32 protein-coding genes (1 of these 32 running past the window's edge) are annotated in these 42,546 nt (G+C 64.5%); 9 read left to right on the forward strand and 23 right to left on the reverse strand.

The window, feature by feature from the left end:
* The 6 genes from GY769_16330 to GY769_16355 form a co-directional block, all read right to left on the reverse strand.
* Positions 1–1,168: the 5' portion of an NAD(P)/FAD-dependent oxidoreductase gene (locus GY769_16330; GenBank protein MCP4203486.1), read on the reverse strand. It extends 38 nt beyond the left edge of the window; only the first 1,168 of its 1,206 coding nucleotides appear in the window; the start codon lies at positions 1,166–1,168; the stop codon falls past the left edge of the window.
* Positions 1,146–2,018 (reverse strand): Hsp33 family molecular chaperone HslO, encoded by an 873-nt coding sequence (locus GY769_16335; GenBank protein ID MCP4203487.1) that lies wholly within the window; start codon positions 2,016–2,018, stop codon positions 1,146–1,148. The genes GY769_16330 and GY769_16335 overlap by 23 nt, the downstream gene beginning before the upstream one ends.
* A 146-nt stretch (positions 2,019–2,164) precedes the next feature.
* On the reverse strand, positions 2,165–2,653 hold the full coding sequence (locus GY769_16340; GenBank protein MCP4203488.1) for an RNA pseudouridine synthase: 489 nt from the start codon (positions 2,651–2,653) through the stop codon (positions 2,165–2,167).
* Between the two features lie 33 nt (positions 2,654–2,686).
* The gene (locus GY769_16345; protein ID MCP4203489.1) at positions 2,687–3,247 is read right to left on the reverse strand and encodes a hypothetical protein; all 561 of its coding nucleotides are present in this window, start codon (positions 3,245–3,247) and stop codon (positions 2,687–2,689) included.
* Positions 3,248–3,492: 245 nt separating this feature from the next.
* The gene (locus GY769_16350) at positions 3,493–4,020 is read right to left on the reverse strand and encodes a DUF2911 domain-containing protein (protein ID MCP4203490.1); all 528 of its coding nucleotides are present in this window, start codon (positions 4,018–4,020) and stop codon (positions 3,493–3,495) included.
* A 25-nt stretch (positions 4,021–4,045) separates the two neighbouring features.
* On the reverse strand, positions 4,046–4,552 hold the full coding sequence (locus tag GY769_16355) for a histidine phosphatase family protein (GenBank protein ID MCP4203491.1): 507 nt from the start codon (positions 4,550–4,552) through the stop codon (positions 4,046–4,048).
* A gap of 64 nt (positions 4,553–4,616) precedes the next feature.
* Here GY769_16355 and ppk1 point away from each other — a divergent pair, with 64 nt between their 5' ends.
* A complete protein-coding gene (gene ppk1, locus GY769_16360) occupies positions 4,617–6,746 on the forward strand; it encodes a polyphosphate kinase 1 (GenBank protein ID MCP4203492.1) in 2,130 nt (709 codons plus the stop codon).
* Between the two features lie 48 nt (positions 6,747–6,794).
* Here ppk1 and GY769_16365 read toward each other — a convergent pair whose 3' ends face one another.
* Positions 6,795–8,021 (reverse strand): hypothetical protein, encoded by a 1,227-nt coding sequence (locus GY769_16365; GenBank protein MCP4203493.1) that lies wholly within the window; start codon positions 8,019–8,021, stop codon positions 6,795–6,797.
* A gap of 153 nt (positions 8,022–8,174) precedes the next feature.
* Positions 8,175–9,317 (reverse strand): hypothetical protein, encoded by a 1,143-nt coding sequence (locus GY769_16370; protein MCP4203494.1) that lies wholly within the window; start codon positions 9,315–9,317, stop codon positions 8,175–8,177.
* A 183-nt stretch (positions 9,318–9,500) separates the two neighbouring features.
* Here GY769_16370 and GY769_16375 point away from each other — a divergent pair, with 183 nt between their 5' ends.
* Positions 9,501–10,667: a DUF2029 domain-containing protein gene (locus GY769_16375; GenBank protein MCP4203495.1), complete on the forward strand. Its 1,167-nt coding sequence runs from the start codon at positions 9,501–9,503 to the stop codon at positions 10,665–10,667.
* Here GY769_16375 and GY769_16380 read toward each other — a convergent pair.
* From GY769_16380 to GY769_16395, 4 genes are all read right to left on the reverse strand, one after another.
* The gene (locus tag GY769_16380; protein MCP4203496.1) at positions 10,640–11,473 is read right to left on the reverse strand and encodes a carbon-nitrogen hydrolase family protein; all 834 of its coding nucleotides are present in this window, start codon (positions 11,471–11,473) and stop codon (positions 10,640–10,642) included. The genes GY769_16375 and GY769_16380 overlap by 28 nt on opposite strands.
* Before the next feature lie 270 nt (positions 11,474–11,743).
* Positions 11,744–17,905 (reverse strand): hypothetical protein, encoded by a 6,162-nt coding sequence (locus GY769_16385; protein MCP4203497.1) that lies wholly within the window; start codon positions 17,903–17,905, stop codon positions 11,744–11,746.
* 127 nt (positions 17,906–18,032) lie between these two features.
* Positions 18,033–18,440, reverse strand: a complete 408-nt coding sequence (locus tag GY769_16390) for a PaaI family thioesterase (GenBank protein MCP4203498.1) — start codon at positions 18,438–18,440, stop codon at positions 18,033–18,035.
* Between the two features lie 27 nt (positions 18,441–18,467).
* On the reverse strand, positions 18,468–20,030 hold the full coding sequence (locus tag GY769_16395) for a hypothetical protein (protein MCP4203499.1): 1,563 nt from the start codon (positions 20,028–20,030) through the stop codon (positions 18,468–18,470).
* 122 nt (positions 20,031–20,152) lie between these two features.
* Here GY769_16395 and GY769_16400 point away from each other — a divergent pair, with 122 nt between their 5' ends.
* Both GY769_16400 and GY769_16405 read left to right on the forward strand, forming a co-directional pair.
* On the forward strand, positions 20,153–22,279 hold the full coding sequence (locus tag GY769_16400; protein MCP4203500.1) for a hypothetical protein: 2,127 nt from the start codon (positions 20,153–20,155) through the stop codon (positions 22,277–22,279).
* A 196-nt stretch (positions 22,280–22,475) separates the two neighbouring features.
* Positions 22,476–22,817 (forward strand): 4Fe-4S dicluster domain-containing protein, encoded by a 342-nt coding sequence (locus GY769_16405; protein ID MCP4203501.1) that lies wholly within the window; start codon positions 22,476–22,478, stop codon positions 22,815–22,817.
* Between the two features lie 64 nt (positions 22,818–22,881).
* Here GY769_16405 and GY769_16410 read toward each other — a convergent pair whose 3' ends face one another.
* Positions 22,882–24,726 carry a CRTAC1 family protein gene (locus GY769_16410; GenBank protein ID MCP4203502.1) on the reverse strand — a complete coding sequence of 615 codons (1,845 nt, stop codon included), beginning with the start codon at positions 24,724–24,726 and terminating at the stop codon, positions 22,882–22,884.
* A 31-nt stretch (positions 24,727–24,757) separates the two neighbouring features.
* Positions 24,758–27,550: a hypothetical protein gene (locus GY769_16415; GenBank protein ID MCP4203503.1), complete on the reverse strand. Its 2,793-nt coding sequence runs from the start codon at positions 27,548–27,550 to the stop codon at positions 24,758–24,760.
* 185 nt (positions 27,551–27,735) lie between these two features.
* Here GY769_16415 and GY769_16420 point away from each other — a divergent pair, with 185 nt between their 5' ends.
* The 3 genes from GY769_16420 to GY769_16430 all read left to right on the forward strand — a co-directional run bounded on the left by GY769_16420 (position 27,736) and on the right by GY769_16430 (position 30,265).
* Positions 27,736–28,482, forward strand: coding sequence for a LysM peptidoglycan-binding domain-containing protein (locus GY769_16420; GenBank protein ID MCP4203504.1), 747 nt, complete (start codon positions 27,736–27,738; stop codon positions 28,480–28,482).
* 105 nt (positions 28,483–28,587) lie between these two features.
* Positions 28,588–28,863 carry a hypothetical protein gene (locus GY769_16425; protein MCP4203505.1) on the forward strand — a complete coding sequence of 92 codons (276 nt, stop codon included), beginning with the start codon at positions 28,588–28,590 and terminating at the stop codon, positions 28,861–28,863.
* Between the two features lie 115 nt (positions 28,864–28,978).
* Positions 28,979–30,265 (forward strand): alkaline phosphatase family protein, encoded by a 1,287-nt coding sequence (locus GY769_16430; GenBank protein ID MCP4203506.1) that lies wholly within the window; start codon positions 28,979–28,981, stop codon positions 30,263–30,265.
* Position 30,266: 1 nt separating this feature from the next.
* Here GY769_16430 and serC read toward each other — a convergent pair whose 3' ends face one another.
* The 4 genes from serC to GY769_16450 are packed head-to-tail and all read right to left on the reverse strand — an operon-like array spanning position 30,267 to position 36,384.
* Positions 30,267–31,358, reverse strand: coding sequence for a 3-phosphoserine/phosphohydroxythreonine transaminase (gene serC / locus GY769_16435; GenBank protein MCP4203507.1), 1,092 nt, complete (start codon positions 31,356–31,358; stop codon positions 30,267–30,269).
* 2 nt (positions 31,359–31,360) lie between these two features.
* On the reverse strand, positions 31,361–32,764 hold the full coding sequence (locus GY769_16440; GenBank protein MCP4203508.1) for a M23 family metallopeptidase: 1,404 nt from the start codon (positions 32,762–32,764) through the stop codon (positions 31,361–31,363).
* Between the two features lie 24 nt (positions 32,765–32,788).
* Entirely contained in the window at positions 32,789–33,328 is a 540-nt protein-coding gene (locus tag GY769_16445; GenBank protein MCP4203509.1) for a hypothetical protein, read from the reverse strand.
* Positions 33,329–33,354: 26 nt separating this feature from the next.
* Entirely contained in the window at positions 33,355–36,384 is a 3,030-nt protein-coding gene (locus GY769_16450; protein MCP4203510.1) for a VWA domain-containing protein, read from the reverse strand.
* A 324-nt stretch (positions 36,385–36,708) separates the two neighbouring features.
* On the opposite strand from GY769_16450, the gene GY769_16455 reads away from it, so the two are divergent.
* Both GY769_16455 and lysM read left to right on the forward strand, forming a co-directional pair.
* The gene (locus GY769_16455; protein ID MCP4203511.1) at positions 36,709–37,317 is read left to right on the forward strand and encodes a DUF937 domain-containing protein; all 609 of its coding nucleotides are present in this window, start codon (positions 36,709–36,711) and stop codon (positions 37,315–37,317) included.
* A 41-nt stretch (positions 37,318–37,358) separates the two neighbouring features.
* A complete protein-coding gene (lysM, locus tag GY769_16460) occupies positions 37,359–37,862 on the forward strand; it encodes a peptidoglycan-binding protein LysM (GenBank protein MCP4203512.1) in 504 nt (167 codons plus the stop codon).
* A gap of 115 nt (positions 37,863–37,977) precedes the next feature.
* On the opposite strand, the gene GY769_16465 is transcribed toward lysM, so the two are convergent.
* From GY769_16465 to rpmI, 5 genes are all read right to left on the reverse strand, one after another.
* Positions 37,978–38,205, reverse strand: coding sequence for a hypothetical protein (locus tag GY769_16465; GenBank protein ID MCP4203513.1), 228 nt, complete (start codon positions 38,203–38,205; stop codon positions 37,978–37,980).
* A gap of 34 nt (positions 38,206–38,239) precedes the next feature.
* Positions 38,240–40,303 (reverse strand): phenylalanine--tRNA ligase subunit beta, encoded by a 2,064-nt coding sequence (gene pheT, locus GY769_16470; GenBank protein ID MCP4203514.1) that lies wholly within the window; start codon positions 40,301–40,303, stop codon positions 38,240–38,242.
* 23 nt (positions 40,304–40,326) lie between these two features.
* Complete coding sequence (pheS, locus tag GY769_16475; GenBank protein ID MCP4203515.1) at positions 40,327–41,361, reverse strand: phenylalanine--tRNA ligase subunit alpha; 1,035 nt, start codon at positions 41,359–41,361, stop codon at positions 40,327–40,329.
* 22 nt (positions 41,362–41,383) lie between these two features.
* Positions 41,384–41,758, reverse strand: coding sequence for a 50S ribosomal protein L20 (rplT, locus tag GY769_16480; protein ID MCP4203516.1), 375 nt, complete (start codon positions 41,756–41,758; stop codon positions 41,384–41,386).
* A gap of 134 nt (positions 41,759–41,892) precedes the next feature.
* On the reverse strand, positions 41,893–42,087 hold the full coding sequence (gene rpmI, locus GY769_16485) for a 50S ribosomal protein L35 (GenBank protein MCP4203517.1): 195 nt from the start codon (positions 42,085–42,087) through the stop codon (positions 41,893–41,895).
* Between the last annotated feature and the right edge of the window lie 459 nt (positions 42,088–42,546).

Consider the following 42,546-nt stretch of genomic DNA (forward strand, 5'->3'; position numbering starts at 1 on the left):
AACGCCGGTAGGTGGTCGGGCGATGCATCAGATCTTGATAGGTCCGACTGCCGCAGAACACATCGGCAAGCGACTCACAGAGCCTGACGCCCACACGGCGAAAAACGAAACTTCGCAGACGAGGGTAATCGTAGAGCAGGGGCGCGAGGCGCCGGGCCCATCTGAGCTCCGGCAGGATGAAACGCTCGAGAAGCGCCTGATATCTCTCTTCGGTCAGGTGCGGTTCCTCCCGAGTCTCGATCAGAGCCCGGGCTGCAAGCTGGCCGCTCAGGATGGCGTGCGAGATCCCTTCACAGGTCAGCGGGTCACCGAGCCCGGCCGCGTCTCCCACCAAAAGTACACGGTCGCGGGCCAAACGGCGGTCCCTGGGCCGAGTCGGAATCGCGAAGCCGTGGTCCTCGCGCTCGAAAGCATGATCGAGATTCAACTTCCGCAAGTAGCGCTCAAAGTGATGGTTCAGGCCAAGCGAGCTCGACCTGGTTTCGTAACTCGCTCGCCGGGTGGCAAGGCATCCCACAGACAGGTGGCTCCGCTTGGGAAACACCCAGCCATAGCCGTGCGGTATCCAACCGAAATCGAACCTCGCGGCGCCGGCGAAGCGGTCTAAGATCTCTCGAGGTACGCGAATCTCGGATTCGATCGCCGGTACCGAGCGCGGCGGCTTCCCCCACCCTGCCATTCGCGCTACCCGGCTGCCGGCGCCATCCGCGCCCACGACCGAGGACACACCGATCGCGCCCCGGTCGGTTCCAATTTCGATGCGCGTGCCTTCGCTCCGAAGGCCTCGAAACGCCCACGGTGCGAGCAGCCTCGCCCCGGCCTCGAGCGCCGCTTCGACCAAACTGGAATCGAACGTCGCTCTCATTGCCATCACCACTGGGGCCGGCGAGCGCTCCACCGCAAAGCCCAGTCCTCCTATGTTGAGCTCGACCCGATTCAAGCTTCGCTCGACGCTCGAGCCGACATCGACGTCCAGGAACCGGAGCGCGCGGCCGACGATTCCGCCGCCGCAGGTCTTGTAACGTGGCGGCGCGGCCTTGTCCAAGAGGGCGACCCTGACTCCGGCCCGGGCGAGATCGAGCGCACAGGTAGCTCCCGCAGGTCCTGCGCCGACTACCGCGACATCGAAATCCACGGGCTCGGCCTCAGCAGGCGGCAGCGTGCCCACCCGAGAGCTCCGCCTGACGATAGATATACCGATTGCCGCAGAAAGAGCACACGGCCTCGCAGCGTCCGTCCTTCTCGGCCAGGTCTTCCAACGCCTCGCGATCCAGGGCTCGGAGGTAACCGAGAAGCCGAGAGCGGTCACAAGGGCAGCTGTATTCGAGGTCGTGGTGACCGAGATGCTCGAGATCGAAGCCCTGGAAGGTGGCGGCCAGCAGCCGCGAGACGCCTCCCGTCTTCAAGTGGCCACTCACGCCCTCGAGAGAGCAGATGTTTCGTTCGAGGCTCGAAAGCGCGTCCTCTTCCGTGCCGGGCAGAGCTTCCACGATCAAACCACCCGCCGCTCCGATGCCGGTTGCAGTCGGAAGGACGCCGAGGAGGACCGCTGAACGAATCTGCTCGCTCTGCTCGAGATAGTGGGTGAGATCATCACCCAACTCGCCCGACACAAGGCTCACTTGGCTGGTGTAGCGCCGCGCCCGGACTCCGGTCGTCTCCCGGGTGACGAACAGGGAACCCTCGCCGAGCGCACCCGCGATTCGGAAGCCGCCATCCCGCCCTTCGACACGGGGGTTGCCGACCGTGCCGCGGACCTTGCCCGTGTGCTCGGCTTCCGCGCGCACCGAGCCCAACGGGCCGTCACCATGAACCTCGAGAATAAGCCGCGCGGGGACCTTGAACGAGAACCGTTGCAGCAGAACGGCGCCGACCAATGCCCGTCCCAGGGCAACCGATGCCAGCGGCGAGAGGTCCAGGCAGCGACGCGCTTCTTCGAGAGGCAGCGTCAGGTCGGCGGCGACCCAGCGGAACGTCCCTTCACCTGCCAATCCGATTTCGAGGCGTGAGGGCTGCACGGCTGCGATTCAGGCTACCATGCCGACATGTTGAGCCTTTTCGGGTCGGCTCGGCTCTGGGCGACGCCAGTCTCGAATGGCATCGAGCTGAGCCTTCACGGGCGCCGCCGCCGAGCTCGCCAGCAAGGCTCCGGGAGCTGCCGCGATCAGCCGCCGACCACGAGCTTCGCGCATGGCGTCTCCGAGAGTTCGAGACCCTCGATCCACCGAGTCAGGTCCGCGGCCAGAGGCGCTTCGAGGCTCAGGCTCGACGCGAGGCAATCCAGGCGAAACTCGAGCCGCCAGGCGTGCAGCGCCTGCCGGCACAGCGACAGCCGCAGACGGTCGCGATCGGTGAGCTCCCGGGCGAGGGAGCGCAGGAACAGATCCTCACCACCGCCGTAGAGCTTGTCTCCGACGATCGGATGGCCGGCCGAGGCCAGATGTACTCGCAGCTGATGCCTGCGGCCGGTCTTGGGCTCGAGCTCCAGCAATGAGACATCGCCGAGGTTGCGCACCAGCCGCCAGAGACTCCGAGCCGGTCGCCCGTCTTCCCTTACCGCCACCTTCATTTCAACTCTCGAAGACTCGTCGGGACCGAGCGGACCCTCGAAGATACCGCCGTCCTCGACCGGGCGACCTTCGACCAGCGCCAAGTAGCGCTTGCGAACCGTTCTGTCTTCAAACCTCTAGCTGAGCTCGGCCCGAACCTCGCGGCTCTTGGCGAACAGGACCAATCCGCTCGTCTCTCGATCCAAGCGATGGCACGGCGTCGGAAAGTACCCTGCCGAGCCGTACTGCTCCCTGTGCCGTGAGTGGACCCACTCGATCAGCGAGTTCGCTCGGTGTCTGCGGCTCGGATAGACATTGCGATGTGGCGGCTTGTTCACCGCGAGCAAATGTTCGTCTTCGTGCACGACCTCCGCCGGGTCCGCACGTACGCCTCCATCCTCGACCTCGGCCTGTGGCGCCGGCAGACGAACGACCACCTCCTGGCCGACCCGGAGTCTCAAACCCGAGCGCAGGCGGCCCACCGGAGCTCGCTGCGGATCCTTGAACGGCAGAATCTCGACGCTCGCACTATCGATCGCCTGCTTGACCCGTTGGCGGGAACGCCAGCTGAGCCTCGTACTCAGGAACGAGTCGAGCCGGCGCCCGTGATCCGGAGAGCCCACCTCGAACCGCCACTCCTGCACCCGCCGACTCATGTCGCGCTGGCCCCGAGGAGCCTTGCGCTGTCGCGATCGCATAGGGCAACTCTAGCAGGCGCATCGGGGACACGATTCGTTCGTGTCCCGTCCCCACTCCGGCCCGCCGGGCGCGAGGAGACGCGCAAATCGCCCGAGCCGACCCCTCCACGAGCCCGCCGGATCGCACAAGCCGAAAGGCTTGAGCGTCGGCACGGCCGAGACCGGCGCTAGGCCGACGCGACCCCTGGTCAGGTGCACTGCCGAATCGGGGACGAGGCGCCGCAGCTCCCGGCGAGACCTGGACCCTAACCGTCGGCTTCCACGGTAAACGAAACCGCGAGCTTCTCCCAGCGCAGCACGACGTCGCTGCCTTCGATCGAGAACGTCAGAGCTTCGACATGCTCAGCGGAGACCGGGCTCACGTCCACGCGCAAGGCATCTTCGGTGTCGTCGTAGCTGAAAGCTCCCCACTGGTCCGGCGTGTTGTTGAAGACCAGCGTCCAAGACTCCATCCGAGGAATCGTGAAGAAAGCGTAGCGGCCGGCCGGTAGCGGCTCGCCCTCGACCTTGACATCGTGATCGAAACTGATGGTTGTTGCTTCATCGGCTCCGGTCCGCCACACGCGGTCATAGGGAACGAGACCGCCCCAGATCTTCCGGTCCTTGACGTTGGGGCGCCCATACTCGAGGGTCATCTCGACCCCACCGATCGGACCCCGGAGCTCTCCGTTCTTGCTTTTTCGGTTGGTGTCATCTCCGCGCTCCGCGTGGCTCACGCCGGCAAGAAGCAAAGCGATCATCAATAGCATTAGAGTCTGGCGGCGACGTTTCATCAACGGGTTCCTCCTGATCGGTTCTTCACTCTGTGTCGGCGGCTTCGAGCAGCTTCGGCGTCACCAGCCAGGCGAGGGTCGCCCCCCCGAAATCGATCCGGGACCAGTCGGTGCCCGGAAGGTCGAGGCGGGCCAGGGCGGCAGTCACCATTTTGACACGTCCGCTGCCGATGAACAGTCCGACCGTGTCGGACCAGGCAGGCTCGTGACCGACCAGCATCAGCCGCTCCACCCCGCTGACCTCCGCTCGGGCCTCAGCCAGCAGTGCCGCCGGCGACGCCAGATAGAGCTTCTCGGTCGATCGGATCGGACAGCTCCACGAACCGGCTTCCGCGGCGAGCGCCGCGGTCTTTTGAGCCCTGACCGCCGTCGAGGTCACCACCGAATGCGGCTCCTGGCCGAGGCCGCTCAAGAAGGCGCCCACCCGGCGGGCGGCGCGGCGGCCGCGCGGCGCGAGGGGGCGATTGTGATCGGCCCCGTAGGGCGCATCCCAATCGGATTTCCCGTGGCGTAGAAGGTAAACACGCAACATCGCTCAATCCTCTCATTCCATGGAACTTGTCTCAAGCCGCCCTGCCGGTTACGATTCCGGGCCCATGACGACTCTCGAATCGATCAGCCGCCCTCTCGATCTGGACTCCAGCGAGTTCTACTTCAATCGCGAATTGAGCTGGCTCGATTTTAATTCGCGAGTCCTGGACGAAGCGCTCAGCCAGGACAAGCCGCTTCTGGAAAGGGTCAAGTTCTTGTCCATCTTCTCCTCGAACTTGGACGAGTTCTTCATGGTGCGGGTCTCCGGGCTTCGACGTCAGCTGGAATCGGGAACCCTCTCGGCGCCGCCCGATGGCATGACGCCTTCGGAGCAGCTCGCGGGCATTCGCGAGCGGCTGGTGCCGGAACTCAAGCGCCGCACCCGGGCATGGGAGGAGGATCTCCGGCCCGCGCTCGCGGCCGTCGGAATCTACGTCCACGACTACGACCACCTGAAGAAGAAGCAGCGCAAGCTCATGAGAGACGAGTTCAAGAAGGAGATCTTTCCCATCCTGACGCCGCTGGCGGTCGATCTGAGCCACCCGTTTCCGCATATCTCGAATCGCAGCATCAACCTGGCGGTTGTCATCCGCGATCCGAAACTCGGCGAGCGTTTCGCTCGCGTCAAGGTACCCCACGTACTCACCCGGTTTCGTCGGATCCCGAGCGAGGAGGGCGTCGACGATCCGAGAAGGCTCGGTCTCGAGAGCGACCGCGAAGCTCACTTCGTCTGGCTGGAACAGATCGTGTCGGCGAATCTCGACCGCCTGTTCCCGGGCCTCGAAGTGGTCGCCGCTCATCCTTTCCGGATCACCCGCGACGCCGACCAGGAGATCGAAGAGGACGAAGCCAGTGATCTGATGACCGCGATGCAGGAGGTGGTCGACCAGCGTCACTTCGGATCCGTCATTCGCCTGGAAGTCGACAGCAAGATGCCAGAGAGCATCCGGGCAATCCTGATCAAGAACCTCGGCCTCGCGCCTTATCAGGTCTTCGACGTCGAGGGGCCGATGGGGCTCTCCGACCTTCTCGAGTTGGGGACTCTCGACAGGCCCGAGCTCAAAGACCCACCGTTCCTGCCCGTCTTCCCCGCCGATATGACGGGTGATGCCGACCTATTTCGGGTGATCCGCTCTCGCGACGTCCTCGTCTATCACCCCTACGACAGCTTCCGGCCGGTGGTCGATTTCGTCTCCCAGGCGGCGTCCGATCCCGACGTCGTGGCGATCAAGCAGACCCTCTATCGGGTCGGCCTCAACTCGCCCATCGTCGACGCCCTGATGGAGGCTCGCGAGAACGGCAAGCAGGTCTCGGCCATCGTCGAGCTGCGGGCGCGCTTCGACGAAGAAAAGAACATCAATTGGGCCCAAGCTCTCGAGCAGGCCGGTGTGCACGTGGTCTATGGCGTTCAGGACCTGAAGGTCCACGCCAAGATGTGTCTGGTCGTTCGCAGAGAGCGCGACGGCATCCGACGCTACGTCCATGTCGGAACCGGGAACTACAACGCCGTAACCACGCGCGTGTACACGGATATTGGCCTCTTCACCGACGACCCTCAGCTCGTGGCCGACGTTTCGGATCTCTTCAACGCTCTGACGGGCTACTCGCTCAAGTCCGACTACCGCAAGCTGCTGGTCTCCCCCCACAGCATGCGCCGACAGCTAATAGAGAAGGTCGAAAGAGAGATCGAGCGCCACAAGAGCCGGGGCGATGGGCACCTGGTATTCAAGATGAACTCGCTGGTCGACAAGGAGCTCATTCAGACTCTCTACAGGGCTTCCCACGAGGGTGTGCGCATCGATCTCCAGGTGCGCGGCATCTGTTGCCTGCGCCCGGGCGTTTCCGGGTTGAGTGACAACATTGACGTCACTTCAATCGTCGGGCGCTTCCTCGAGCACTCACGAATCTACTATTTCCACAACGGCGGCGCGGAAGAGCTCTACCTCGGCAGCGCAGATCTGATGCCGAGGAATCTGGATGGCAGAGTCGAGATCCTGGTGCCGGTCGAAGACCCCAGGCTGCGCGATCTGATTCGGGACGACATTCTCTTCGCGCACCTGGCCGATACCGCGCAGGCGAGCAGGCTCCTGTCGGATGGCACCTACGCGCGCATCGCGTCGGCAGCCGGTGGCGAGGTCATGAACTCCCAGATCCTGCGCCTGGAGCAACCGGGTCCGTGGTTGGCTGAAGAGTAGCGCCGCTAGTCTGCGACGTCTCGCTACGAAATCCGTGAGAGGGACAGGCTAGTAGAGCTTGTCCAGCCACTTGCGGTCCCAGTCACCGAGAACCGCACCGCGGCCATCTTCATGGAAGAAGGCGCGCATGAGCGCGTCGGACTTCGCCTCGGTGTCGCAGGGACCCGACTCGGGATCATCGCAGGCGTGCCCCAGGCCGAGGGTGTGGCCCAACTCGTGGGCGAACACCTGCGCAGCCGCGCTCACGTCTCCAGCAAGCAGGCACTCAGTTCCTTCATTCGTGATGATGTCGGCCTCCAACGCGACGTGCGCCTTGCCCTTGCCCTTGCTTCTCGGGATCTTCTGGAGCATCGCCGGGTTGGTGAAGAACCAGGCACCGCCGACCGCGATAACGCCCCCGGTCGCGCAATTGTAGACGCCTTCCACCTCGGTGTTGGGATCGCCGAAGATGATCGAGTTAGCGCCATCCGCCGCCGTGAACCCGTTCTTGTTCGATGTTCGTCCCTTCTGCTGCAAGCGAACGGTCGTGTCCGGATCGCCGTTCCACGCCTTTACCGCCCTGCGAAAGGCCTTCCTGGCCTTGGACACGCCCCGGCCGACCTTCCACGTGACTTTGTCGCCGTCGTCGAACTCGAAGAAGCGGATCGGCCGGTTCTCGAACTCCAAAAGACTCGGTGCATAGATCGAGCTGGGTCCAGCGCCCGCGCTGGTCAGGTAATCCGGCTCGCGCAGGATCCCCCTCGATCTGTCGCCCAGCCAGTCCTCGAAGCGGTCCCAGTGCCTTTCCCGCCGGGGAGCTGCCAAGGGCTCGTCTCCGAGCTGCCGGGTGCCGTCAAATTGGCGCACCGCCACTCGCTGGCCGCTTGGCCCGGCCTCGAAGAACGCCCCCAACATCAAGTGCAAGATGCCGTAGGTGCCGTCCCCGCGCGGTCTGAGAAACAGGATGGCGCGTTCGCCCTCCGTCAGAACCGGCGCGCCGTGGATCTCGAGACCGAGGCCGTCCGGGCCCACGCCTCCGAGGACTCGAACCACCAGTGTGGTGCCGCTCACCTGGCCTTTGAGCAGACGCTCCACCAGGACAATGTAATCCGTATGCGGAGCTCCGAAACCCGGAGCCGGCGAGGCGGTCAGAACCTCGACTCGCGCGACGACACCCGCCTGTTGGTGAAGGTCACCATCGTAGATCATCGTGTAATTCGTGGCCTGGGCGCTGGCTCCGAGCAGCACGAGAAGCAGGGCCACTCCAGCTGTCTTCTTCGCGATTCGCAGCATCATCGGTCTCCGTCGTTGGCTCCCGAGCTTATCCCGTCGCGTGCATTTCCCATGCCTAGAACTGCACAACGCTCGTCGATACGCACCCGCCCGCCCTCAAGCTCGGCCGACCTCGCCAGAGGACACTTGCCTGCCAGGACCTCGACCGCGGGCCGTTCAGACCGGTGGCCATTCGGCGGAGGCAGCTTCAACGCCGTCATCCGGCCGACGCCGCAGGAAAAGATGGCGCCCGACTTGGCCTATTCTCCGGAATCCGAGCAGGTGAAAGAAGTCCAATGGCAGCCATCGCGCAATACGGACGTCGACCCTTATCTCGCGACCCACCGCGTCGAGCCGGCGGACCCCGGGCAGCCAGTGAACGACGCGCTCCAGCCGCAGTTGCCGCAAGCGCGCCGAGATCCCGAGCCACCGGGTCTTGACCGGACGGATGACAAAGTAGCCGTCCTCGCCCTGGGCTTGGTAAAGAGGCATGAGGAGCAGCCCGGCTTGAGGCGCCCGGACGGACGCGCCGCTCTCGATGGCGAGCTCTTCGCCTTCGGCGATGGCCTGAAACCCCTTCAGGCCCGGATGCATCTGAAAAACCAAATTCGGCCTGATCGCGTGGCGATGCCGCACCTCGAAAAGATGCGGCAGCCCCCGGCCGCTGGCCGCCAGCCTGCGACTGGCCCTGTCTACGTCGGCCTCACAGTTTCTACCCAGCACGCCGCTCGCCCGCATGGCCACCCAGATCGCAGCCTCCGCCCGCTCCACCGACTCGGGATCGTCGTGCTGTCCGGCTTCGAAGCCCGCGGTACGCACACCCCTGGCGTTGAGGTAATCGAGCAAGGTGCCCTCGAGCTCCTCCTCGATACCCAGGACCATCGGTACTTCCAGCTCGAGGGCGAACTCGCGGTTCGGAAGCGAGTCGTCAAGGACCACAAAGGACGGCCCGGCGCCGGATGTCGAATGGATATCCAGGGCGTAAACCGGCCCGTCCGATTCGGTCAGAACGCGCTCGATCTCCAGGTAGAGATCACGGGCTTCGGCCATCTCGCCCGACAGGTTCTCCGCGACCCTAATGCGCGCCACCCTATCCGGCAGCCACAGGCGGTTGAGGTCCTCTTCGCAAAAGCGGACGCTCTCGGTAAGCGCTTGGCGGTTGCCCACCAGGCCGACCATCGAGCCTCGGAGCTTGACGGGAGTCTCCACGAATCGGGAGAACAGGGAAAGCATCGCCTTGTAGCCCGAGGGCTCGTTGCCGTGAACCGCCCCGAGCACGATCAACGTCGGACCGGAGGCGGCATCCCCGAATCGACCCATCACGCGAGGAGCCAGCTCGACCGATTGCAGGGACGTGCTTGCCCTATTTGCCTGGGATACCTTGAAGTCCATTTGCATCAGTACTATCGAGAGGGTCCTGGGACTCAGTGGCCGGACCGTGTCTCGCGCCGGGATTCTAACAACCTTTTCCTCCTGGCTCAGGTCGAGTAACTTCAGAGGACGATGCCGTTCGACGACACGCCCTCGGGACTCTCGACAGGGGGCAAAGTCCTTTTGCTTCTGATCCTGCTGACAGTCGGCGGAGTGCGCTGGCACGCAGCGGTTCTCGAGGACTACGTCAAGCCTGACGAGACCGTGTACGTCAATGCCGCCAAGCTCTGGTCCGAGGGTCGGTCGCCCTACGAAGAGGACACTTTCTTCTACACGCCTCTCTTTGCCTGGATATCTTCCGGCCTCACCGAGCAATTCGGAACCCTCGGCTACCTGAAGATCCAGCGGACGCTGAACCTGGCCGGCGTCTGCGTAGCCACGTGGCTGGCGTTTCTGATCGCCGCCTGGCGGTGGTGGCCCGCCGCCCTGGTGAGCGTCGCCTGGCTTTGGTTTTCCCCGGTCGTGGCTCTTCCGATTCAGATCGGCAACGCCAACGGCTTGTCGATGGCGCTTACCCTGGCGGGCCTTCACCTGTGGCTGCGAGCGCCGATACCAGCCGGGACCGCGCTTGGCCTGGGACAAGCGCTCAAGCCGACCGCGCCGCTCGCGCCGTTCTGCCTCCTGGCACACCGCCGGGGCGCCCAACCCCTGCTAGCCTTCAAGGCCGGAACGACGTCGGTTGTCACCGTAGGCATTCTGCTTCTCGTCGGGGTGCGCTACCTTCCGGGCATCCTCGGCAACGCCAGCGGCTCCGGCAATCCGTACAACTTCTCTTTCCAGCATGTCCTTGCAAGTTTGGGCTTGCAGCTGCGGCCGATCTGGATAGTCATCGTTATTGGAGTTGGCGGATTGGCCTGGATCGCGAGCCATCGACTGTCTAAGCTCGAATTCCTGGTGGCCACCCTGACGCTCAACTTCCTGGCCGCTCCGATCCTCTGGGCCCATTCCCTGCTGCCCTTCCTGCCGGTCCACCTTCTGGCCGCCGAGCGCAGCCTCCGGTCGTTGCGACAGGCACCTGCCGGTCTCCGTGGCGCCTTTCCGCACATCGTCGCCGGACTCGCCATAGCTTCGACCGTATTCAGCGCCTCGATCGGCGGGTTGAGCGACAGGCCTGCCTGGATCCAGGGCACGGCGTTGGGCGTGCCGCTCCTTTCGCTTCTCTACTTGGGAGTCTATGTGCTGAACGGACTGCGCGGCCGAAAGGAAATAGCTCAGCTCCGACCCAGCCAGTCCGAATAGAGCTCCGGGCGCCGGTCTCGCAGGAAGAGCTTGCGCGCGTGCGAGAGCTCGACGGCCTCGAGATCGAGATCGCAAATGAGAACTTCCTCGGAGCCTTGACCGGCACGGCCGACAACCCGGCCGGACGGATCGCACACAAAGGACTCACCGGCAAAGGTCAGCTCGGCCTCGGCACCGACCCGATTGCACAACGCCGTGTAGTAGCCATTCTGGAAGGCGGCCACTCGTAGCTCGGCCTCGAAGAAGCCCTCCGGCCACTCGTCGACGGCGCCGGCCTGGGGAACGAACACGACTTCGGCCCCGGCCAGCGCCAACGCACGCATGTACTCCGGATAGTGCCGGTCGTAGCAAATCGCCACTCCGAGCCGGCCGGCGGCGGTGTCATAGACGGGAGCTCCGAGCCCGCCGGGATGGTAGTAGTCCTGCTCGTGGAAACACGGATAGTCGGTGATGTGCACCATGCGTGTGATCCCGAGCAGCTTTCCGTCGGCGTCGATCACCGGTGAACTGTCGTAGGTTCGATCGCCGGCGCGCTCGAAGAGATTCAGAATGACCACGATCTCGAGCTCCCGCGCCAGGGCCGCAAACGCCTCGGTCATCGGCCCGGGGATCTTCTGGGCCAGCTCGGCCGGATCGCCGGAGCTCGGAGACTGGGGGTAGAACGGCGTGAACGCCAGCTCGGCGAAGCAGACGACTTTGGCACCGTCGGCGGCCGCGCGGCGCGCGGCGGCGAGGCCCTTCTGCAGATTGGCGGCGAGGTCGGACGTCGCGGTCTGCTGCACGAGGGCGATGCGAAGCTCGGTCATGGGGTGATTATCTCAATCGCGTCCCGATCGCGCGTGGGCGGTGCAACCCTGAAGGCACGGCGTGTGCCTGCGTGTGGACCCCTTCGATCTTGCCACCGATCGGCAGGGCAGCCGGCCAGGGGGCTCGCCGCAAGCGCTCGGCAATCCGGCACGAAGGCCACTAGCGGCTTGCGCGCAGCGGCGCGCAGGCGAGGGCCTGACCAGCGTAGTCTGAGAAGCCCGAGGCGGCCCCTGGCCGGCTGCACTGCCGATCGGCGCCGACGCGAGTCATCAAGGCTCGATCGTCAGGCGGGCGCCGGAGGAGTAGGCTGTGAACTCGGGCGCGTACATCGACTGCAGGGTCGCCGGAGCCGATTGGAACGTGCCGGCGGTGGCGGCGCGCAAGCGATGCTTCATCGTGTACTCGCCCACCGGAAGCCGCTCGAAGAAGAAGTTCATACCGCTGTCCCGGACCTCCTCATAGCGCACCAGTCCCAGATCCCACTTGTAGCCGGAGGTCGAGCGCTCGGGCTCGAAGCCGGCCGGCCGCGGGTCTCGAAGATGCACATACTCGGCGGCGTGCCTGGCTCGAATCGAGACGTGGACCTCGACCTGATCGCCGACCTCGACCTTGGCGCCTTCGGGCAGCGGCTCCAGCCGCCATCCGTCGCCACCGGAAACCCGGCGGAAGTACGTGCGGCGGGCCTCGAAAAAGTCGCCACGAGCTTCCGAAGGCAGCTCCTCGGTCGAGAAATGCCAGGTCGCCGAAGCGAAGGCGAGCCCTGGGGTTTCTTTCTCCACCACCACCGTCGAGTCGGTCGCGGCATCGATGTCTTCACCGGCCACTACGACCTGGTTATTCTTGCCCGTATACTCGTCAGGCTCGAAGACGAACACGTTGGGCACGCGTGAGCCGATCGCCACCGTGACCTCTTCGCGAGCCGCCAGGGTGCCCTCGTGCTCGAGGTAGTGAACCAGCGAATAGACGACCTCGGCCGTCGCCCGCGTCGATTTCCAGTGGCTCAGCTTCTTGTTGAGCAGCAGCCACTGCACCAGACCGGCTCGGCGCGGATCGTCTTCGTCAAGCTCGGTCAGCGTGCGTAGCGTGAAGGCGTGGGTCTCGATCGTGTCGTTGTACCAGAGCCAAGCGCGATCCTCGGGCGCCCAATAGGTGCCGAGCTCCTCCGAGGTCTTCGCCGAGTCCATGACGCTGTCAAAGACGAGCGTGGCGTCCTTCTGCCGCCCCTCACGCTGCAGGGTGAGGGCGAGCTGAGCCTTGGACAACGGAGAGTGCCCTTTCCAGTGTCCGAAGGAGAAGTCGAGCATTTCCTCGCGCTCCTTCGCGGTGAAGATCCCTCCGGTCCAGGACTCGTCCGGATAGCTCGAGAGCACGTAGTTCAAGAACGTCACGAACTCCCAGCAGCAGTCCTCCGCCATCATGTGGCCGACGACCTCTTCGACGTAGTGGCGATGCATGTAGCCCCAGGCCTTCTTGATCATCGGCCTGGGGACCTCGACTCCGAACTCCAGCGCCCGCGAGAAGCCGTTCAACAGATACAACGTCATGTAAGGGGACGGCGGACCGCCCGGGAACCACGGGAAGCCACCGATCGCCGTCTGCGCCTTGCGCAGCTTGGCCAGCGCCGATTTCCTCTGGGCACCGGCCACGCGCGGATCCAGAACGTTGATGAGATCATCCGGCTGTTCCCGACCGCCCTTGGAGACCGAGACCCAGGGCGTTTCTTCCAGCGACATCTTGCGATTCGGGTCGTCCCTCTGCCAGGCCTCGTAGCGGGTGTCGCGCTCGGAGAACTTCCGCGCCATCCGCTTCACCGCCGGATAGTCGTCGTAGAGCGTCGAGACGATGCCGGTCGAGAGAAACCGGTTCAGCGTCTGCTCGGTGCACTCGTACGGATAGTTGACGAGATAGGGCAGCGCCGAGAGCACGCTGTAGAAGAGCTGCGTGTCGAGCGTGACCACGAGCTGCTCATCGATGCGCGTCGGATCGTCGTCGCGAGCCAGATCCGCGAAGTGCAGCGTCTTCCGATCCTCGTCGCTCAAAGTCACGAAGCGGGACTGCGCCAGATGCATCCGGCCGGGCAGAACCGGCAGCGGCCTGAGCTCGCCATCCGAGAACTCGCCGGCGGCGGCCTGCACCTTGAACGCGATCTCGCCGAGCCTCGCCGGCGTATCCACCGCCACCGTGTAGGTCCAGCTCTTGCCGGGGTCCAGGGCGAAGGCGCGCCCGGCGGCATCGGACGTCGCCACTCCGAAAACACCGAGCAGATCCTCCTGGGTCACCGCGTCCAGAATCTCGAACTCCAGCTCACCGGCAAGTGGCTCGTCGCCGGCGTTCTGGACCACCACCCGCAGCTCGGCGCGATCGCCCTCCCGGAGAAAGCGCGGCAGATAGGGTCGAACCAGGAGCTCCTTGACCGTCCTGACCTTCCGGGTCAAACGGCCGGCTCTCAAGTCCTTGGTGATGGCATGGACCCAGACGTTCCACTCGGTGACCGAGTCGGGCACCTCGAACTCGAAGGCTACCGAGCCGTCCGCGTCCAGCAGAAGATGCGGCTCCCAGAAGGCGGTTTCGGAGAAGTCGGTCCGCAGCCCGCCGGGCGGTTCAGTTCCTTCCTGCGCTGGCGCGTCGCCCTTCTTCATCTCGTCCAGCATCCCCCTGAGCTGGTCTCGATCCTCGCTCTCGGCGGTCAGGGAGACATCCGCTACCGAGGCCGGCGCCTGTGCCATGCTCTCCTCGGCCATGCCCAGCCGCATCGCTCGCATCCGGCCACCGGCCGCGAACCGACCCATGCCACCTATGCCGTAGCCACTCAAGAACTTGAGCTGGTCACCGTGAAGGCCGGGATAGCCGGGGAGCGAGGCCAGGTTGCCGGCGCGCCACACCACCGAGCTCGGACCCAGATTCGAGCGCGCGGCCCGCGGGGCGCCCCAGCGCGGATAGATACCCATTGGATCGGACGGCAAATGCGGCGCAAAGACGTCCAGGCTGCGGTCATACATATACGCCAGCAGCTCGGCCGATCCTTCCGCCAGATCGCGCTCTACGCCGCTGACCTTGAGGCGCCAGGTCTCGCGGCCACCGGGTCGCAGGTAGTCGCGGAACGATGCAAACTCGATCTCGAGCTTCTTGTCGTCCCAGGGAACCAAAATCGAATCCTCGAGGGTCATTAGCTGGTGATCGCGCAGCGCGGTCAAGCGGAAGCCGAGCCCGCCCCGATCGGCCTCGGTAATCGGGATCTCGAGAATTTGGAGGCCCTGGTCTGATTCCAGAACCTCACGCCGCACACGCCTGCCCTTGCGGAACATCTCGAGCACCATGCGCTGCCGTTCCAGCCCTGAGTGCACCAGCAGGCGCGCCGTTCCCCCGACCGGCACCGCCGCGGTCTCCGCGAGCAAGATCGCCGGCAACGCCAGCGGTGTCGTTCTCGGCGCCGCGACCACGAACTCCGAAGTCGTAGCGAACTCGGCTCCGAAGGCGTCGTGGGTCGCATAGTGCAGACGGTACGCGCCGGGCTCCAAAGGTTCGAGCTCGAGCTCGGCCGAGCCATCGTCGTTATGACTCAGGCTACCCACCGCCACCTCGTCTCCGTCCTGCCACAGCCGCAGAATCTGCGGCGCGGAAACCAATCCGAGCCAGCGCGCCCGCTGGCGATCGCCCGGGGTTGCAAAGGCCGGCTTCGAGGAGCCTTCGTCGAACGGCGGTTCGGGCAGCGCCAGATCCGCGGGCAACGACGTTACCGCGGGTTGCTCGAGGCGAGTGAGCCGCCAGCTCGCGGCACCCGCTCGAGGGGTTCCGTCCAGGTCTTGGCGCATGATGTTGAAAGCCGCCCGCGAGCCCGCGACGACATACTCACGGTCGCTCTCGATCCGCCCTTCGACCGCAACAAAGCCAAGACGGAAGAGACGCTCCGCCGTGCGGGTCTCGCCGCCGCTGTCGGTGACTTCGACGGCGACCCGGAAACGATAGCTAACTCCCTTCTGCGCCTCGCGTTCGTCGGCTTCGGGTTGGAAGTCGAAGACGAAGGCTCCGTCGTCATCCAGGAGTGTCGATCCCGACGCAACCGTCTCGACATCGGTACCCACCGGCGAGTAGTACCACCACCACCAATATGGGTACACCGGCTCGCGAGTCACCCGCCAGCTCACCTCGCCGTCCACCACCGGCAGCCCGAAATAGTAGCGCGCCTCGCCCGTCATCGTCGCGGAGCGATTCAGGCGCAAGGCCTCGTCCGGTGATTGGAGGGAAGCTTCGAAGGTCGGCCGCTTGTACTCCTCGACGCGCAGCGACGTTCTGCCTGCGAGCGACGAGCGCAGACTCCAAGCCCCGAGCAGGCGCCCCGCGGGAATCACGAATGAGCCGGCCGCCGAGCCGTGGTCATTGGTGCGCACTTCTTCTTGGCTCACCAGCTCGCCATTGGCGTCAAACAACTGGACGTTGGTCGCCCGATCTGGTAGCACGCGGAAGTCACCCTGCGACTGCATGCCGCCGTAGCCGACCACCTTCCAACGAATCTCCTGACCCGGCCGATAGATGCTGCGATCGGTGTAAAGAAAAGAGCCCGTGGTCTTCTTCTCTTCGAACGGACCGCTGAAGTGGTGCCGCCACTCGTCCAGGGCCACGTCATCGCCATGACGGGCCAGGAGAAAATAGGTCTCGCCGTCACCATCACGGTCAAAGACCACGCCACCGTCCCGACCGGTGCGTTTGACCTCGGCGCGATGGTGTCCCTTGCGCCTGTAGTTGAAGCGATAGAGATAGACGTCGACATTGGAGAGCGCATCTCCGGTCGAGCCCGAGACAACCGAAACCTCGAGATTCGTGCGCTCGGGCCTCGACACCAGAACCACGTCCGATCGATTGAGATAGAACGCCTCGAGCTCATTGCCACGCTCGTCGAATGACGGTTCTGCCGATGCGACAATCAGATAAAAGCCGCTGTCTTCAAGCGCGGGGACGACGAACGTCTGGTGCTCCCGGTAGTCGGGGGTAGCCGGAAGCTCCGCGCTCCAGCTCGCGGAGGGTGTTAGACCCGAGATCATGTCTTCGATCTCGTTGTAGCCGGGCAGCAGCCGGTAGTCGCGACTGTTTTCCACGACCTCGAAGAGGTCCAGTGCGTAAGCCCGGAAATAGATCCTTCCGAGGTTCTTGTGCCGGACCTCGATCGATCGACGAGGCGCGCCGTCGGTCGACATCGAGGTCACCGAGTAGGCCGGAGCCTCGATCCCGGCGACGATGTGTCGGCAGCGGCCGGCGCCCAGAGACTCCGGGTGGGCCTCCTCGCCGGCGAGCGCCAGGCGCCGGGCCTCCACCAGGGCCCAGGGATCGGTCGTCGAGCGCACGAACTCGGCCAGCAGTGACATCCCCATCGACCACCACGACCGCTGACGCCCGAGTCTGTCCAGTCGCGAGCGCAAGTCGTCGGAGATCGCGTCCCTGTCGTCCGTCTGCGTGAACGTTGAGTGCAGCCGGCGCAACCTTTCCAGCCGCGCTTCAAAAGCCGCTTCCGGCCGGTCCAACGACGCATGCCAGTGCTCCAGATCGCCCAGTAGCTCGCTCAGCCTGGCAAGAGGATGCCGGTCGCCCGCCGTTGCCACCGCCGGCCTGGCGTCGGTGAGCAGGGCGGCAAGATCCAGCCTGTAGGCCTCGTTCGACTCTCGGGCGCTCCAGAAAGACGAATTCGCGAGCAGCTCGACCCAAAGATAGGTCACGCTGTCCCGCAACGTGTCGCGAATGCCTCCCGGATAGTTGTTGGGCGTCAGATAGCGCGACAGGGTCGCCAGCTCGAGCTCTCCCAGGTCTCCGCGAGTGGCCCAGACACGACCGTAGGCACGATCGGCTTCGGCGAAGATCTCTTGGGCCGTCCAGGCTTTGAGATCGATCTCGCCGGACGACGCGACCTGCTCGCGCTGCCTGATCTCCCAGGAATACACCTGGAGGTAGTGAACCAGTCCATGCGCGTAGTAGAGCTCGAGAGCCGCTCTGGAAATGGCGTCATCGGGCCACGGCTCGCTGCGTAGAAGCCGTACCGCCTTTTCATAGCCGTGCAGCCCGGTCTCGAGCTGCACGAGCTCGATCAGGGCGCGGGTCCAGTTCGGAGTATCGAGACGGGATTTGGCTTCGGCCAGGAGATCGCCAACCTGCTCGGAGGCGGCCTGGAACTTCTGCTCGTCAATGAGCCGGGCGACTTCCTGCCACCAGACCTCGGGATTCCAGCCTTCTTCTCCGTTTCCCGTCAGCGAAGCGCCCTCCGTTGGAGCCTGCCCCGGCAACCCCGAAGCTCCACCCCCGACGGGTGCGGATCCACCCGAGGCCGGGGCGCAGGCCAGGGCGGCGCTGAGCGCCAGCACCAAGAGGGCTCCAAGAGCGCCAAGAGCCGAGAAGGAGAGAATCGGCGAGACGACGGGAACGGCAACAGCATGTTTTCTTGGCATGTCGCGAGTTTAGACCGCTCCGGCTCCCGCTCGGTTCCCGGCCGAGCGCGCGGCGCCCAGGGTGGCGGTATTGGCACCGGCGGTCGGTCGCAACCAGCGACCCTGTTCGGTGTTTCCTTCGCGGTCGTCAGCGCTTCTTGAAAAGATAGGTAAACAGCCCGGTCAGGACCGTCCTGCCGCTCTGAGAGACACGCACCTCGGAGACCCCCAGACGACGTCCACGCCGCACTACCTGGGCCACCGCCTCCAGGGCTCCGTTCTCGAGTCTCGCGGGCTCGAGAAAATTGACCTTGAACTCGACTCCGGTCATGGTCTCGTCTTGGCCGAGACTCGACACGAAGGCGTAGGCCGATGCGGTGTCGGCAAAGGCTGCTACCAGGCCTCCTTGCACCACACCTCCCTCCTGCCGAAACTCCTCGCGCACCGGCATGGTCACGACACAGCTCCTTTCGTCGCACGCAACCAGCTCGAAGTCCAGGAACCGGTTGAACGGTACGCTGGCGAAGAACTCTCGCACCCCGCTCGGTGAGCTCATCGGGTCATCGGTCACGCCCAACCAGGCCTACCAGGGCAGCTGTCGGATCACGATCTCCTCGGCGATCTTCCAGGCATCATCCTCCCGCACCATCCGCAAGGTCTTGCGGACACGATCGCGAAAGGTGTCCGACTGATACGACTGGGTAAACGTCACTCGCATCTCGTTGGGCGACGTCTCTTGCACTTCCAGCGAGACCACGGTCACTCGAATGGCACCTTGATTGAGGAGGCGCTCTCGACGGCGATCTTCCCAGGCCGCTCGAGCCACTCCGGAAGCCGGCACGAAACCCACCGAGTAGTAAGAAAGGTACTCGTCCACTCGGCGTTCCGACCACGCTTGCGCCCACTCCTGCACGACCTCGCGCACTCTCTCCCGCGGGGAGGAGCTGGTATCGACGACCTGGGTGGCCGGCGCGGCGCTCGAATCCGGAACCGCCGCCGATGCCATCGCGTCTGTCGCACTCTCTCCACCGGCTTCATTCTTGGCCACCCGGTCCTCCTGTGCTCGCTCGACTCCGGGCGGACCGCCGACCCGCGAGCTGCCGGTCAGCTCCCCCAGCCTCGCTTCGAGGCCCTCGATCCGCGGGCGCACCCAGAACTGATTGAAGAGCAGGACCATACAGACGCCGGCAAGCAGACCGAACACCGCCAGTTCGAGGAATCGGCCAACCCCCAGCCTCCTCCGGGCCGAACGCGCCCCGCCGACGCCGACCGCCGGCGGCGGCGCGGCGGGTACATCGACCGAGGCCTGGGCCGATTCGCGAATGGACTCCGGCACCGAAGGAGTACCTTCGAACGCGAGCTCCGGTTCGGGCTCTTCGAGCTCGCCCGGTGGGGAATCTTCCGGCGGCGGCGCCGCCCAGGCGGTCTCCGAGGGCTCGAAGGTCAGCGGCTCCCGCTCCGGCGGCCGCTCTCGGTCGGGCCTGCCCGACACCGGGTCGCCCGGCTCTTCGAGCTCGACCTCGAGTACGTCGGTCTCCGGAGGTTGAGGCGGCACTTCCGGCGCCGCATCCGGCGAGGGCTCGGGAGGCGAAGTAACAGATCCGGCATCCAGCGAGCTCTCGACCGCCGTTTCCTGAAGGGGCATTCCCGCGTCGGCCTCGACATCCGTTGCCTCGACCAGTGTCTCGGCGGCAGCCAGGATCTCGTCGGACAATGCTCCAGAGGGCTGTTCTTCTCCGGCTTCGGTGACCTCGCCGACTTCGCCCTCCAGATCAAAAGTCGAGTCTCCCGCCTTGAGCCTCTCTTCGACGATTCGCCGAATCAGCTCCTCGCTGCCCTCGTTGAGATCGAGGAATCGAACCCCCATCCCGCACGGCTCATCGGCGGACATCGAGAGCCGCCGGACCCAGACCACTTCGGCGCGTCCACTCACCAGCGGATAGCCATCGGCCAGGGAACACTCGAACTCGAACTGCTCGCCGGGCGGCTGTGGGTTCTCCGAGCCGACGAACATCCCACCCGGCGAGATGTTGCCGGCGATCTCGGTCAGGAAGTCCTGGAATTTCGAGAATCTGAGCTGAACCGCGCGGTTCAGATCGATCCGGTCATTGCCCTTCTTGTGCGGTTGTGATGGCCCGTTTCCCATTCCGTGATCCTGCCGGACGAATTGGGCTGAAAACCCCGGTTTGAGGAGCTTCTCCGTAAGGAATCGAAGCGTAACACGGAGAGAAATCCGAGACTATCAAGAGCCGGCTGCGGAATGGCTCGTTGACTCGCGTTGGGGTCTTCGGGCAATCTGTCGGCGTCGTGCGTTGCCTGCGTCGAGTCATGAGCTCCGGGAGCCTTGTGGTCCTCGTGATCCTCGGCGTCGCGGCACTCGGGCTGGGATGCGCCTCGAGGGCGCCGGCAAGGACCTCCGAAACCAGAACAGCGACCCTCGCAGCCACCCAAGATCAAACAACCGATGGCATCGCGCGACCCGTGCGCGAGCGAGCGCCGGACACCGGCCCACTCCGGTCGGCAATTGCGCCGTCGGGCCTTGTGCCGATCGATGTCGATCCGCTCGTCGTCGCGACGGCGCCGCGAGTCGCCGAACCGATTCGCGCGCCGTCCTCCGTCTTCGAGGCCAGAAAACTGACGGCGGAGGTTCCCACCGCCGGAGCACCGAAGCCGGGCAGCCGAGGTCTGGGATTCCCCGGTGCGACCGGGGCCGGAGCGCAAGCGGCGGACGGGCTCACGGGCGACAGTCCGGAGCCCGAGGGCCCGGCACTTCTAGCCGGTTTCGACACCAACGATTTCGACACCAACAACGTCCATGAAGGCTCGTTCTTCATACCGCCGGATTCCCATGCCGCCGCCGGGACCGGGCACCTGATGAACGTGACCAACGTGACCGTGCGCATTCATGAAAAGAACGGAACCTTGAAGCTCGACACGGCGCTGGCCGATTTCTTCTCGTCACTTGCTCCGGTGACGGCGCTTTTCGATCCCAAGATTCGCTACGACCACTTCGCCGGCCGCTTCGTGGTGGTGGCTCTGGAGCAGCGAGAGGTCCCGCCGGCCACCAAGGAGTCGCGGATCCTGCTGGCCGTCTCCGACGACTCCAATCCCGAGGGAACCTGGTACCAGACTTCGATCCCCTCGAGGTTGATGATCTCGGGCTTCGACCGCTGGGCGGACTATCCCGGCTTCGCGATCGACGAGGAAGCCGTCTACATCACGACCAACATGTTTTGTTTCAGCTCGAGCGTCGACCCCGGCTGCACCCCCGGTTTCGCCGGCGTCCGGCTATGGGTCGTGTCCAAGACCCAAGGGACCGGCGGCGGCTTCTACGCCGGGGGAACGCCGACGGTCTACGGACCGAGTGATCCCTACACCTGCGCGGACTGCTTCGCAACGACCACCCAGCCAGCCCACGTCTTCGGCTCGCCGCCCACCAGTCCGACCAACGTCGGGACCTTTCTGGTTTCCTACTCCGGTCTGAGCGAGCCCCCCGCAACCGACAACCTCGTCCAGATCGTGAGAATCGACGATCCGGCGAGCGCCTCACCGACCTTCACCCAAGAGCTAGTCAACGTCGGCGATCTCGGCTCCGCCATTCCCGACGCACCGCAGCCGGGCTCGACAGCGTTGATCGCGACCAACAACCGCCGAGCCCTGGACTCGGTGTGGAGAGACAGTCAGCTCTACCTGACGGCGACGATCGAGCCCGAGACCGGCCCCGATGCCGGCCAGGCCACGGCCCACTGGTGGCAGCTAGACACGACCACCCTGTCGAACGGAATCGACCCACCCGAAACGCTGCTCACCGACCAGGGGGATATCGGCGGCGAAGACCTCGCCCCCGGCACCCACACCTACTTTCCCTCGGTCATGACCAACGGCTCCGGAGCGCTGGGCTTCGGCTTTTCGGCCTCGGGTCCGAGCCTGTTCGCCGGCGCCTATTTCGCCACCCGCGATCCTTCCGACCCCGCTGGAACAAATCGCGGCTCCGAGACGGTGCGCGCCGGCGTCGACCACTACTTCCGTTCCTTCTCGGGCAGCACCAATCGCTGGGGGGACTACTCCTCGATCAGCCAGGATCCTTTGGAAACCGATTGCTTTTGGGTCTACAACCAGTACGCGGACACCCGCGGCTCGGTCACCAACGGCAGCCAGGACGGACGCTGGGGCACGGCCTACGGCAAGTTCTGCCTGCGTGCCTGTGCCGCCCTGGAAACACGCACGGGCACGCTCTCAGGTTCCCAGTCGATCACGGCCGAGCAGGTCGAGTTCGGCCCGAGTCTCCTCCTGGATGCGACCGCCGACGTCACCGTGGAGACAAACATTTTGATCATCCAGAGCGACACCAAGATTGTCGGCGACCTGTCAGTTTACACCGAGGCCTGCATCTAAGGCCCACACCGAGACATCGCCACCGTGGCGTTTCCCATCGAGATTCCTCGCTCTCGCTCGGAATGACACGGTCGCGTGCGGGACCGGATTCCGAGGCGCAAGGGCTTGGTCCGGCCATTGAGATTGACCTATAATGCAGCAACTGCGAAGCCGATAACGGCGAGCATAAGGAGAGATTCCGAGAGAAGGGAGACGCATGTCATACGTCATCACCGAAAAATGTCTGGGCGAGCGTTACGCGACCTGTGTGGAGGTCTGCCCCGTCGACTGCATCCATCCGGGCGAATACGAGCACGAAGGAGACTACGGCAACGAGTTCATGGTCATCGATCCGGATGCCTGCATCGACTGTAGCCTCTGCAAGCCCGAGTGCCCGATCGACGCGATCGTCGAGACCGAGGCAGAAGATCCGGAATGGGCTGAGATCAACCGCAAACTGGCTCTGGACGACGGCTGGAACGAGCACGATCCGGTCGAGCCGAGAGCCCGCGACGACGAACCGCATCGCCCCGACGTGAACGAGATCGTCAATCCGTAGGAACCCTCCAAATCCGCAAGAACGAAAGGGCCGGCGCCGAGCGCCGGCCTTTTTCTTGGCCGAGCTAAGGCTGCTCGAATTCCAACAGTCGGTCGACTCCGTCGACCGCGAGCTCCTGCTCGGTTCCGTCGGGCCAGATCACGATCAGCGACTCGACGTTCTGCGCGTCTCCCAAACCGAAGGTCACCGGCAGCTCAGACTGCGACTGATAGCTCTTGGTGGGGGTCACGGTCCGACGCTGCGTGGTTCCGGCCGCTGAAAGGACCAGTCGGGCGCCGATCGCTTCGCGGTTCGGCGCCTTCCCGAGCAGTCGCACACGCAGCCAGTGGTTGCCGAGACTCTGGTCGTTTCTCAGCAGCAAAGGCCGGCGGCCGGTCTGGGTCATGACCAGGTCCAGATCCCCGTCCCCATCGATGTCCGCGTAGGCGCTGCCACGTCCGACAATCGGGCGGGTCAGGTCGCCGACGCCGGCGCCTGTCAGAGATACGAAGCCGGCTCGAGCGTTGGGTCCCGCGTTCCAGAACAGCTGCGAAGCCTGTTCGTAGGTCTGGCTGGGATCGACCGTATTGATCTCGCTTTCGAGGTGGCCGTTGGTCTGAACGATGTCGAGCCGGCCGTCGAGATCGGCGTCGAGGAAGAGCAGTCCGAACGACAGCGCCAGCCGGCTCGGGGCTCCGATACCCTCGCCGATCGCCTCGTCGGCGAACAACGTCGGATCTCCCTGCGACAGGTACAGCGAGGTCATTTCGTTGGCGAAGTTGCCGATACCGAAGCCGAGCTCGGTGTCGTTGCGGAAGTGGCCGGCGTCGACGCCCATCGCGCCGGTGGCCTCGCCCTCGCGGCCGTAGGCGAGCCCCCAGAACTCCCCCACCTCCTCGAAAACCCCATCTCCCAGATTGTGAAAGAGAAAGTTTCGCACCGTGTCATTGGCGACGAATAGATCCAGAAGGCCGTCGCCGTCCAGGTCGATCGGCAGCACGCCCAGCCCCTTGCCCACCGGAACTCCTGTGGCTTCGTTGCTGATGCGCACGCCGGCGGCCTCGGACTCGTCCACGAAGGTGCCATCGCCTCGGTTGCGATAGAAGAAGGGATACGTCCCCTCATAGTTTACGGGGGGGCCGTAGGCCTTCCCGACCCCGGTCAACTGATAGTTGACCTCTTCGTCGATCTCCCGCGACCACTTGACGTAGTTCGAAACGTAGAGATCGAGATCGCCGTCGTTGTCGGCGTCGAAGAAAGCGGCACACGACGACCAGGATTCCGGCGATCCGGCAACTCCGGCTTTGCTCGTAACGTCTACGAAGCCGGCGGCGGTGTTGCGCAGCAGCCGATTCTCTCCGACCGCCGCCAGGAACACATCCGTACGACCATCGCCATCGTAGTCACCTACCGCAACACCGGTGGCGTACAGAGAGACGCCCACGCCGACCTCGCGTGACACATCGGTGAAGGCTCCGGACCCGTCGTTCGCGTACAACCTGCTCGTAACGCCGGTATTGCTGTGGCCGCTTGTAGGCCAGTAGCTGGAGTTGACCAGCAGAAGATCCTGGTCGCCGTCGTTGTCATAGTCGAAGAACGCCGCTCCGGAGCCCATGGTCTCCGGCAACAGCTTTCCGCCTTCGGCGCCGTTCGTGTGGACGAAGTCGACGCCGGCTTCGAGCGTGACATCGGCGAAGGGAATCGAGGGCGCCACAGAGGTCTCGACCACGCGCTCGGGGGCCTCGGTCTCGATCTCGACCTCGGCCTTCTCTTCGCCGGGCCTCGCCCGCCACAGAAGCACGGCCGCCATCAGGAGCGCGATCACCGCAATCACAACGAGCGACCGTCTGAACCACACCCCGATAACGGCGTCGTCACCGGTGGTGTTTTCCGCGCCGGGCAGGTCGGGCCTTTTGTCCTCGTCCTTCATCCCCAGTTTCCTCTTGTCACTACCAGGGCGACTACTCTCCGCTCAGCCCGTAGGCCCCCGCCCGCTGGAGGTCATAGATCGCGATCGCTTCGGCCGCGTGATCGGCCGCTGGATTCTCCGCCCGGTGCTTGGCGATGGCCCGGCCCCGGGCGTTGTCGTCGGGTTTGTACTTGCGATAGAGCTCAAAGTGATGACGCGCCTGCTCGCGCTCACCGAGCTGCTTGTAGATGAGGTCGAGATTGAAGTGCGCGGTGACGTTCTCCGGCTCGAGCTCCAGCACCTTCAAGAACTCGTCTCGGGCCTGTCCCAGAAGCTCCTCGCGCCGACCGCCTTCTCGGCGCCGCTCCAGCTTGGCCCGCTCGAACAGGGCTTGCCCGAGCTCATTGAGCAGCCTGTAGTCCTGGCTGAAGTCGAACTCGCGGCTGCGGGTCTCGGCGTCGTCCAGATCGACGATCGAGCGGAAGTTGGCGATCGCCTCGTCCAGAAACCCGTTCTGCTTGTTGACCAGACCGGTGAACCAGGCGACCGACCAGGTCGGCGCGGGAGGGTCGAACGCCGCGGCGCGTTCGAGTGCCACGATGGCCTGATCGCTCACCGTTCCCTGCGCTATGTAAACCCGCGCCAGATTGAGCGGCCCGTCCGGGCGGTCGAGCGCTTCGACCTGGCGGAAAGCGACTTCGGCCTGGCGCAACTCGCCCTTCGTCTTGCCGCCCTTGCGCAGCAGTGCGATGCCATAGTCGTTCCAGCGTTGCCATTCCGGGATATCGGAAGGCTCGTTGCCGACGGTCTCTCGACGAGCGGCGATCGGAAACGTTACCGAGTCCGTGGCCAGAACCATGACCGGCAGCTGGTTGACGTGGTCCTCACCGTAGATGTACTTCATCAAGATGGCGTCGAACTTGCGAAACTTGAGCTCGACGTCGACAGTCAGGCTGCCAACCGCGTCCGCTGGCACGTCCAGCTTGTAGTGGACGACATCGGCCGCACCTGGAGGGATCATGTGGTTGTAGAGCGACACAAAGATGTCCTGTGCATTGCGCCGATCCAGACGGTCGCCATTCCGATCGAGAACATAGGAATTGACGAAAAACGACCATGGATCGACGAGGCCGTCCTCGCGCATCGCGCCGTTTCTGCCCACGACGCGGTCTCCCGAGGAGGCGGTGATGTCCAGCCAGACTTCGTTCGAGTCCGAGGTCCCCTGGGTGAAATGGTGCCCCATCTTGAGCGTCCGGATCACCGCCTCGAGGAGATAACTCCGGCCGGGCTCGAGAGTGGGAACCTCCGGCCGTAGCGGCGCGATCAGCTCACCATCGATTCGGCCGCCCTCTTTTATCCCGAAGAGATCGACTCGCATGACGCCTTCGTTGAACCGTTCATGCGCCTCGGTCACCTCGGGACCGAAACCGAGCAGCTGCGGAACCGCGGTATTGGCGCTCGGAAACAGATGATCGTGGACCTTGAGCTCTCCCGAGTCGTCGAAGTCCTGTGCTCCGAACTGATCCGACGGCGCCAGCGCCATGTGGCAGCCGTTGCAGTTGTGCTCGGCTTTGTCCGGATAGTAGAAGCTGGCGACGCCGTGGCCGGAAACGCCGCTCAGATGATACGAGTCGTAGTGGTTCTGTCCGCGAAGCCATTTGTACTTGTTGAGCTCTTCCGGCAAGTGCACCTTGTGGCACCCGCCGCAGAACTCGGGCGTCTTGTGCAGCGGTTTGAGGAAGGTGCGCTTGTGGAACTCAGGCTTCGCCTTGACCAGTTGCTCGTTGATCCACCGTAGAGCCTTGCTGTCAGAGAACGCGAACGGGTAGTGCTGGGGCTCTTCGAGGGTGTAGTCCCCGTTGCCTCTGAGGCTGTTGACGTGAGTGATCGCGTGACACGCCGTACAGGTGATGCCCTGGTCCGCGGTGGGATCGTTGACGTCGTCGAAGTTCGGATCGTCGAACTTGCCGCTGAAAAACGGCACCGGATCGTGACAGCCGGCACAGAACCGGGCCGCCTGAACATCGCCATCCCGCTCGAGCGCGACCTTACGGGTCTCCCTGACCGAGAACCGGTAGATCGGGTTGTTGAACGAGCTCAGCCGGTGCGCACTCGCGGTCCAGGATTCGTGTGAGTCCTCGTGGCAAGACTCGCAATAGCGGTCGTTCATGAGCACCCGCTCGGGGATAAAGTCGCCCGTCGCGGTCCGAGCCAGCGACGGGAAGAAGTACTGCTCACGCGAGGCCGGTCCCTCCACGTTCCAGCTGCGCGGATCCTTGGCCTGCAAGACCAGAAGCACGATCGCGACCGCCGCCGCAATCGCGGCCCAGCGGCCGCCGACACGCCATTTGATCCGCGGGCCCGCCAGTCGATGGAGCACGAACAGCCAGGCCGCAACCAGCGGAGTGAGGACGTGGATCCAGAACGCCACCGAACGCACGGCGGGGTCCTTGACCACGATCACGCCCTCGATCCGCGTCAGCACCACGCCCGAGGCCAGCAGAGCCACCGCCACCGCGAGCAGCCCGTAGCCCACCCAGACGGCTCGCCGATTCGGGCGGTTGTAGGCGTTGCGCGTGTGAGCCGCGCCAAACACGATGAAGGGCAGAATCAGCACCAGACCGAGCACCAGATGACCCAGAAACATGACCAGGTAGAACCAGTTCTGGTAGACCTCGCCGCGCGACCACTCGAGCAGTCTCACGCCGACCAGGTAGACGGAGTTGACCGTGAGCAACGCGAACAAGCCGAAGACGACGGCAAGCACCTTGCGCAGCCGGGGTCCGATGGCTCGGCGCTGGTTACCGCGCTGGCGTGCGTGTGGCCGCTCGTCTCGTTTCGCCATTGAGAAACCTCGCCGGGTGCGACGCACCAAGCGGGATACTAACAGCGGGACACGCCTCGAAGCCTCGCCAAGTTAGGCCAGCGAAGCGCTGAGATTCGCAGGTTGTCCTTTGTTTGTGGTAGATTGCGGCGTCTTGCCGCCCAGGCAGCATGCGACTGGCGCGGCGGTGCTCAGGAAAGGCCGCCATGAGGATAGGGATCGGTACACTGCGGGAACGGACGATCGCGGGTGTGGCTGCGTCGATCCTCCTGCTGCTGGCGGTGCCGGCCCGGGCCGAAAGCCTTCGCGGCACCACCCGTTCTCTCGACCGGCAGAACGTCCAAGCGAGAAACCACGACTTCACGTTTCTGAGCACCAAGAATCAGGTGCAGCGGTTCGTCACGAACGGCTGGCTCGTGCCCGTCCATTCCAATCACGTCTACCGTCTCAAGGGCGTTTCCTTCCCCTACTCGCGCCCCGAGGTCAAGCTGTTCGTCGAGCGCCTGGGCCAGCAGTATTCGGCCGCCTGCGGTGAGGAGATGGTGGTCACCAGCTTGACCCGCCCCCGTAACTACCAGCCTCGCAACGCGTCGCCGCGCTCAGTCCACCCCACCGGCATGGCGCTCGATCTGCGTCGCCCCAACAACAGGGGCTGCCGGGCATGGCTGGAGCGAGTCTTGCTGTCGCTCGAGGCGCAGGGAGTGCTCGAAGCAACCTACGAGCGCAGGCCGCCTCACTACCACGTGGCCGTCTTCCCCGAGCCGTACAGAAAGTACCTGGAGAGCCTCGTGTCGGGCCGGCCGGTCCGAACCTATCTCGTTGATCGTGGCGACAGTCTCTGGCGGATCGCCAGCCGACACGACACCACGGTAGCCGCGGTCAAGAGCCAGAACGGCCTCAAGTCGAACAAGATCTATCCCGGCCAGCTCCTCGAAGTTCCCGTCTCGAAGTAGGCGTGGCACGGGTCGGCTCCGCGCACGGCAGACGCCGGGTTTGCTACACTGGCAGTGGGCTGTTGGACCGTCGGCGCGGAAGCCGGCAGCCATTGTGAGGTATTTATGGCTAATCAAGCATCCATGGTCCGTCGCCAGCGCGAGCGGGCCCGCCAGCAGAAGAGACGCGAAAAGCACGCGCGAAAAACCGAGCGGCGCGAAGCCAAGAAATTCGCCGAGGCCCTCGAGGTGCCGCAAAACGACCCGGCGAACGATCCGACGATTGACTGGGGCTCAGCCGTCCGAGAGACCGAGGTCGTGCTCAACGACAACCTGGAAGTCGTCGAAGACGAGGCGGAAGAAACCGAAGACGACGAGGAAGGCCGACCCGAGGCCGATTGAGCCTCTACCACCTCGCCGGTTCGCAACCGAGGGTGTCTCCGGCCCCGGCGGGCGCGTCTTCCTCGACTGCACCCGCTGACGGCGCCGAGTAGAGCCCGCAAGGACCGAAGCGCGAGTGCTTCGAACCCGAAACCTCAAGCAACTGGTGGCCGCCTGCTTCGCCGTCATCGCGGTCGGCTGCGCCACGGCGCCCACTCCGAGCACTCCCGAGGCCAAGGTCGCCCCGGAAGATCGGCTGCCTGACAACCCGCCGGCCTTTATCCTGGTCAGCCTGGACGGGTTTCGCTGGGACTTTCTCCAACGTGGAGTCACCCCGGCGCTCTCGCGGCTCGCCGCCGAGGGGGTCCACGCCGAGCGCTTGATCCCGTCCTTCCCCACCAAGACCTTTCCGAACCACTACACGATCGTTACCGGGCTGCGGCCCGCCGAGCACGGTCTCGTGGCCAACAATGTCTTCGATCCAGGCAGCCGTGAGCGCTTCGGCCTCTCCAACCGCAAGGCGGTGGGCGACGGCAAGTGGTACGGAGGCGAGCCAATCTGGGTCACGGCCGAGCGCCAGGGCCTCCGCACCGCGCCGCTGTTCTGGCCCGGCAGCGAGGCCGAGATTCTCGGGGTCCGTCCTTCGTACTATCTGACCTACGACGGCGATATGAGTCCGGAGGACCGGGTGGACCTGATTCTCGAATGGCTCGATTTACCGCCTCCGGAGCGGCCCGCCTTCTTGACGCTCTACTTCTCGAACGTCGACGACGGTGCCCATCGCTACGGACCGCAGCCTTCCAAACAGCTGGCAAGGGCACTGAGCATTGTCGACCGGGCCGTGGGACGACTGGTCGAGGGCCTCGAGCGGCGCGGCTTGGAATCGAGCGTCAATCTCATGATCGTCTCGGACCACGGCATGGCGGCGACCTCCGGCAGCCGGATCATTTTTCTCGACGACTATGTCGATCCAGAGACGGCCGGGGTCGTCGACTGGAGTCCGATCCTCGGCCTGTGGCCATCGGACGAAGACGTCGAGGAGGTCTTCAGAGCGCTCGCCGGGGCTCATCCACATCTCGCCGTCTACGGTCGCGATGAGATCCCCGACCGGTTCGAGTTCTCCGGCCACGAGCGCATTCCGAGAATCGTGGGCATTGCCGACGCCGGCTGGAGCGTCACTACCAGGGACCATCTCGCCCAATGCCCTCGTTGCTTTGACGGAGGCTCCCATGGCTACGACCAATGGCGCGAGTCGATGGGAGCCCTGTTGATCGCCAAGGGGCCGTCCTTCCGCAGCCGAGCGAAGATCGGCCCGATCGAGAACTACCACCTCTACAACGTCATGTGCGCGGCCCTCGGGCTGGAGCCGGCCGACAACAGCGGCGACCCCGCCCGCGCCGCGGAGCTCCTGGACCGGGATTGAGCTAGGAGCCGGCCGCGGAGCGGAATTCGTCCAGAAGGCCCGCGAGTTCCTGGACCGAAGCCAGCTCGACGCCGTTGTAGATCGAGGCTCGGATGCCGCCCACCGACCGGTGCCCCTTGAGCCCCACCAGGCCGCGCCTCTCGGCCTCTTCGAGGAACCTCGGCTCGAGGTCATCGCCGGCGATCCGGAAAGTCACGTTCATGCACGACCGGCTCTCGGCTTCTGCGTGTCCGACATAGAAGCCGTCCGAGCGCTCGAGAGCTTGGTAGAGAATCTCCGCCTTCTCTCGGTTTCGCCGGTCCGCGGCTACGAGGCCACCCCGGGCCTCCAGATCCTCCAGAACCAAGCCCATGGCGTAGATCGCAAACACCGGCGGCGTATTCAAGAGAGAGCGCTTGGCGGCAACCGCTCGGTAACTGAACATGTCCGCGAGATCCGTGCGCGTTCGCTCGAGGACATCGCGCCGGATGACCACCACAGTGACTCCGGCCGGCCCCAGGTTCTTCTGAGCGCCCGCGTACACCAGAGCGTGCCCGGCGAGCTCGAACGGCCGGCTCAGGAAGTCGGACGACACATCCGCGACCAGCGGAACACCGTCGGCCTCGGGAGCGGCCGGGTATTGAGTGCCGTAGATCGTGTTGTTGCTCGTGTAGTGAAGATAGGCCGCGTCGTCGCCGACTTTGTATTCGACCCGCCGGGGCACCGCACGATAGCCCTCATCCTTGCCGCTCCATAGCGAGCGAGCAGCTCCCGCTTGCTCGCCGGCAGCTAACGCGAGCTCGCTCCAGCGCCCGGTAACCAGGTAGTCCCCCTGCTGCCCCGGCTCGAGCAGATTCATCGGTACGAGACTGAACTGAGTTCGCGCTCCGCCGCCCATGAAAAGGACGTCGAAATCAGCCTCCGCGTCGAGCAGCCGCAGGAGGCGCGATCTCGCCCCTTCATGCACACGGTTGTATTCGGGGCTCCGGTGGCTGAGCTCGAGGATCGACCGACCGGTGCCGGCGAAGTCGTGAAGCTCGCTGTGTATCCGGTTGATGACTGCCAGCGGCAGAGCTGCCGGGCCGGCGCCGAAGTTGTGGACCCGAGTCGACATCGTCAGGGACTCCCGGCTCCAGCGAACGCCGGCCCCAGCTTGGCTTTCAGGCGATTCCGAATCCAGGCCTCGTCCCACCACTCGACCGGGTTCACGGCCTTGCCTTGGAGCAGCATCGTAAAGTGAAGATGGTCGCCACCGGCCAGCCCGGTCTCGCCGGTCCTGCCCAAGGACTGTCCCTTCTCGACCTGCTGGCCGGGCTCGACTTCGAGGGTCGAGAGGTGTCCATAGAGGCTCATCAGGCCGTAGCCGTGATCGACGACCACGGAGTTGCCGTAGATCCCGAAGTAGCGAGCCAGCACCACCACGCCCCGGTTGGCGGCCGGAACCGGAGCTCTCTTCACCGAGGCCAGGTCAAATCCCAGGTGGTCCTGCTGATCCACCGCTTTTCCCTCGAAGGAATAGGTGCGCCGATCGGCAAAGGAGGACATCACCTGGGCGTTCGGCAGCCCCGAGAAGGACTCGCTCCAGAGAAACTCGGGCCTGCTCCGAGCAGCCAGGTCGGACAGCTCCTGCGTGTTGCGGGCTCGCAGGTCGCGATTGATGCTCAAATAGGTGCTCAGCAGGTCACTCGCCTCCCGTACCGACGGCGAGTTGGCGAGGATTTCGGGCACGACCTTGGACATGAAGCCGGTCGAGAGCTTGATCTGATCCCGATCGTAGGCGCGCTGTTGCAGTCGATCCACAAAGGCCACCGCCGCCCGATTGCCGACCGCATCCTCGGCAATCAGGCGGATCGATTCCGTCGAGTCGAGGTCGAAGGGCACGGCGAAAAGAGCAAACCGCTGTCCGGCGGGAGCTCCCGGCAGTGGGAACCCGGGAAACCATCCGTCGGCAACCGCGACGCCGTCACGAATCGAGGTCTCACCCACGCTGTAGACGACCAGCTCGCAGCCCCCCTGGGCGGGATAGTGCTGGCTCGAAAAGACACCCAGCGCCGGCGGACGCAGCAGGACCGTGAACTCCCGCTCTTCGACTGCCACTTCCCCCTTGCGCAGCCAGGCCGGTGGCGGCCGTGCCTCGACTCGGACGACCGCCGAGCCTTCCTGCAGCGCTTCGCCAAGGGCGTCGCGGCCCACCTCTACAGTAATGCTGTCGGCCGTATCGCGCGCCCCCCAGAACGCCCAGGGCGCCCGCGCTCGATAGCTGCGCTGGGCCAACTCCGTACGGCGCTCCCCTTGAACCAGCTCGACCAGTACCTGTCCCAGACCTCGTCCGGAGGCTTCGAGGTGCACCGTCACTTCGGACTTCCGGCCGATTCCCGGCTGTGCGGACTCGAGCTCGACCACCGGCGCCGTTCCCGCGCGCAGGAGAGCAAGCCCGAGAGCCAACGCCGCGACGACAAGAAGCAGACCGACGAATCGCCTTGGCGATCGCGAGGGCCGTCTGGAGTCCAGGCTGCTCATAGCTCGATGGGCCTCCACAGCGGACTACCTCTCCCCGGTCTGACGGCGAAACGACTTCATCACTTCACGATGCTCCGAGTATCTGGATCGCGCCACGACGTACTGCCGATGCGAGAATCCCAGCTCGCTGGCAATCTGACGAATCTGGGTCTCCTCGGTCGCCGAGATCGACTCGTCGGCGGCCGAGATCGCAAACAGACAGTCCAGAAGGTGCTCCTTCTGGTCCGGTGAGGCGATCTCTGCGAACTCCCGGGTTACCAGGAAGTTCTCGGTGCCTCCGATCAGACGATTCTGGCTTTTGGCGATCTGAACCACCAGAATCGCCTCGTCGTCCCCCAGGCCTCCAAAGCGGGCGACGGCGGCTTCCATGGCTGCGGTCTCCTCGGCCGATATGTTCTGGTCCGCGTGCGCCACACGGCCGAGGATGTAAGCGAAAGCGGCCACGTATCGAGCTTCATCGGGCTCCATGGCTTCGAGTTTCGAGACGATCCGCCGCACGGTCTCGGTATCGCCAGCCGTCGGCTGGGCGGTCTCACCTTCGGCTAAGAGCTTCTTCCAAAACATCTCGGCTAGAGGATAAGCGAAAAGGCCTATCGGTAGTAGCCGGCGATCGTCCGGGCCCTGAGCCCCGTTCCGTCCACGTCGACGTTGAGCTCTCGAAAACGCTCTCCGCCGGCATCTCGGGCGTAGTAACCCAGCAAGTACTGGCTGCGCAGCTCCTCGTCGATCTTGCCGTAGATCGCACTCAGGTCTCCGCCCACACGGGTCACGAAGACCCGCCCTCCGACCGACCTCACCAGCTCTTGGAGCCGATTCATGAAACCCCGGATCGTCAGGCCCTTGCCCTCGGTTCGGTAGATCTCGTCATTCGAGACGATCACGTAGACCGGCACGCCAACCCGCCGGGCGAAACGTAGGCAGGTCCGATACGAGAAATCGGGATCTTCGTCGGCCCCGTCGGAAAAGACGATCAGAGCCTTCTTGCCCGGCACGGACTGCAGTTGGACCAGAGAGTAGACGATGCCCTTCCAAATCTCGGTCCGCCCATCGGGCTCGAGCGTGTACAGCGCCTTCTCGACACCGGACAGATCCATGGTCGTGTCGCGTACCAGCTGGGGCCCGCCGCCGAACCGAACCACGAAGGCGCGGTCCTCGGTGGATTGGAGCTCGTTGACGAACTTCGCCGCGGCCTTTTGCACGTCCGGCAGCTTCACGAACATCGACGCGGAGGAGTCGATCGCCAAGCCCACGGTCAGCGGCAGGTCGCCGGCCTCACTGAAGGTCGCCACCTCCTGCTCGACCCCGTCCTCGAAGACTCGAAACGCCTCTGCAGGCAGACTCGTCACGGGGTGGCCCTGCCGGTCGGTGACCACGGTGAAGAGCTCCACCAGCTCGACTCGTACTCGCTCGCTGCCGCCCGGACTGTTGATGAACAGAACATCCTCGGTCCGCGAACCGTCCGCTAGTAGGGCTTCGACGCGGAAGAACCCCGAAGGTCCGTCGGCCGGAATCGGGAAGCGCTGCACGAACGGCGGCGCGAACCTGGTGGCGAAGAGCTCGTTGTTCCAGTAGAACTGGACCCGATTGATCTCGGAGCCCCGGGGCATCTCGACCGCCGCGCGGACGACCACCGGTCCGGTCAGCAGCGACCCCGGCTCGCCGGGGTCCTCCGGACTTACAATACGCACCCTGAAGGTCCCAGTACCGGCATTCAGAATCAGCCGATCGCGTCCGATCTCGAGCCCACCCGAATCGTAGGCCACCGCTTCGACACTGTGTCGATCCGGATACTTTCCGAGGGTCACCGGCACCGAGAAAGGTAGCGACTTGCGAACCGTCTCGAGCTGGCCATCGAGGTAGAACTCGACCTTACTGACCCGGTCCGAGAGCACGGTCTCGATCCGGACCTTACCGATAGCGAGGGGTTCGCGAGGCGCCAGAAGGTGGACCGCTCGCGGCGCTGGGAGAAGCCCACCGAGCGATCCGAGGACGTCGAAGCCGCTCGCCGCCACCAATGAAGCGTAGGCCCCGCCCCACTGCCCGCTTTGCAGATCTTCGACGATCACGACCACCGGAGAGTCCGGCGATACCGTGGACCCGAGATCCACCGAGAACGCGCCGTCCGAGATCTGCGCGCCCCTCAGCTCGCGCCTCTCGCTCGACAACCGGCCGTCGGCTTCAAACGCTACCGTCGTCACCTGAAGTCTCTCGAAGGGCAAGCCTTCGGACTCCTCCACGTTGCGAGCCGTGATGACCTCGAGCCGGAGCGAGCCGCTATCCGCAGCTTCCTCCGCAATGGCCTCGACGAACAGGCCACCCTCCGCCGAATCGCCGTCCAGCAACTGTTGGGCCCGCACCACGCTGAGCAGCTCCGGCATGCCCGGACTCACCCACCGGCGGCCGAGGGCTCGGTCGGCGTCGCCTGAGCTCGGCCTCACCGCTGCCTGTGCGGCTACCAGATCCGCAATCTCGACCGGCAACTCGGCCGTCACCACCAGACGCCGGCTGAGGACATCGAATGCGCTCTCGAGTTGAGCACGGTCCACCAGCACGCTGCCACCCGTCTCTCTGGTCAGCTCCCGAAGGCCTTCGTGGGGCTCCAGCAGCGCCGCTTCCGGGACCGACTTGCCGCTACCGCCCAACAGCCTTCTAAGGCCCTCTAAGGCGTCAAAACGCGGCGTGATCACCGTGCGATCGACTCTTCGGCCACCTTCGTACGTGGTCGTCACTTCGGCCGGCCCCTTCTCCTCGCCGCCTTCGAGCAGCGCATCTTGCGCGGCCTCGGGGCTATAGGACCAGATGGTCCAACCGACTGCCGAGAGAGTTCTGGCCAAGTCGTTTATCGTCGGCGCGATTTCCGGAGTCACCTGATCGTCCACCAGCTCCGCGAGCTCGAACGGCCTCAAGATCTCGCGGTAGAACTGCTCGAGATCGAGATCGAACCCCCCTCCCACGAGTAAGAGCATCTTGGGCTCGCTCGAGGCCTGTTCCGCGGCCCAGGCCAGAAGCTGGTTGCGGTGACGACCCAGCAGCTCGGCCTCTTCGGCCAACGCCTCACGAACCAGCGACGCGATCTCGGCCAGCCGCTGCCCGCCGGTCGCCGAGATCGCCAGATGCTCGTTGCCGACCAGATCGGCCAGGCGTGCTTCTTCGACGAAGCGCTCCCGAACGACCAGCTGCCCGCCCTCGCTCTTGGTCCGCAACCGCAGCCAGGCCAGCGCCTCGGCGAGCTGCTCGGGCGCACGGGTCGGCGGGACCGATCGTCTGACCTCTTCGCCCGCGGAGACCACCTCGACCGTGCCGAGGCCCACCAGACTCGACGCCTGCTCGGCCAGCTCGAGAAGACCATTGTGAACCGAGAGAGGGGGCGACAGAAGATCATCGACGTAGATGACCACCCGAGATGACGGCCGGCCGTCGCGAATCGACAGCACCTCGGCCGCACGACCCGCTACCTCGACGGTCACGTCCTCCGCCGAAATGGCCTGCCCTCCCTCGGTCGTGCCCACCGGGATCTCGATTTCTATCCGCTCCGCGGCAAGCGGAACCGAGAGCAGACCCAGCAACGACAGGAGCCGGAGACACCTCCACCGAGTTTTCTGGACTCCCGCACGCGACATCTTCAGTCCGTTCGTAGCAAAGTCGATGCCCACGGTCCCCTGAGGCCTGGTTCCAGGCTCGTGACGGCTCGACCCGCTTGCATAGGTGTGCCGAGGTCTCGACTCCTCTTTGTTCATCGTGGTTTCAATCCGGCAATCGAGCTGAGCTCGTCGGCACGCCCGTCAACCCGAATCGCCAAGCACCGCGTGCTAGAATGCCAATCCAGGTGCCGTTCCCGGCATCCGTTGAGCCAGGCCTCGATCTTAATTCAAAGCCAAGCCGAGTCTCCGCGGATTTGCGTCCGCGGTGTCCTCGGTTTCAAATAAATTCCAAGGAGCAGACAAATGGACTCAATCTTCGACCTGATCACGTCTCAACTCGGTTCCAGCCAGTTGGGACAGATCCAAAACCAACTCGGCCTGGACGAAGGCGCGGCCAAGAAGGCCGTGCCCGCGGCGGTCGGAACGCTGCTGGGAGCGCTGGCCAAGAACTCTCAGAGCAGCTCCGGCGCGGAAGCGCTTCTCGGCGCTCTCGCCCGAGATCACGACGGCAGCGCCCTCGACAACCTCGGAGGACTGCTCGGCAGCTCTCAGACCATTTCGGACGGCAACGGCATTCTCAAGCACGTCCTGGGCGGCAAGCGCGGCGCGGTCGAGAACGGCCTCGGGCAGTCGCTCGGCATCAATCAGGGCCAGGTGGGACAGCTTCTCGCCATGCTCGCTCCGGTCATCATGGGCGCGCTGGGCAAAGCCCGCAGCCAGCAGGGCTTCGACGCCGGATCACTGGCTCGGACTCTCGGGCAGGAACGCGGCCAACTACAACAGAAGCTACCTGCAGGCCTGGGCGGACTGGGTGGTCTCCTCGATGCGGACGGAGACGGTCAAATCATGGACGACGTCGCCAAGAAAGTGGGTGGCAGCCTTCTCAAGAAACTCTTCGGTGGACGGCGCTAGGGTCTCCACCGGTACTTCTTACTCATTTACAGGAGAAAAGCATGGGATTGTTTGATTTCGTGAAAGACGCCGGAGCCAAGCTCTTCGGCGGAGACGACGACGAGCCGAAAAACACCGTCGAGGTGCGCGAGCCGAGTGCCGAAGACGTCGAGCGAATGCAGGAACGCAAGGCCGCCAGCCGGCTGGTCAAGATGGTTCTCGGGCTCGGTTTCGAGGTCGAGGATCTGTCGATCAAGGTCGACGACGGCGTTGCGACGCTCAACGGCAAGGTCGGCTCGCAGGGCGACAAAGAGAAGATCATTCTGGCGGTCGGCAATACCGAAGGTATCGGCCGGGTCGACGATCAGCTCGAGATCGAGAACCCCGAGCCCGAGGCGACCTTCTACACCGTGCAGAGCGGCGATAGCCTGTCCAAAATCGCCAAGCAGCAGTACGGCAACGCGATGAAGTACCCGGTGATCTTCGAGGCCAACAAGCCGATGCTCACCCACCCGGACAAGATCTACCCGGGGCAGGTCCTGCGGATTCCGCCGCTCGCCGACTGAGCCTCGGGGACACCATTCCTTGGTGTCCCCTCCCGACTGGTTATGCCGCGCTCCAAAGGTGCTCGGTTTCCAAAGCCGGAGGCGTCGAGCCTCCGGCTTTTTCTCTTGGCGCCGGCTAGTCCGTGTCGAGCTTTTCGAGCCGGGTCACCAGACGCTGGACACGGCGCTTCACTTCCGCTCGCTCCTTGACGAGCCCCTCCGAGCTCTCGGAACTCCTGGAATTCTCGAGGTCGGCACTCGCCTTTTCGAGCTTCTTGACCCGCGCGGCGAGAACCCGGTTCTTCCGGCGCAACTCGGTCAGCTCACCGAGTAGCCGTTCGGCCTGCTTTTCCAGCTCTTTCATCGAGTCCATCGGACCTCCCTACCTTCCGGTCGGCTCAAGGTCGGCTCGAGTCGAAGCCGAACTTCTTCCCGAGTCCCTCGGTCATCCGCGTGTGATATCGATTGACTTCATCCTGGGTCATGGACCGGTCGGCGGCGTTGTAGCGAAAGGCGATCGTCGTGTTGACCGCTCCTTCCGGAACGCCTTCGCCCTGGTACCTGTCGATCATCTCGAAACTCGCGAGCGTCGCCGGCGCGAGCTCCCGAATCGCGGCGGCGATCGAGCGCCATGGCGTGGCCACCGCGTGCGTCAGGGTCAGATCCACGGACACTCCCGGATGCCGCGACGGCACCGAAACCTCGTCGACGGCAGCACGATCCAGAGACTCGATCTCGATCTCTCCGGCAAAAAGGGGTACCGGACTATCGGGCTCCTCGACACGGCCCAAATAGCCAACCCGCCGGCGGCTCTCCGAGCCCGAGGAGAGAACGACTTTTGCGCTTGTGCCGGCTACGAAACCCGCTAGCTCGCGAGGCTCGAACTCCAGCTTCGCTCCCCGCTCGCGACCCAGATCCTCGAATATCCCCTTCAAGTCGAAGAGATCCTGGGTGACGCCACGCCGCCAGGGACTGCCCAGCGTGCCGCCCATCACAATGCCCAAAGCATCCACCTCGGCTCCCGTTCCCGGAAACACGTGCCCGAACTCGAACAGCCTCACAGCCTGCGCCTCGCGGCGCAGGTTGAAGAGAGCGCCCTCGACGAGATTCGGCAGAAGCGACCGTCTCAGGTACGCGTACTGCTCCGAAAGGGCATTGGCGACCTCCAGCGGCGGTCCCTCTACCAGATTCTCGAATCGCCCATCGGCTGAAGCCGCGCCGAACGAGTAGGTCACGGTCTCCGCCAGACCGGTGGCGGCCAGGAATCCACGCAGCTTTTCGCGTCGGCGATGGGAGCGCCCCGAACCGCGATCCGGTCCGCCAATGGCCGGTAGCGTCGATGGAATCACATCGAGGCCCCGCATCCGGAGCACCTCTTCGTAGAAGTACGCCGGATACACCCGGCCCGAGGAATCCGTCTCGAAGTCGTGACGCCGCCAAGACGGCACCTGGACTGTCCACGCCGGCTCATCGCTCTCGAGCGGCTGCAGCGTGAAACCGAGCCGCTCCAGCCTCTCGACGGCGAAGCTCTCTTCGATTCCGACGCCCGAGAACGTGCACAGGTCGGCGAGCGATAGCGTTCCTTCGAGCGGCTCGGTCACCGTTGCGCGGACGTCGATCGCGTCCGGATCGATCTCCGCCCCGCTCAGACCCTGAATCAGGGCCGCGGCTCGCAGCGCCGCCTCCAGGCAACCTTCAAAATCGGCGCCGCGCTCGAAACGATGGCTGGCATCGGTATGAAGGCCGAGCTTCTTGGCACCGTTTCGAACCCGGGTCGGTTTGAAATAGGCGCTTTCGATCAACACGTTGGCCGTGGATTCGGTGACTTCGCTATCGAAGCCTCCCATGATGCCCGCGAGTGCCACGGCTCCTTCCGCGTCCGCGATTACCAAGACCTCGGGGTCGAGCTCGCGCTTCTCCTCGTCCAGCGTCGTCAGCACCTCGCCGTCGCGCGCAGACCTGACGATGATGCGTTCACCGCGCAGCTTGTCGGCATCGAAGGCATGAAGCGGCTGCCCGTACTCCCACAACACGAAGTTGGTCACGTCGACAACGTTGTTGATCGAGCGAACTCCCACCGCCTCGAGCCTGCTCTTCAGCCAGTCCGGGCTGGCTCCGACTCGAACGCCACGCAAGACCACGCCCACATAGCGCGGGCAGCCGTCTCCGTCCTCGATCGCGATCGAGCCCCAGCTGTTCGACTCGATCTTCACCGATCCGGGCACGGGAGCTTCAGGAGCCTTCACCGGCGTTCCGAAGACCGCGCTCACCTCGCGCGCGAGGCCGAGATGACTCATGCAATCAGGTCGGTTGCTGGTGACGTCGACGTCGAAGTAGATGTCGTCGCCGGCGGTCGTGCTGCCCTCGACGGCAAGGCCGGCTCCGGTCAGGCCCTCGGCCAGAGCTTCGAAAGTGTCCGGAAGCTCGATGTATTGAGAGAGCCAGTTGCGGGAAAACTGCATGGTCAGACCGACTTTCTCACCGGCTACCCTCTCACCTGGCGCAGCAAGCGTTCATCGCTGTCGAAAAGGAGCCGGATATTGGGTATCCCGAAACGAATCATGGCGACCCTGTCAATGCCCAGGCCGAAGGCGAAACCGGTGTAGATAGCTGGATCGATGCCGCAATGCTGAAGAACTCGCGGATTGACCATGCCCGATCCGAGAATCTCCATCCAGCCGGTGTCCGAGCACACACGACAGCCCTTGCCCGAGCAGAACGGACACGTGATGTCGACCTCGGCCGAAGGCTCGGTGAACGGGAAGTAGCTGGGCCGCAAGCGCACACCGGTCTCTGGCGAGAACAGGCGATGCAAGAACGCTTCGAGCGTACCTTTGAGATCACCGAAGGTGATGCCGCGGCCGACCGCCAGACCCTCGACCTGATGGAACATTGGGGAATGGGTCAAATCATTGTCTTTCCGATAGACCCGACCCGGACAGATGATCCGGATTGGCGGCTCGCGATCGAGCATCGTTCGAATCTGCACCGGTGAGGTGTGAGTGCGCAGCAGGCGACCGTCCTCGAGAAAGAACGTGTCCTGCTCTTCGCGGGCCGGATGATCTTCGGGAAAGTTGAGCGCCTCGAAGTTGTGAAAATCGTCCTCGACCTCGGGCCCTTCGGCGACGCTATAGCCGAGTCCGGCGAAGATCTCCACGATCTCGCGTACAACCAAGCTCACTGGATGGGCCGTGCCGACCATCGGCGGTCGGCCAGGAAGCGTGACATCGACCGCAGCCGATTGCTGAGAAGCCGCCTTCTCCTGGGCGGCGAGCTCGGCATCGAGCTCTTCCAGCCGCGTTTCGACCGTGGTCTTGAGCCGGTTGACGGCCTGCCCGAAGGTCTTTCGCTTCTCGGGTGCAAGGCCGCCCAGCTCGGAGAGCAGGCCGCGAACGATCCCGCGCTTGCGACCGAGCCACTTCAGCCGCAGCTCTTCCCACGAGGTCCGATCGGTTACCGCGGAGGCCTCGCGCTCGAAGTCCTCGAGACGCTGCGCGAGATCGGACGGGTCGTTGGGCACCGCAACCTCCGCGGTCACCGACTCAGCCAGCCGCCGCGGCGCTTTCGAGCGTCTGCTTGGCGAGGTTCGCGTAGTCGGAGAAGGCCTGCGGGTCGCGCACGGCCAGGTCGGCCAGCATCTTGCGGTTGATCTCACAGCCCGCCTTGTTGAGGCCGTCGATCAACCGGTTGTAGGAAAGGCCGTTGATGCGGGCGGCGGCGTTGATGTGGACGATCCACAGGCCACGAAAATTGCGCTTCTTCAGACGGCGATCCCGGTAGGCGAACTGGCGAGAGCGATCGACTGCCTGTTTCGCGACACGATAGGCCCGCGATTTGGTGCCGTAGTATCCCTTGGCCGCCTTCAGCACCTTCTTTCGGCGCTGGGTCTTCTTGTTACCGCGTTTTACTCGAGACATCTTGAACCTCGTTTCCTTCTGGCGCTCGCATTGGATTCGAGCTGGTAAGTCACCGAGCCGTTCACTTCAAGTCGCTCGGTGCGGACCGCCGGACAGGTTCGTTCCGGACGGGTCTCTTTGGGTAGGTTACCTCCCTAGCCGTGCAACATCTCTTTGACGTTGCGCGCTGTCTTACCGGTAGTGACCGTCTGCTGGCGAAGTTGGCGCTTCCGCTTGGAGGTCTTCTTGGTCAGGATATGGGAGTGCATCGACTGCTGACGGACGAGTTTGCCGCCAGCCGAGATCTTGAAGCGCTTTGCGGCGCCCCGATGGGTCTTTTGCTTTGGCACTGGTTGACTCCTTGACAGGCTCGGCCACGGCTCGGAACCGCGGCCGGAGCCGCGAAGTGTAGCACGCTCGGGGCAACCTTTCCTAGATGTCCCCTCCCGATCCGAGTCCGCGCTTCGGCGCCGCCCAAAAGGCCGTTGCAGCAGTCGATCCCCGTGTCGACCGGCTCTGAGGTTGGTGCGCCGATTGAGTCGCAACGGTGGGTCCCTCCGCGAGCGCGGAGAGGCTCGCTCCGAGCCCCACGCGCCGCTCCTTCAGCCGCGCGTCGGCGCCGATCGGCAAGGCAGCCGGGCGGGGGCCGCCTCGGGCTTCTCAGCCTGCGCTGGTCGGGCCCTCGCCTGCGCGCCGCTGCGCGCAAACAGACAGTGGCCTTCGTGCCGGATTGCCGAGCGCTTGCGGCGAGCCCCCCGCCCGGCTGCCTTGCCGAATCGGCTTATCCTCAACACGTACCGATGCGAAAA

It is taken from the genome of bacterium (genome assembly GCA_024224155.1).
Classification (GTDB): Bacteria; Acidobacteriota; Thermoanaerobaculia; order Multivoradales; family JAHEKO01; genus CALZIK01.

What these genes read in the sequence shown, in the direction of transcription:
- GY769_16395 (MCP4203499.1), bottom strand. Translation starts at nt 20,030, where the DNA reads ATGGGAAACGGGCCATCACAACCGCACAAGAAGGGCAATGACCGGATC.
- GY769_16420 (MCP4203504.1), top strand. Translation starts at nt 27,736, where the DNA reads ATGAGGATAGGGATCGGTACACTGCGGGAACGGACGATCGCGGGTGTG.
- GY769_16410 (MCP4203502.1), bottom strand. Translation starts at nt 24,726, where the DNA reads ATGAAGGACGAGGACAAAAGGCCCGACCTGCCCGGCGCGGAAAACACC.
- GY769_16385 (MCP4203497.1), bottom strand. Translation starts at nt 17,905, where the DNA reads ATGCCAAGAAAACATGCTGTTGCCGTTCCCGTCGTCTCGCCGATTCTC.
- GY769_16370 (MCP4203494.1), bottom strand. Translation starts at nt 9,317, where the DNA reads ATGGGTCGATTCGGGGATGCCGCCTCCGGTCCGACGTTGATCGTGCTC.
- GY769_16405 (MCP4203501.1), top strand. Translation starts at nt 22,476, where the DNA reads ATGTCATACGTCATCACCGAAAAATGTCTGGGCGAGCGTTACGCGACC.
- GY769_16365 (MCP4203493.1), bottom strand. Translation starts at nt 8,021, where the DNA reads ATGATGCTGCGAATCGCGAAGAAGACAGCTGGAGTGGCCCTGCTTCTC.
- GY769_16440 (MCP4203508.1), bottom strand. Translation starts at nt 32,764, where the DNA reads ATGAGCAGCCTGGACTCCAGACGGCCCTCGCGATCGCCAAGGCGATTC.
- GY769_16345 (MCP4203489.1), bottom strand. Translation starts at nt 3,247, where the DNA reads ATGCGATCGCGACAGCGCAAGGCTCCTCGGGGCCAGCGCGACATGAGT.
- GY769_16455 (MCP4203511.1), top strand. Translation starts at nt 36,709, where the DNA reads ATGGACTCAATCTTCGACCTGATCACGTCTCAACTCGGTTCCAGCCAG.
- GY769_16415 (MCP4203503.1), bottom strand. Translation starts at nt 27,550, where the DNA reads ATGGCGAAACGAGACGAGCGGCCACACGCACGCCAGCGCGGTAACCAG.
- rplT (MCP4203516.1), bottom strand. Translation starts at nt 41,758, where the DNA reads ATGTCTCGAGTAAAACGCGGTAACAAGAAGACCCAGCGCCGAAAGAAG.
- pheT (MCP4203514.1), bottom strand. Translation starts at nt 40,303, where the DNA reads ATGCAGTTTTCCCGCAACTGGCTCTCTCAATACATCGAGCTTCCGGAC.
- GY769_16350 (MCP4203490.1), bottom strand. Translation starts at nt 4,020, where the DNA reads ATGAAACGTCGCCGCCAGACTCTAATGCTATTGATGATCGCTTTGCTT.
- ppk1 (MCP4203492.1), top strand. Translation starts at nt 4,617, where the DNA reads ATGACGACTCTCGAATCGATCAGCCGCCCTCTCGATCTGGACTCCAGC.
- GY769_16390 (MCP4203498.1), bottom strand. Translation starts at nt 18,440, where the DNA reads ATGAGCTCACCGAGCGGGGTGCGAGAGTTCTTCGCCAGCGTACCGTTC.
- GY769_16450 (MCP4203510.1), bottom strand. Translation starts at nt 36,384, where the DNA reads ATGTCGCGTGCGGGAGTCCAGAAAACTCGGTGGAGGTGTCTCCGGCTC.
- GY769_16355 (MCP4203491.1), bottom strand. Translation starts at nt 4,552, where the DNA reads ATGTTGCGTGTTTACCTTCTACGCCACGGGAAATCCGATTGGGATGCG.
- serC (MCP4203507.1), bottom strand. Translation starts at nt 31,358, where the DNA reads ATGTCGACTCGGGTCCACAACTTCGGCGCCGGCCCGGCAGCTCTGCCG.
- GY769_16465 (MCP4203513.1), bottom strand. Translation starts at nt 38,205, where the DNA reads ATGAAAGAGCTGGAAAAGCAGGCCGAACGGCTACTCGGTGAGCTGACC.
- GY769_16380 (MCP4203496.1), bottom strand. Translation starts at nt 11,473, where the DNA reads ATGACCGAGCTTCGCATCGCCCTCGTGCAGCAGACCGCGACGTCCGAC.
- GY769_16445 (MCP4203509.1), bottom strand. Translation starts at nt 33,328, where the DNA reads ATGTTTTGGAAGAAGCTCTTAGCCGAAGGTGAGACCGCCCAGCCGACG.
- GY769_16425 (MCP4203505.1), top strand. Translation starts at nt 28,588, where the DNA reads ATGGCTAATCAAGCATCCATGGTCCGTCGCCAGCGCGAGCGGGCCCGC.
- lysM (MCP4203512.1), top strand. Translation starts at nt 37,359, where the DNA reads ATGGGATTGTTTGATTTCGTGAAAGACGCCGGAGCCAAGCTCTTCGGC.
- GY769_16375 (MCP4203495.1), top strand. Translation starts at nt 9,501, where the DNA reads ATGCCGTTCGACGACACGCCCTCGGGACTCTCGACAGGGGGCAAAGTC.